Raw genomic sequence first — 57,671 nt, 5'->3', positions numbered from 1 at the left:
TTACGGCTCACCTCGGCCCGGTAACGGCTTAGGGCCTGATCCAGCCCGGCCGGGCTTACCGGCAATCGCCGAAACAAAGCGCCCCGTTTGTGTAGCGCAAGCACCAGCAACCCGGCCGGGGTTGGCGCGTAGCATAGCAACGCTTCGCCTGGTTGCAGCACCGTCTGGTAATCGGTCATCGACAGTTGTGTTACCCTACTCAGTGCCTGCCGGTATTGCGGGTGCGTACGGTCGGTGCGTTGCTGCCATTCAATCAGGCTTTTCTCGGTTTGGTTTAACTCGGCTTCGGTGGCAGGGTTGCCCGTTTCGCGCACGAGCCGGAGCTGACTCAGTCGTTGACTCAGCCGACGCCATTCGGCCTGCATCGGGGCGGGCAAGTACTGCCGCATGAGCCGTTGCTCAAGCTGGGCATCGGCCAGCAGGCTGTTCTGAAATCGGTCGAAAAGGGCGAATGCTTTGCGGGTGTAAACATCGGTTTGGGTAGGCTGCTGCGCCAGTTCGTAGCAGAGCGATAACGCCGGTTCGAACAGCGGAGCGGCTTTGGCGGCCAGAAAAGCCTTTGATTCGGGCAACAAGGCACCCCGCCGGAGCGAGGCTACCAGGTCGATAGCCTGTTCGTAGGTGGTCAGAGCCTCGCGGGCGTTGGCGGCCCGTTCGGTTGGCGAGGGGGCCGGGGTACGGGCCAGGAAATCGGCCCGTGCCGTCAGGGCCGATACCAGGGAGCGTGGCAATACGGCCTGTTCGGGTGAGGTAGCCCGTGGCCCGTAGGCTTCGCGCACTGCGGCATCGAGGGCCTTGCGTACGGCCGCCGGGTTACGCTGTTGCTCGTACAGGCGGCTCATGCTCAGGTACGCATCGACCCGGAAGCCAGAGGGCATTGGAAAGTATTTGGCGCAGAACGTGAGCAGTTCGTTAAAGGCCGCTTCAGCGCGGGGTAGATTGCCCTGAGCCAGATATACCCCCGCCCGGTTTTGCCGAAGCCGACGCTCCACATCGGCATCCGTTTCGCCGGTTTGGCGCTGGTAGCGTTTGTAAGCCTGTTGGGCGCGTTGGAGGGTTTGCGCCCCCGCCGACGCCCGGCCTTGCTGCACCTGGGAGTCGGTAAGGTTGCAAAGAATAATAGCCTCAAACAAAGGTGTGCTGGCGTACAGAGTAGCCGCGCGGCTAAAGGCGGAGTCGGCACGGGCAAACTGCCCCAAGGCTGCATACGACTTGCCGAGTGAGTTGTAATGATTCCCCGACCCGTCGTCGGTTTTGTTTCGGGCTTTGTAGCGTCGGATGGCTTCCTCGTTGAGCGCAATGCTTTCGGTGAAGTTCATGGTTTCCTGCGCCAGATACGACCGCTCCAGGTAGTAGAGGTCGAGGTAGTGGTTAAAGGATTTGAGTGAGTCGTTGTGGGTTTTGATGAGGTAACTACACTGGTTGAAATAGTGCGTTGCCGAATCAAGTTGGGTTAACCCGATATGGACTATGGCAAAGCTATAGTCAATCATGAACCGACGCCGTACTGATTTTTCGCGGAAGGTATGGTAGTACTCATTGGCCCGCCGGAGGTAGGTAAGGGCTTCGGACACCTGCGTTAACTGGCTTTTCAGAATGCCAATATCTACACAGAGCAGAATGGAGTAGGCCGGTAGTTGTGCCTTATGACTAAGGTTGAGGGCCTGTTGGTAGAACCCAATGGCCCGGGTGTTGTCATGGGTACTTTCGGCTTTCTCTCCTTGCGCAATCAGCGCTTTTATCTGGCTGATAACTACCTGACGGGGTTGCGCCCAAACAGCCTGTACGCTTAGTATCAACCAAACAAGAATAGTACGTTTCATGAGTTGCCGGTAGGTAGGGTGGTAAGGAATATTGCCGCCTAAATTCATAAAAAAAAACCACTACCCCGACTGCCGGGATAGTGGTTTTTACTGAAGGGTTACTTAGTAGTCGTACCGGGGCCGGCTAGCCGTACTATCGGGCTTTGCGATTGGCGTTGGCCCGGTGGGGCGCACACGAACCTGATCCTCTGTTTGGGGTTGAGGCTGAGGAGCCACCTCACGGCAGGCACTCATTCCGAATGCCATGACAAACAAGACCTTGCATATGGGTTTCATCCATGCAAAGGTCCCGGTTGACTTCCTTAAATATAAATATTTAAATTATCAGTTACAAATCACTTTATTTTCACGTTTATTCATTGATAATCACTTTATTTTCAGCCAATTTTCAGTCCCACTATATTCTCACCCATATGACAAAAACGTTTACTGATGAAGGTGTTCATCGGGATGAAACGGTTGAAGAGCTTCTTCAACGCTACCTACCCGACGATACGGATTCAGCTTCATTTTTCGACCATCCTAACCGCAGAGAGGTGGTACTCGGTTTGCGGGCTTTTGTACTGGCACTACGGATAAGTCAGAAAACCATTTACTCCGATCTGGCCAGGGAACCCTATAAATCGTTGCTGTATATCAGCCATCAGGAACCTGACACCATCAGTACCACCAATTTGAGTTATCTGCTAAACCCCAACATTGAACAAAGTAGGTTGCGCCCCATTAAGTGGCTCAAGTTTCGGACTATAGCGCTGGTGCATTACCTGATAGCCAAATCGGGCGGGCGGTTATCGGTAAGTGAGCAGAACGGGCAGCTTGTTTTTCTGAATCAGAATCAGCCTATCGATACGCATGCGGGGAGACTTCGGAAAAAAGAAGGGCTGGGCCGCAAGCCCAGGCAGGTAGAAACAGAACCGTCGGGGGGCGGTAGCCCGGCCCCCACGCCGGGGCAACCGTGTTTTCTGGCGTTCTACTGGCGTCCACACCGTAAAAAGACTAAAGAGAAAGTAGGGTATGCTCTGGTACAACCATCGGCCGGGGCTAACTCGCTCGATGATTCGTGGGTGGAAACCGAAATCACGTACTGGTACAGCGACGGGGCGCATAAAACAGTAGTGACCGAAAGCAACCCATCGGACGGGCGTATGTTGTCGTTACGACTGGTAGACGCCCCCGGTCAGAAACGGACCGGTGTCTGGACACAGATTACCCTCGACTGGACGAGCGACAAGGCTCCGATCTATGTGGGCGCTTTTGCCAGTTTGAGTGGTAAGTTTAATCAGGCTCATCCGGCTGCGGGGCTCATGGTATGGTGGCGGCAGGCATCGGTCGAAGCGTGCGAAGACCTTATCCGGCAGTATATTCAGAACCCCGAAAGCATCCCCGACGATGTGTTTCATTTTTTGCTGGGGCAGCGGGTCGATGTGCCCGTTGATGGGGTTGTTGAATCGTTTGATGCATTACCTCGTGCCAAAAACGCCTGGTTACTGGCCGAGGTTGCCGATTCGTATCAAGGCTTTTTTGTGCATCCAATTACGGGGCATGTGACCTTGTTCTCCTGCAAAATCTCGCGGGCGGGCCGGGTCGATTGCCGGTACCCGACTCAGCATAAGCATCCCCGTTTGCAGGGCTTTGCAAGCCCCCTTAACCACGGTATTCGGGTCGATCTGGATTTTGACTACGAAAATGGAGCCTACCGGCTGCACTATTTTCTGGAGGGTGGCCTTACCGATAATCGCTACCTGCTGGGCGTGTACGCTGGTTTTGATCACAGCTTTACGCACCCCACGTCGGGGCGGGTTGTGTTGCAGAAACAAGCCGACCCAATCGTGGCCGACCTCGATCTGTTTACCTTTTGTCAAAGTTCTCAGTATCAGGAGGTAGGGCAGTACCTGAGTGGCCAGCAGGGGTTGGCAGCCGCCACCGACAGTCAGGCGGTGGAAGAACTCAAAAATATCACGCGGGCGCGCCCCCTGGCCCGGCTGGCGGGTACGTATGATTTGTACATGACCGAACGCCGAAACCCCAATGACTACCCGGAGATATTTCGGTATCGGCTGGAAATAAACCGGTCGGGGAAGGCCCTGTTGTCGGGGAATGGTCGCTCCGGAGAGGGGATCGCTGAGGTAAGCCGCGATCATTTGTTACGGATACAATTTGGCTTACCTACCAATCAGCTGCTGCAAGGCTCGTTGCTGGTATCCTTGTGCGATGATAAAGGGCATATCGAGCGTCACGATCAGATTCGGCACCTGTTTGGTATGGCTACACTCGTAGATCAGGACCGAGTTATGGCGATGGTGGCGGTGCTAAAGCCCTCTCCGCCGACAGATGAAGGTCTGGTTCCGATTGACCCCCTCCCGATTCGCTTTCACCGGCAAATGTCGGTAGAGCAGCAAAATCAAACCCGAGTAGGTTTCGATTCGTACGACAGGCAGTTGGCTGGTTTGCTTTCGACACTCGAAGGGGAGGCTTACCGGCTGATTCGGCTACCTAAAACGCCTAACCATCCGTTTCGACCCCGGCGGGTGCAAGATCGCCGGACAGCCTTTTTTGCTGCCTGTCATTTGGCAAAGTACTATGGTCAACAACGATTGGTTTCCGGCCACGAAGACGAAAAGATGGTGGATTTGCGTAACGATATAAAGAGTTACCTTTTCGAATCCTTTCGGCACGGATTCGCTACGCTTCGGTTTGGGGGCGCGTTGGTCAGAGAATTGGGAGCAAAAGGGTCAAGGCCGGAGCGATTAGTGCAGTTTTTAGCACAGCATGGCATTGATGACGTTTATTTGATAAAACTGAAAGGGGACTTCCGCGATCTGATTCGGGATCATGTACTTCTGGTTTCGGCCTACGACGATCCTACCGAGCTGGGCCATGCAGATCTGAACGATCTGGTGGAACGCTTGTGGGGTGATATGGATGAATATCGGGCATTGGTAAGTGCTTAAAACCAACGAGGTCGGAGGCTAATCGACAGGATTTCGATTAGCGCTTCCGACCTCAGGGGCATTTCTAAATGCATGTGGATATAGTCTCGGGCCTGACGTCAGGTACTTGTACTTGTGCCCAAGCATCTGTTAATACTTCCACTTCAGAGAAAAGTAACAGGCATATCAAAAAAAAGTAAGACGCTTTTGGGTGTCTCACTTTTTGGGTAGTATGTTATTATGGCCAGATTTTATCGATCCCCTCAAAGCAATTGCCTCATGGCGATTTTGGTAGCCTCCTGCTGCCGACGTTTCTGGAGCACAATGGGGGCCGACACCCGCTCTTTGCAATCGAAAATGCCACAACGTTCGCAGGCTTCATTGACAATCCGGTGCGAGAGGGCGGGGTCGCTCAGAAACTGCATCTTACTGCGCAGGGCGTCGTTGACCACAAAACACATTGAAACGCTCATGTTTTCCTGCTCGGTGGTTCGGTGGGGGTAGGCCACCGACACAATCAGGTACTGCTGCCGGGAGTCGGCGTAATCCGATCAAGTTGAAAGTGTAAACATTGTATTTCAGTATGTTATCGTAGATATAGTTATGTAACTAACCGGTAAATAAATGCATTTGTGCCTGTCTTGTACATAACTTTATATTTGTGGCGGACTAAACAACCCGCAGGCGGACTAAACAACCCGCAGGCGGACTAAACAACCCGCAGGCGGACTAAACAACCCGCAGGCGGACTAAACAACCACCTGTTATGTTAAATAAAGTTTTTTCTATTTGTGAAGTTAAACTTTTTTTTCAGTTTATTCTTCTGAGCGTAACTCTCATCTCCTGTAAACCTGAGTTAGAAACGGCCGACTTATTAGCTACAACTACTTCCGATGACCGCTATATTTCAATGAAGGAGGTGCATATGCGGGTTCCCGCTGGTGTTCCCACGGAAATATTTGGTCAAACGTTCGACCAATATATGGCTTGGTTTGATCAGAATATGATGGGGCAAAGCAAAGCTACTGCACGTATAGCAGGGCAGGATAGATCAGGTTGGGAGCTGTTGACGCAAGAGGAAATCATGCAGCTTATTATCAATGCATCCAGCAAATACCCTGATCTGAGTCGGCACCCTTTGCGAGCAAATGACTTGGCTCGCATACGCAAAGACTTTCCTGATATAAAGACTGAGCAGGATGTTGACAAAAATGGCCAGTTTATTTTTGACTATTACTCCGACTTAATTAAACTTGATATAGCCCCTGAGTTAGCCAAAAGAATGAAGGCTAAAAAAGGAGGGAAGATGGCCTCTAGTCTAAGCAGTAACCCGCTTGAAAACGCGTTGATTGCTTGGAATCCTACATCTGCACAGGCTGTAGATAATGCACGAACTATGATAGAAAGTATTATAGAATCTCCTTCTTTTTTTGGTGGCTCAGGTAATAACGATAATCATAATGCAAACGCGTTTAAACATGCGGCTTGGAATGCTTTGGGGGTTTGGTGGATTATTGAGTTTAGGGGTAATAAATGGGTAGCGTTAGACAAAATGAAAATGTTTGCTACTGCTCATGAAACGGTTTCTGTATGCGATGGTTGTCCAAGGTATGCTTTAGGTTATTTGTTCGATGATGGCTACACGATTACAGGTACAATTCCAACTAGTGATGATATTGCTGGTGACAGGACTGCTATGGACCTTCACAACAACATGGTAGGTCGTACCTTTATGTATAATGAAGTTCGAACAGGTTGGTTTGGCATTGTGACGTACAGGCCGGGATTCGATCGAATTCTAAATTACCTAAAAGAATACGCTTGTACATCAAATCGGAAGCATTATCGTAATGAAGTTCTCAATTACTATGGGAATGATTATGGCGCTTTGACTGACTGGAATTATTCGGCAGATTATCGCAGTACTTTTCTAGTTTCTCTTCCATTAAATAACAGAGACGGTTCCCGGAATGATAACCGGGTTGATGACGTACCCTGTCAATAATAACCAACATGAAAAACGTTGCGGTTTTCACAATTACGGCCTTGCTTTTGGTCGTGTCGGGTTGCATTTCCTCAATTGATCCGGTAGAAACGGAGGTGTTGATAGCAGACTTTAGCGTACCCATGCGTAAAGAGATCACATCAGCCGACCACCGAAATAATATGATTACGTACTGGTTACAGGGGACTATCAGTGAGCCGGTTACTGTCCGGGTTCGGTATAAAAACCCAACAGCCGGGAATGCGGCTGGTATTTTCACAGAGGAAATTCCCAAAGGAACGTATGCGGGTAATGACCTGCCGAGTAAAAGACAAAGCGACTATTATGGGCGTAATGAAGAGTTGATTATTGAAGTTACAGCCCCAAAGTCAACGGTTGGTCAGCTCCGAATTAGGTTTTCGGTTCAATAGACCCTTTTTCTGCATAAAGATAGAAGCCCGCAAGGGGTCTCATGTAAAAGCCTGTTCAAGCACATGAGGCCCCTTGCGGGCTTCTATCTTTACAGCAACTGGCTCATGGCGGCTTTAGTGGCCTCCTGTTGTCGGCGTTTCTGGAGCACAATGGGGGCCGAGACCCGCTCTTTGCAGTCGAAAATGCCACAACGTTCGCAGGCTTCGTTCACGATTCGGTGCGAGAGGGCGGGGTCGCTCAGAAACTGCATTTTGCTCCGCAGGGCGTCGTTGACCACAAAACACATTGAAACGCTCATGTTTTCCTGCTCGGTGGTTCGGTGGGGGTAGGCAACCGACACAATCAGGTACTGCTGCCGGGAGTCGGCGTAGGTTGAAAGCTGGGCCCGGCACACGGCCCCGCTGAACTGTTTGTGGCGTTGCAGAAACGAAAGCTCCTGCAAAATGGTCAGCGCAATCCAGCGCCGACAGTAGTGCTCATCGACCATGCCGCGCGGGCCCTGCGTGCGTGAGAGGTGCATCTCTTTGGTGAGGTGGAAAATATTCTCCCCCGCCGTGTTGTTGAACCGGTAGAAAAACAATTGGTCGATGCCGAAGTATTTGGGCAGTACGTTGCTGAGCCGGTAAAAAAAACGCTCCGGGGTTGAGCCGCACTCCCCAATCAGGGCCAGGAAATCGTCGTTGCTCCAGGTTGGGCGGGCAAACAGCTCGCTCAGCCGCGCAATGAGCTGCTCGCGCCGAATCAGAATGGCCCCGGCGAAGTATGAAGCCTTATAATTGTTAAGAACCTGCTCAAACGACTCGGCTTCGACAAAAGCATAGGCGTAGGGCCGAACTTTGAGGTTGAGGTACTGAAACCCAACCTCGCGGGCAAGCACGTAGGCCCGCTGACCGGGGGCCATGTGGCGGTTGAGGTGCAGCACCCGACTTTCGGGCCGGTACACCGACCGCAGCGTGGCCAAATCGGGCTGGGTATCGGGGTCGAAGGGCTGAATCGTGACGTTGTACCGCGTTTTGAGCAGGTTAGTCAGCAGGCCTTCGGTTACGGGGGCATTGGCTGGAGCAAACTCGGCCAGAAACCGGTCGGCATCGGCCTCAATGTCCTCAAAATGGTTGTCGTGTAGTTCCTGATACGACCGGAGCATGGTCATGTACAGCCGCTCAACCGACATGTTGTAGCTGAGGGCAATGTCCATAAACGTCCGAATCATAGCACTCACCTTGGCGGGGGCTTCGGCGAGCAACTCCAGCAAATCGGCCGGGTCGATGCCGAACAGTTCGAGCGGGATTTCGGTCAGAAACTTGGAGCGAAGCAGGTCCGAGATGGGTTCGAGCTTTTTGCTCAGTTTCAGCGATACCAGTGTATCGTAATCCACGTTCATGGCCGTGGCCAGGGCCGAAATTTTATCCGCTTTGGGGTATTTGCGGCCTTTTTCGATTTCGGAGATGTACGAAACAGCCATGCCCGAAGCCTGTGCCAGCTCGCTCACCGACAAGCCTCTGTCGATACGAAGCTGACGCAGTTTGAGGCCAAACAAAAGACGGATGTGATCGGAGGGGAGTGACAAGGCTCGTGCGAGTTGATGAACGGGTATACGCTAAACTAAAAATCGAGGTGACAGTTTGTCCAGCCATCGTCGAAGCGGGTGCCAAACTGCTGGTAGAACCCAATGGCGGGTTTGTTCCAGTCAAGTACCTGCCACATCATGCCGGTGCAGTTGGTTTGGCGGGCCGTCACGATGGTCTCGTCGAGGAGGAGTTTGCCGATGCCCATACCCCGGTAATCTTCGGTCACGATGATGTCTTCCAGGTACAGGCGCTTGCCTTTCCAGGTCGAGTAACGGTAGTAGTACAGGGCAATGCCGACTATCTGGTTTTTTTCGTCGTCTTCGGCAACCAGAAAACCAAATGAAGGGTTGGGGCCGAAGCCGTCCTGCAGCATTTGCTCGGGGGTATTGGTTACCTGATCGGCCGCTTTTTCGTAGACGGCCAACTCCATCACTAAATCAAACACCTGCGGAATGTCGGCCGCAACGCCGGGGCGAATCTGAATCATGGTTGGTAGGGGGTAGGGATTAGTAACAAATTAGTAAGTATTTAGGGCGCCAGACTACTCGGTTTCGATTCGTTCGGCAATCAAATAATCTTCGGGCCGATGATGATTTTGGCGGATGAGCAGCTCGCCCACAAACCCCGCCAGAAACAGCTGAACCCCCAGAATAATAGCCACTAAAGCAAAGAAGAACAGAGGGTTGTCGGTAACGTTACGGAACCGGAGCCCCTGCGAAATATTGTACAGTTTGAGCCCGATGAGGTAAAAGGCCAACACCGTACCGATAAAAAACGACAGTGTACCGAAGCCCCCAAAAAAGTGCATGGGCCGCTTGCTGAACCGGTGCATGAACGCAATGACGAGCAAGTCGAGGAAGCCGTTGATAAACCGGTCGAGCCCGAACTTGGTGCTACCGTATTTGCGGGCCTGATGCTGCACCACTTTTTCGCCAATGCGCCCAAACCCGTTCCATTTGGCCACAATGGGTAAGTTACGGTGCATCTCGCCGTAAAGATCAAACGATTTGACCACGGCCTGCCGGTAGGCTTTCAGCCCACAATTGAAGTCGTGTAACTCCACGCCCGATACCCAGCGCGATACGCCGTTGAAAAGCTTGGTGGGCAGGGTTTTGGTGATGGGGTCGTACCGCTTTTTCTTCCAGCCCGATACCAGATCGTACCCATCCTGGGTAATCATGCGGTACAGATCCGGAATTTCGTCGGGGCTGTCTTGCAGGTCGGCATCCATCGTAATCACCACCTTACCCCGGCTGGCCTTGAAGCCCACCTGGAGGGCGGCTGTTTTGCCGTAGTTGCGGCCAAACCGAACCCCGCGTACATGGACGGGGTTGCGCGCGGCCAACTGTTCGATTACCGACCACGACCGGTCGGTGGAACCGTCGTCGATAAACAGGATTTCGTACGTATAGCGATGCTCCGTCACCACCCGAACGATCCAGTCGTGCAGTTCGGGCAGCGACTCATCTTCGTTATAGAGGGGGATCAGAACGGTTAATTGCAAGTCAGACATAGAACACAAAGTTCTTAAAAAATAAGGTAAAACGGGCTTAGAAGTTGGCGGAAGGGGCGGGTGTACGTTTCTCGGCCGGGGTTGGCGGGGTCGGATTCGTACACCGTCAGGGTGTCGGTGTGTAGGGAGGTGGGGTTTCGGCGGTAGCCCGTAATGTGCCGAAACGGGGCCTTGCGGGCGTTATGGCGCAGGCTCAACCGGCTGAATGGCCACAAGTTGGCTTGCTGCGCGAGGGTTTCGAGCTGCCCGGCCTCATAGGGGGGCAACAACACCCACCACTCGCCTTCGGGATGCAACAACCGGTTGGCGGCCGCTACAAGATCGGTAAACGGCAGGGTTTCGGTATGGAGGGCCCGGTTGGTGGCCGCATCGGGCGAGCGGAGATGATTCGTAAAAAACGGGGGGTTGCTCAGAATAAGATCGTACTGGTAGCCGGGCCGAAAGTCCTGAATGGCGGTTTGATGTACCCGGACGCGGTTGGCAAAGGGGCTGGCGGCCACGTTGTCGGTGGCCTGCCCGAAGGCGTCGGGGTCGAGCTCCACAGCGTCGATGCGGTGGGCGGTGGGGTAATTCTGGGCGGCCATCAGAGCCAGTAATCCGGTGCCGGTGCCAATATCGAGCAGGGTGGGGGCCGGTTGTACGTGCGTGGTGCCGGGGTGCGTGTAGGCCCCCAGCACACAGGCGTCGGTACAAACCTTCATGGCGGTCTGGTGCTGCTGAATGGTAAACTGTTTGAATCGAAACAAAACGGATACGAGCGGTGAATGAAGGACGGTTAGGCCTGTTTGTCAGTACTGGACATTAGACGTTGGACCTCCCTCTATAAAGGTAGTAAGTCTAACGTCCGGTGTCTGAAGTCCGAATGGCCAGTACTGAAAGGCCGGTTGTCAGATAAATATAAACCGAATACAAAAATACTACACTAAACCTGATTGTTGGTGTTTGGGTAAGTAATTGATAGTCAGATTTAACTAGTTGATTAGTAGGATATAAAGGGTAGTTTATATATGAAAGAACTTGCTTTGTTAATGTGGATTTAATGTAACTTAGGGCTTATTAATAACCTACTCTTCCTATCAGTCGATGAATAGAACCATTACGTCAGTCATCCGGTGCTGGATTGTATGCGTAAGCTGTCTATTGGCACTTTGCAGTACCGCCCTGGCTGCCGATCCGCCCAAAACGCTATCGGCAGCTATTGAAACAAGCCCTACCTCGCCCACAATCGACGGACCCAGCACTTTGTCGCTCTGTGTGGGTGGCACCGAGCGGGGAATCGAATTCAGTTGCCCGGTCAACACAACGGCATCGTACAGTGGACCGCAGAGCCGCACGGCATCGGGGTCCAACGGATTTCTGGTGATCTACAACGTGAATCCGGGCGTAGAAAGTTACACCTTTACCTGCACCAACGCAGCTCAGGAGAGCAGCTCAACCGAGTTTACGATTTATGGCATCGATGCCCCCAGCGATCCGGTTGTGGTGAGTAATCCGGCCAGCGGAACGGTGGAGGTAAATGCCAGCTTTTCGCTGACGGCCACCTGTCCAACGGGTTCAACGGCGGTTTGGGCGGACGACCCGGATGCGGGCTCCATCCGAACAGTAGTGGCCCCGTCCAGTCCGCAGGATGTGTGGTACTACGTAGCCTGCCAGTCGTCTGGAGGGGGATGCAGGAGTAGTGAGGTTGAAGTGACTATCCAGGTGTTACCGGCCCCTATTCGGCCTACGGTAAGCCCTGCCCCGAACCTGACTGCCTGTTTGGGTACCCCGTTGAGTATAACGGCAAGTTGCCCCACGGCTTTTGTTCCGCAAATAACCCCGGCCGGTGGGTCGGCTCTGCTACAAAGTACCTACGGGGTTGATGGGTCGGTAGCGGGGGTATTCTCCTACACGGTGGATTGTGTGCCGGATGGAACAGCGCGTCTTGCTGGCTTGCTGATCGAATCCGTAGCTGGCACCCTGTTGATCGAAGCGCAGCCCAAAGCCCCCACGGTAACGGGTAATCCGGCCTCGTTTACCACGACCGATGGAACATCAGTAACTCTCACGGCGAGTTGTATTATGGGTACCCCTGAGTGGACCGACGGTACCAAGGGGAGTGTATTGATTAGCCCCTCGGCTTCGGGATTCTACAACTACAGCGCTATTTGCGTGTCGGATGCGGGTTGCCGTAGTACCGAAACCCCTGTTACTGCGACAATCAACCTGCCTGAGAACCCTTTCCCCACGGTCGATTTGGCCTTGCCTAAAGTGGACGTGAGCCGCCGGACGCCCGCGCCCGGTGAGCGGGTGCGCTACGTGACCCACGTGCTGAACGAAGACAGCACCCCGGCTACCAACATCCACATTGCGGTGCAACTGCCCGCTGGGTCGGGCTACACGACCGACAATAGCCCCACTACCGACCCGGCCTCGACCACCTGGACCATGACACCCACTACGCCCGGCACCACCTTTGATGCGGGCACCGGTCGGGTAATGCTACACGTGGATGGGTTGGCTCCGGGCGAGCGTCGGTTGCTGTATTTCTATGCCACGGTTCCGCCTACGCCAACTACCAGCACGGCATCGAACGCCAACAAGTATTATACGTACTGGGAGATTGTGTCAGCCGATAACAACGATCCCGATAGCCCGCACGGAAATGGTTTCTGCAACGGCGAAGACGACACACAGAGCATCGATACCCGTATCAATGTGCCTACCAATGCCGGAGCCGATGTGGAGCTGTTCGGGAATATGAGTGTGAGCAACACAACGCCCGCGCAAAACGAAGTCGTTACCATTCGGGTTGGGATCAAGAATAACCTCGGTCCGCAGGTGGCTACCAACGTAATTGCCCGCGCTACGTTGCCGGTGGGCCTGTCGTACGTGAGCAGCAGCACGCCCGGCGTAAACTACAACACCGAAAGCCGTGAGCTGACGTTTACAGCGGGTAGTATTGCCGCCAACGCTACGGCTCAGTTTGTGTTTACAGCCTCGGTAACGGCTCCCGAAAACACGGCTTTGCGGATGCAGGCCGAAATTAAAAGCGCCGATCAGTTCGACCATGATTCGGTGTTCGACAATGCGATCTGTAACAACTACGACGACGATACCGACGAGATTCGCCTGACGGTACGGGGTGTGTTGGCCCCGCCAACGGAAAACCCGCCGGTCACGCCGGGCAGCCCGCTTACGTTGCTGACTCCGCTGTACGACTGCGCAACCGGTCAGATCACCTTCCGTACGAGTGGGGGCAGCGGTTCGCCTATCACATTCACGGCCATTGGCGTGCAACGGTCGTCGGCTACGAGCCCCACAGGTGTTATCGAAGCCGGTGTTCGGCTCGACCCCAACAGTTCGGGCATTGTTACTATCGGGGCCTCGCAGGATGGCCAGATGGCCCAGCCGCTGTCGTTCAATTTCCGTCAGTTCTGCACGCAAAACCCCGATCCGGTAAGCCCACCGTCGAGCACAACTACAGCACCGCCTTCGGGTACGGGCGTGGCACCCACCAGCCTGACCCTGCTGGCTCCGCTGTATAACTGTGCTACGCGTCAGGTAACGTTCCAGACGGCCGGGGGCTCAGGCTCGCCCTTGTTGTACTCTATTGTGTTCGTAACGGTGCCCTCGGGTAACCCAGTGCAGTTTATTGATGCCGCCATTGTAAACGATCCGAACAACTCGACGGTGATTCTGCGGGTGCAGCAAGACGGCGTTACGCTCAACCGGACGTTCGATTTCCGGGCGTTCTGCTCGGGCACACCACCGGTCAATGGCGCACCTGTGCCGCCAGCCGTGGGCCCGCAGTCGGCTACGGTAGGCGTTCCGTTTACGTTTGTGGTGCCTGCCTTTACTGATCCCAACGCCGATGTACTCACGTACACGGCTACGGGCTTACCGGCCAACGGCCTGTCGTTTAATGCAGGCTCGCGCACTATTTCGGGAACACCGAGCCAAAGCGGAGTTCTTGGCCTGACCGTGTCGGCTACCGATCCGGGCAACCTGTCGTCGTCGGTGAGTTTCGCTATTCTGATTAGCGGCACGGCCACTACGCCTGTTAGCCCCACACAACCGGCACCGCTGGCGCTTGTTGCGCCTACCTACAACTGCTCGACGGGGGCATTTACCTTCAATACCACGGGCGGTACCGGGCAGCCGGTTGAGTTCCGGGCGGTGGGTATCACCGACTGGTCGACGGTGGCTGGGCCTTACACGGTGCGGCCTTTTTCCGATGCACAGCCATTTGCTCTTCAGGCTCGTTACGTGGGGAATCCGGCCAGTGAGGTAAGCTACAGCTGGGATTTCAAAGCGGTGTGCAGCGGTGGAGCACCCGGTCGTCTGGCCAATGCCGAAGCGTCTGCTGCGCTGGACGTGACCGTGATGGGCAACCCGACCTCGGCCGATGTCGTGCAGGTTGTGGTACGCGGGGCCGCTGGCGGTTCGCTGCGGTTGCGCGTGGCCGACGCTACGGGTCAGCTGGTGAGCGATCAACTGGTTGAGCAGGCTGGGGCTACCGAAACCCGCCGGGTGCAGTTGGGCCGTTCGGTCGGGATGTATTTCCTACAGGTGAGTACGCCCAACGGACAGAAAACAGTGAAGGTGGTTCGGCAGTAAAAACCGGGCATCGACTACCTATAAGACGAAGGGCCTCGCCAATGGCGAGGCCCTTCGTCTGTTTAAAAGTTGCCGTAGTCGACCTGAAAGCAGGGGAGACCCAAATCGCGACGCCAGAGGGCTACCACCTGATCGCGGTCGTCGAGGATTACTTCAACGAAATAGCGACCCCGGATGTGGGCGTCGAACAGTTCGCGTTTTACGATGGCGTCTTTGCGCATATCGTTCTGTTTGCGCATAAACAGCTGATAATCGGTGCCTTCGCGCCAGCCCATGTGTCGCCAAAGCCAGTTGATTGTTTCGGGACGGGCGAGGCTGTCGCGGCCCGACATAAAAATGATGGCGTACCCGGCCTCGTGCATGGCCCGCACCACGTTCAGCACGGGCGGGTTGGGCTTGTCGCGGCCCACTTTGAGCCAGTCGAAGGGCGAGCGGTCATGAATTTTGGCGACTGTTCCGTCAATATCAACCAGAATACACTTAGGCAGATTGCTGCTCTGAACGGTGGGTACCGGCACCGGGTTTGCTTTGGGGAAGATGAGCCGTTGCCCCACGTCGAACTGCTTCCGAAACTGTTTCAGGCGCTCAGACTGCTCCCGAATAGCGGTTTCGCCCACGGAGTCGGGTCGGTTGGCATCGCGCCGAATGGCTTCATCGAGCGGTACCTCCAGCAGCCGGAACGTGACTTCAATTTCGCGGCTTTCCACCCGTTTCAGCAACTCATGAATATACCGGGCGCGCAGGTGCGTGTTGTCCATAACCACATTCCAGCCTCCATCGAGCGCCGAGTGGAGGGCGGTTTGTTCGAGGTCCGACACCAGCCGTTCAATGCGATTTTTACGCTTTTCGTCCCACTTCCAGTATTCCCCCAGCGAAACCGGCAGTACGCTTCGGCGCAGCTCGTCGCGGTTCAGGCGCAGGTAGTTGGGTTTATCCTGCACAAACTGCCGGGCAAACGTCGATTTCCCACTGCCGCTGATACCGATCAGAATAAGGAGGTGTTGCATGGAGGTGAAATTTAGGAGTTTTCAGTTTACGGTCTCCAGTTTTCAGTGAGCTGACGCAAGCATAAACCGTAAACTGAAAACAGTAGACTGAAAACTGAAAACTTTACATCCATTAAATGCCAACGTTCGACTGGTTGAGGTAGTCTTCCCACTCGTCGATGTCGGTGAGGGGTTCCAGAAGCGTGTGAGTCAGGCCGTTTTGGGTGATTTCGGCGAGGGTTTGTTCGAGCAATTGGGGCTCGCTCCAGGGTTTGTTCTGGAACAAAAACGGGTGCAACCGATTCATGCCCAACAGGTAATACCCACCATCGGTAGCCGGGCCGATGACTACGTCGGTGGTGTCGAGTGCGCGAAAAGCCTGTTTCAGGTGATCAGGCTGAATAGTGAGGCAATCGCTACCAATAATTACGGCCCGTTTGGCCCCGGCGGCAAACTGTTCGGCGAAGGCATTGTGCATACGCTCGCCCAGATCCTGACCGGTTTGTAGCCGTTTGTGGTACCCCATCCAACCGTCGGCCGAGTTAATAAAGTCGCCGTAGTAAACCAGTCGTTTCCAGGGCAGCATTCGGCTAATCTGTTGGGTATGGGCAAGCAAATGGCGGTACACAGCCGTAGCACGCTCGTTGCCTACGGTACGGGCAATTCGGGTTTTCACGGTTCCCGGAACCGGATTTTTCACGAAGATGATCAGGGAGAAATCCTGCATAAGGTGGTTTACGTCGTAACTTTGCGGGCCAGTCAGGTCAAATACTTACTTGCCGGGCCCGGTTGCGACGACAAAGGTCGGCAACCAACCGCCGATGAAGCAATAAATCTGACGCTAAACTGCCGACTATCGACTATAAGACTATGTCAAAAGAAATTGTTTACACCGATCAGGCCCCGGCCCCGATTGGTCCGTATAGCCAGGCTGTACAGGCAGGTGGCTTTTTGTTTGTATCGGGTCAGATTGCTGCCGATCTGGCTCCGGCGGGCGATATTCAGGCCGAAACGCGCAAGGTAATGGAAAATATCGGCGCGATCCTGAAAACAGCCGGTAAAGACTACAGCCACGTGGTGAAAGCCACCATTTTTGTCAAAGACCTGAACAACTTTGGCCTCATCAACGAGGTGTACGGCTCCTTTTTCACGGGCGAGTACCCCGCCCGCGAAACCGTAGAGGTAGCGCGGCTGCCCAAAGATGTGAATGTCGAAATTTCAGTTATAGCGATTTAACAAATTGAGTGAATGAGTGAATGAGTGATTGAGCGAAAAGGGCTGAGTTAGCCTTCGCTCAATCACTCATTCACTCATTCACTCAATCATTTTCTATGTCCAATCCCGTTCGCGTTCGTTTCGCGCCCAGCCCCACCGGTCCACTACACATTGGCGGGGTGCGCACCGCTTTATACAATTACCTGTTTGCCCGCAAAATGGGCGGCAAAATGCTTCTGCGCATTGAAGACACCGACCAGAATCGGTTTGTGCCGGGCGCCGAAGATTACATTATCGAAGCCCTCAAGTGGGTGGGTATCCAGATCGACGAGGGGCAAAGTGTAGGTGGCCCTGATGCGCCCTACCGGCAGTCGGAGCGGAAAGAAATTTACCAGAAAGAGGCTTTCCGACTTGTCGACGAGGGAAAAGCCTACTACGCTTTTGATACCCCCGAGGAACTTGACGCCATGCGGCAGCGGCTCGAAGAAGCCAACGCCCCCGCGGCTCAGTACAACGCCATCACGCGGTTGCAGATGAAAAACTCGCTCACGCTGCCTGCCGCTGACGTGAAGGCACGTATCGACGCGGGCGACCCCTACGTGATTCGGCTCAAAACGCCCCGCAAAGAAGAAGTCCGGCTCAACGACCTGATTCGGGGCTGGGTCAACGTGCATTCGTCGGCCATTGATGACAAAGTTCTGCTCAAGTCCGACGGTCTGCCGACGTACCACCTCGCCAACGTGGTCGACGATCACCTGATGGGCATCACCCACGTCATTCGGGGCGAAGAGTGGCTGCCCTCGGCTCCGTTGCACGTGCTGCTGTACCGCTACCTCGGTTGGGAAAGCACCATGCCGCAGTTTGCGCACTTGCCTCTTCTGCTCAAGCCTGAAGGCAACGGTAAGCTAAGCAAGCGCGATGCTGATTTGGGTGGTTTTCCGGTGTTCCCACTCGAGTGGACCGACCCCTTCACGGGTACGGTAGCGCGGGGCTTCCGCGAAGATGGCTACTTGCCACAGGCACTGGTCAACTTCCTGGCGTTTCTGGGCTGGAACCCCGGCACTGAGCAGGAACTGTTCACGATGGACGAACTGATCGAAGCGTTTTCGATTGAGAACATCCACAAAGGCGGTGCCCGCTTCGACGTGGAGAAAGCCAAATGGTTCAACCATCAGTACATCCGGCAGCAGACCGACGCCAGTTTGGCTCCGGTGGTGCAGCAAGCGGCCGAAGGGGCTGGTTTCCCGTGTACGCTCGAAAAGGCAACCAAAATCACGGCTCTGCTGAAAGAGCGCGTCAACTTTGCGCACGAGATTTTCCCCGAAGCCCGCACCATTTTCTATTCGCCCGATAGCTACGACGAAGCCGTGCGGGCGGCTAAATGGAATGCCGATGCTCAGGGGGCTGCTACCGCATTTCGGGATGCCCTGAATACCTACGAAGGCGAGTTTATGGCCGACGCCATCAAGCATCTGCTGGCTGAGACACTGCAACAGGCCGGCATCAAGCAGGGGAAAGTGATGCAGGCCATGCGCCTGGCCCTGACGGGTACGGGGGCTGGCCCCGACCTGATGCTGACCATGGAAATCATTGGTCGGGAGGAGACGCTTATCCGGCTGAACCGGGCCCTGGAGCGCCTGAATTAACCATTTACACAACAGAAGTTGTCCGGCGTTTCGAAATCGGGTAGGTTTGAAACGTCGGACATTTTTTTGAACGGGCCACCCGCTTACCCCGGCCCTAAACTTTGAACCGGTCTGGGTGTTAATTCACCAGAAAGACAAACGGTGATCAACATGGCAAAGAAGAAATCAAACCTCGACGAAAACGAAAAACCCCGGGTCCACAAAGACCTCGAAGGATTCGATATTCAGATTAACTCGTTCGGCGAAATCACGACGAGCTACGATATTGACAAGATCAACCAGTTTCTGAACAAGACCGTCGACGACAAGAAGCTCCGGCACCGCGACGACCTGAAGGCGCTGCGGGGTGAAGAGGAGCCCAAAGCAGCCGAAGAGGAAGAAGATGAGGATGACTTTGATGAAGAGGCATTCTTCAAGGAGCAGGACGACGAAAAATGATTTCCGTAGGTCGGCGCAGCAGTCGACTATTGTATCTTAAACACTTAACAGTAAACGTTCAACCATGTACTCACACGAAATCGATTACAAAATCATTGGCGAAGACATTCAGATCGTAGAAATCGAGCTGGACCCAAACGAAACCGTTATTGCCGAAGCAGGCTCTATGCTGTTTATGGAAGACGGCATTCAGTTTGAAACCAAAATGGGCGACGGCTCGCAGCCTACGCAGGGCCTCATGGGCAAGCTGTTGCAGGCAGGCTCGCGGCTCATCACGGGCGAGTCGTTGTTTATGACGCATTTTACCAACCGGGCGGGCATCAAGCGCAAGCTGGCGTTTGCGGCACCGTACCCCGGTACCGTAATGCCCATTAACCTGGCCAATATTTACGGTAATTCACTCATTGTACAAAAAGATGGTTTCCTGTGCGCGGCAATGGGTACGCGCATGAGCATCCATTTCAATCAGCGGCTGGGCTCGGGTTTCTTCGGGGGCGAGGGCTTCATTATGCAAAAGTTGCAGGGCGACGGCATGGCGTTTGTACACGCGGGCGGGGTTGTGATTGAGCGGCAGCTGAACAACGAAACCCTACGCGTTGATACGGGCTGTGTGGTGGCTTTTGAGCCGCAGGTACATTTTGATATTCAGCGGTCGGGTGGTCTGAAAAGCATGATTTTCGGGGGTGAAGGGCTGTTTCTGGCTACGCTGAGTGGCACGGGTCGGGTCTGGATCCAGTCGATGCCGATTTCGAAGCTGGTGCAGCGTCTGGCGCCGTACAGTGGTCAGTCGCATAAAGAAAGTGGCTCCGTACTGGGTAACCTCGGCGGGTTGCTGGATTAGTGCCCGAATCATGATTCGCCGGATTTTTATGACTTCATCAATTTTCGGACGAATGCATTCTGCTAACTTCGTGTTCTACACGAAAATACCGACAACAGACGGGCCTTCCTACAGGCCAGGTGTTTGTAATCAGGAGCATTAAGGTTTAGAGAATGGAAGTCATTTGCATTAACGATAAATTTCCGGCCCCGGTGCTGGCTTTTTATGCGGAGTTTGGTGTTCAAACGCCCAAGCAGGATCAGTTGTACACCATCCGGATGGTGAAGCGCCATACCCACGGCGAAACGGGGGTGCTGCTCAATGAAATTCAGAACCCCGAGGTGCCTGTGAAGCACCCGGTGCTGGGTGAGGTCTGGTTTGAGCCAACGTTTAATATCAACCGGTTTGCTACGCTCATGGGGCAGCCCGTGAAAGAGGAAGCTCTGGAAGAGGTAAATACCTGATGGCTAACCTTCCCGAAACGAAAAACCCGGCACGAAACGGCCGGGTTTTTCGTTCTGTAAAGGTTCATTGTAAATTCCCACTACCGTGTCCAAGCATTTGATTTTAGCGGCCCTTTTGGGGCTGACAGCCTGCGGCTCATCGTCCACTTCGAGCGATGTCGATTACATTCCAAAGCCCAAAGGATACCCCCGCATCGACCTGCCTCCGCACCGGTATGTGACGTTGCCGCCTAACCACCCGTATCAGTTCGAAGTGAATCGTATGGCCCGGGTGCTGCCCGACTCGTTTGCGCGGGCCGAGCCGCACTGGATTTTTATCTACTACCCGGCTTTTCAGGCGAGTGTGCAGCTCACCTACAAACCCGTTTTGAACAGCCCCGAGCGGCTGAAATCCATGTTGCAGGATTCGTATAAACTGGCCGGTAAGCACAAAATCAAAGCAACAGCTATTCGGGAACAAATTCAGAAACTACCCTCGGGGTTGTGGGCCAACGTGATCGAGCTGGAGGGGGAGGTACCTACCCAGGTACAGTTTATCACCACCGATACCACCACGCATTTTTTGCGGGGGGCGCTTTACTTCAATACCGCTACGGCCAACGATTCATTAGCACCTGTGATTCAGTATGTTCGGCAGGATATTCTCCACATGCTCAAAACGCTTAAATGGCGGAAATAAGTCAGTGGTACCGCCAGGCTATAGCCCAGTAACCCCGTGCTTACAGACCTTGTTTTGCCCGGAAATGGGGTTGTTTTTATGGAGTGATTTTGGTAGATTTACTGTTCATTATCAACAGGACAACTATACTAATGAGCCGATTTTTTCGGCCGTTCAAAATGGCTCATGGCACGAACTAAAAACAATCCGAATCAGCTTTCAATTGATTTTCTGGCGTCGTTTCGGCGGATGTTGGTCAGCCTCGGCTCGGCCGACAAACTGATATACAACGAGTCGGTGTTTACGCGCCTGACCGATCAATGGGAAAGCAAGCGGGTGATTCCCGCCGACCTGCTTTTCCAGAAAAGCCCGGTCGAAGCGGTGGTGTACCGGCTTCAGAAGCAGGATAGCCGCTTGCGGTTTCCCGACGAGATGATTGCCGGCGAACTGCGGGGCGTAGAAGGGCTAACTGGCTTTGCGGCTAAGTTCCGGGAGCAGGGTTGGGTAATTCTGCCCGCCGAACTGTCGGGAATGTACAAGAATCTGTTTTTGAATATCCTGACGGCGGCTATCGGCCTCGACCATGCCTATACAAGTAAGCAGGAGCTACTGCCCGAAGCCGAGCGTGTGGCTTTGGCGGCTTTGCTGCCCGAAGAAGAGGTGCGGAAGTTTTTCGGCATTCGGTTGTCGCGCTTCCCCGATAGTTTCCGCAGCGAAGTATCCAATTATTTCAACCTGCCGTTTGAGTCGGTTATGAAACGGGCTTTGCACATTGGGGCCATTACCGAGGAGGTGCTGGAAGAAAACCTGAACAACCGCCAACCAATTCGCTCAACCACGCTCCGTCGGCCCAGCAGTAGTCGGGCCGCGTAGGTCGGGCCGCGTTCGGTTGAACGTAGATAAACGCCTTGAGGGGCTGGGGACAGATGACATCTTTCTGAAACAAGATGTCATCTGCTCCCAGCCCCTCAAGGCGTTTGGATGGTTGTTATTTCAACGTGAATTATGGACAATACGCACGGTAAAGCCCTTGCGTCAGCTATTATGCATAATTCACGTTATTTCAGGACTTGTACCTCAATGGTCGAGTTGCTGTACACCCGGTGGGTTTGTTTCTGGAAGTCTTTCTCATCGGCGAGGAAAATATTCGGGACAAACGTTTGCGGGTTGCGGTCGATAAGCGGGAACCACGTACTCTGCACCTGAATCATGACGCGGTGACCTTTTTTGAAGGTGTGCAGCACATCCTGCAGGCGGAAGTTAACGTCGGTAATTTCGCCCGGTTTAAACGGCTCCGGCTTTTCAAACGAGTTGCGGAACCGCCCGCGCATCACCTCCGAGCGTACCATTTGCTGGTAGCCGCTGAGGATAATGTTTTTGTTAGGCAGGTACGGGTGATTCGGCTCATTGTCGGGGTATACATCAATCAGTTTCACCACCCAGTCGGCGTCGGTGCCAGTGGTGCTCACCTTTAGCTTCGCCATGATTTCACCCCCCAAAGTCAGGTCTTCGGTCAGCACGTCGGTCTGGAACGTGAGTACATCGGGTCGGCGGCTGGCGAAACGCTGATCTTCCGACATGTAGTTGAAGGGCGTAAAGCTCATGGTCGTGGTGTTGTCTTCGGTGTACGGCACCGGCTTGTTGGGGTCCGATACAAACTCCGTGAAGTCGTTACCACTTGGGTTGGTAGAACCCATCACCCGGTTAGTAGCGAGGGCTCCGCCCGGCATTAGACTGTACGAGAGGGTTTGAGCGGCCGGGCTGGGCCATTTGTCAAACGTTTTCCACTCCTTACGGCCCGTATCGAACAGGTAGGCTTCGGGCAAATCGGTTTTGCCGTCGCCCGCTCCTTTGAGAAAATGGTTGAAGAACCGGGCCTCAATGTTGCGCTGGTAGAACGTAGCAATGCTATCGCCAAAGTAGATGTTTGAGTGGAGCGTACGGCCCGTCTCGCGCGACCAGCGGCCGTGCCCAAACGGCCCCATTACGAGCGTGTTGTACGCGCCGGGGCTGTTTTTTTCAATGGTTTTGTACACATTGAGCGGCCCGTAGAGGTCTTCAGCGTCGAACCAGCCGCCTACAGTCATCACGGCCGGCTTGATGCCTTTGAGGTGGGGCAAAATGCTTCGTTTCTGCCAGAATTCGTCGTAGTTGGGGTGCTCAACCGTTTCTTTCCAATAGAAATTGTCGGGGTAATATTTGCTCGTTACGTTTTTGAGTGGCCCAATACCGAGCTGAAACGAGTAGCCATCCCGTCCGCCGGTTTGCATAGCCTTCACAAACTCGAGAATGTACTGCTTGTCGTACCACGACTCTGAGGTGGGAGTGGGGTGCTGTACGCCAAACACCGGATAGGTGAACAGATAGGCCTGAATAAAGGCCCCGTTATGGTGAAAATCGTCAAAGAAAAAGTCGGAAACTGGCGCCTGGGGCGAAGCTGCTTTGAGGGCCGGGTGTGCATCGGGGAGTGAGGCTGCCGTGTAAAAGCCTGGGTACGAGATGCCCCACTGACCCACGCGGCCCGTGTTGTTCGGGATGTTCTTGAGCAGCCACTCGATGGTGTCGTATGTATCCGAGCTTTCGTCGGGTGTGAAAGGGGCAGCGGGCGTTTTGGCCGCTTTCCGGCCTTTGGTTGCTACGGGAGCCGGTGCGTCGGGAACGTTGGGCGTCATGTTGGTCCAGGTGCCTTCCGACATCCAGCGGCCGCGCACGTCCTGATACACAAAAATGTATTTGTCGCGCATCAACGTGCCCGACGGCCCCAGTTGTTGCGGGTACTTGTCAACGCCGTACGGTGCCACGCTGTAGCAAGTACGTTGCATCATAAACGGGTATTTCGGTCCGTCGCTACGGTTGGTAGCCAATGCGTCTTTGGGTACGTAAACCGCGGTATGCAGTTTGGTGCCGTCGCGCATCGGAATTTTGTACTCGTACTTCTGGTAGTTGTCGCGCACGTAGGTGCTGGCGACAGGGGCTGGGTTTTGGGCGAGCGACAGCCCTGACCACAGCAGGCAAAAGAGGTAAAGCAAAGGACGCATTGATGAGTGATTTGTTTTGTGCAATGATACGTAGTTTTTGGTCGCGAAATACGGGAAATCCCCCGTTGTCTGGAAGGGGGCGGCACCGGACATTAGCTGTCGAATCACTCACATACACGTAACCGACTCCATGACACCTAAACCACTTTACCTGTACGCAGCCCTACTGGCTTGCCTAAGCGCCTGTGCTGGCCAAACAAACGACAAAACTACAGACGACACGGCGGCAGACTCCTCGGGGGCCGACTCCACAGGGGGCACTGCCACTCAGGCTTCACCGGATTCGGCCCTGGTCACGGCGGCCTCTTCCGAAACTATATCGTTCGAAATGGCCAGGAGGCTGTATGCCGAGCGTTCGGCTAAAATCAAAGGGGCAGCTACCGGCTGGCCCCGGAACGAGTGCGAAACGGATAGCAAAACCACCGGCAGCGTTCGTCTGGAAACAAAGGGTATTGAAGCGCACACGAATCTGAAAGTTGCCCAACTGCCCGGTTTCGATACGACCCGATATAAAGGCATCCGTATCTACCCGTTTAAGCAGCGCGGTGCCAACGAGTATCTGGTGGTCTATATCGTGTCTTTAACGTTAGATACCGCCCATTTTGCCGACGATAAAGCCACCTTCCGCATTTTCAAAGGATTAAACGTGGTGGCCTGGTGTCCGGATCACACGCATTTGGGTACTAATCACAGTTTAGAAGCGAAGAGTGCCCATTTCCTCTGCCGACCCAACTGTGAGGGAGATGAGCCATCGTTATCTTTTTAATGCCGACCCGACCGGATGTTTTTTTACGTTGTATCCATCATACAGGCACTCAGTTTTCTGATTGGTCTCTTTTTCTTTCAGCGCATCCGAAATCCGTGGGTGCGCTGGCTTATTTTATACATTGGCAACCTCTGTCTGATTGAGCTGGCGCTGGAGTTTATCCCGACACTGGAGACTCAGGCCACCCTGACGCGGGTGTATTATTGCCTGGCGTTTCCGGTGGAGTACGCCCTGTACGTGTGTATGTTTCGGGAAAAACTGGCCGCGTTCGGAGGTAGTCGCTACTGGCTGATGGGAACCGTTGGCGTGCTGGCCACTTTTGGTTTATACAATGCCCTGCTGAACCAGCAAAACAGCTCAGCGGCTACCGATGTGTTCAGTATGGTGGCGGTTATGTCGCTGATTTTGAGTTTACTGTATTTTTGGAGTCTGCTGCAAAGTAAAGAGGTTATCTATCTGCTACAGGAGCCCCTTTTCTGGATTGCTACGGCGCTGCTATTCTTTTACGCCGGATCGATTATCGCCACCGGATTTTATCACGCGTTCTACAAAAAATCAGCCCATTTTGCGGTTAGCCTGTTCAAGGTCAATCTGGTTCTTGGTATCTTTCGGTCAGTTCTGTATTCTGTAGCTTTCCTGGTTGCTGCCCGAAAATTACCGTATGGGTGATAGTGTGTATGTTTTGGCCGTTACGAGCACCGTTGTGTTCCTGCTGCTGGCGGTGTTTATCGTCAGTTTCGCGCTTGTGTTTCAGCGTCGTCAGCTCGAAAACCTCCGCGAACGCTCGGCCCTGAAGGCGGCTTACGAAGAGGAAATCCTCAAAGCACAGATCGAGATGCAGAACCAAACCCTGCAAGCCATTGGGCGCGAACTGCACGACAACATCGGGCAGCTTCTGTCGGTCACGAAATTGTATCTCAATCAGCTCGAAGATGCCGAAGACCTCGCCCAGGTACGACCGCTGACGATAAAAACCAACGGCGTTATCGATCAGACCATCAGCGGGGTGCGGGCACTCAGCAAAAGCCTGGATGGTGATTTTATCCGGGACTTTGGCCTGATCGAAACGCTGGCGTTTGAGGTGGAGCGGCTCAATGGTACAGGGCGGCTCAACGCAAGCCTGCGTGTGCAACCCGACATGCAGCCACTTGGGTTTGAGCGCGAAATTATCCTGTTTCGGATGGTACAGGAGGCTATCAACAATCTCCTTAAACACGCGCAGGCACGGTCGTTGCACGTAAGTCTGCAAACCCGCGATGGGCAATTGCTGCTCCAGCTCGAAGATGACGGTAAGGGCTTCGATTACGAGGGAGTCATGAATCAGTCGATTGTCAATTCGGGCGCGGGCCTGCGAAATATGCAACGCCGGGCCGAGCTAATTGGTGGAAAATGCACGATTGATACGGCACCCGGCCGGGGTACCCGGATCGCGTTTGTCGTTCCGGTTGGCCGAGCGGTTGCGTTAGCGGCCTGAGTACACAAAATACCGCCTATTTCCGGCCAGTTTACATATCCAAGAGGCTAACCAAAACGTTATGCACCTACCGGCACAACCGGTTGTCTGGTATGAAACATAATTTGTACGCCTTTCTGATTGGCATAGTGGGGCTGGTGTGGGCCTGTGGTCGCGACACCATGACGCCCAAAACGGGGGCACTTGCCCTACAGTTTGAGCACGTAGTGAGCGCTGCTCCGCTTACGCTTGGCAATGCCACCTACACCAACGCGGCTGGTGAGTCATTCACTGTTAGCCGACTCGATTATTTTGTGAGCAATATCCGACTGCGCCGGGCCGACGGCTCGGAGTACGTTGTTCCTCAGGATAGTAGCTATTTTCTGGTGCGAGCCTCCGACGAGGCATCGCGGACGCTCCGGCTCAACAACCTCCCCGAAGGCACCTACACCGGGCTGTCGTTTATGGTTGGGGTCGATAGTTTGCGGAGTGTTTCGGGAATTGAGCAGCGCAAAGGCGTTCTGGACCCCGGCCTGGGCCACACGTCGGGTATGTACTGGGACTGGAACACGGGTTATATTTTTCTGAAACTGGAAGGAACATCGCCCGCCGTAGCACCCGATGCCACCGGACAGCGCAACTACCGGTTTCATGTGGGCCTGTTTGGCGGCTACCGAGCCCGTACGCTCAACAACCTACGCACGGTTTCGCTTGATTTTGGCGGACAGGCTGTAACGGCTACTACGGGTCCGGTTTCGGCCGTGCAGATTCGGGCCGATGTGCTGAAGGTTTTCGACGGGCCGAAGCGGCTCAGTCTGGCTCAGAAATCCGACATCATGGTATCGCCGGAGTCGGCCGATGTAGCTAACAACTACGCCCGCATGTTTTCTTTCCGACAAATAACCCCTCTGGAGCGATGACGTACCGGCATCTGATTACGCTGGCGGGTATGGTGGCTCTCTGGTGCGGTATCTGGTCGTGTCAGCCCAACGAAGCGGGCAGTCCTGAGCCCGCTCCCGAACCGACTACGCCGGGTTTCAAACCCACGCCAATGGCCTGGAAAAAACCGGCTAACTTTCCAGAGCCGGTGTACGATCTGGCCAAAAACCCGGTGACGGTACAGGGGTTTGCGCTCGGCCGGGCGTTGTTTTACGATGGGCTGCTCTCGCACGATGGAACCGTTTCGTGCGGGTTTTGTCATCAGCCATCGGCCGCTTTTGCCCATACCGACCATGCCCTGAGCCACGGCATCCGCGACCAGATTGGTACGCGCAATGTACCTGCCATTCAGAATGTGGCCTGGCAGCGGGAGTTTTTCTGGGATGGGGGTGTGCAAGACCTGGATTTACTGCCTATTTCGCCTATTCAAAACCCGGTCGAGATGGGCGATACCCTGGCTAATGTGCTGGCTAAACTCCGCAAAGACCCGCAGTACCCCGGTTTGTTCGAAGCGGCTTTTGGCACCAAAGAGATTAATACCGAGCGAATGATGAAGGCGTTGTCGCAGTTTATGGTGATGCTCGTGTCGGCCAATTCGCGGTACGACAAGGCGGTGCGGGGCGAGGGCCCGGCCCTGACCGATACCGAAACCCGTGGGCTTACCGTATTCAAAGCTAAATGCGCCAGTTGCCACGCCACCGATTTGTTTACCGATGGCTCGTTTCGGAACAACGGCCTGCCCCGGATTCCGACGGCTAAGGTGGATGATATTGGTCGGGGGGCTATTTCGCTTAACCCCGACGACCGCTACAAATTCCGGGTGCCGAGCCTGCGCAACGTGGAGCGTACGCCCCCGTACATGCACGATGGCCGGTTTTGGACGCTGGAGCAGGTGCTGACCCACTACGCGGGCGGCATCACCGACTCGCCCACGCTCGACCCGGCGCTTAAAGCGGGCTTCACACTGAGTCGGCAGGAGCAAACCGACCTGATTGCGTTTCTGCGCACCCTCACCGATACCGAGTTCCTGAGCGACCGTCGGTTTATAGCGAATTGAGGACCACCCCCAACCTTCACACGGGTAAATGCAGAGAGGTAACCAGTCTGGTTACCTCTCTGCATTTACCCGTGTTCACTATTTTACTACGGTTACACTGCCTTTGCCAGCGGCCAAAACGCCCCAGATGATGCAAATAGGCCAGGTAAAAAAGAAGCCAAGGCCGAATGTGATAAGGGCTGCAAGCAAGGAAACAATGAACATGACAATAGCCCCGGTTATGGTGGTGTAGAGCATGCCGAGTGGCCCAAACAGGAAACACAACAGAAAGGCAAGTCCCTTGCTTTTGGGCTGTGTAACAATGATGCTTTGGGGTTGAGCAGGGTTACTGTTGAGATTGGTAGCCTGATTGTCTTCCATGGGAGAAATAGGTAGGGGTTATGTGTTTCAGGTGATTAAAATTTAGGCTTTACTTTCCAGATGTTGTAGTTCTTATCGGCATTGCTGGAGAAGAAGATGGTGCCGTCTGGTCCAAAGCAAGGGTTGGCTTCGTTGGTATCGCCCCGCGAGAGCTGTACCATGTTCGACCCGTCTACATTCATAATATAGAGGTGATGATTTGGCTTTTTGGGGGCATCGCGATTGCTGACAAAAGCAATGTATTTACCATCCTGAGAGAAGGCACCATCGCGGTTGTTGTAATCCCCGGTGGTTAGCTGGCTTCGTTCGCCGGTTTTCAGATTCATGGTGAAAATCTGGATAAACTTGCCACTCATTGCATTGTAAATAATCTGATCAGGGTTTTTGGGATTGAAAGCTATGTGGCTTCCCGTGCCAATAATGGAGAAGTTGCCGCCTTTGATATCCATCGAGCAAATTTTCCGCTCGCCACTGTGGATAGTCGTGAAAATGATCGTTTTACCGTCCTTGGTGATAATAGGTTCGGCATCATCGTCACCGAGGGCTGCTTGTGAGATGTAGTTCAGGCCGACACCGTTGGTATTAGAGCGCACAATGACGGGTTTTTCGGGTGCTACGTATGAATAAATAATACCAGAGCCGTCAGGGAGCCAGGTTGGGTAAGCTGCATGTGTAACCAGGGGATTCGTGGTTGGCACCCCAATCTGTTTCTTTACAATTTGAAGCTTACGATTTGTTTTGACATCCAACTTCCAGGAAGGTTGTAACACTAAATAACTCGTCGTTTCCAACGAATTGTATAGTAGCCATTTACCATCGGGGCTTACTTTGGGGTAATCTTCTTGGCCGGGGTCTGAAGTTTCGCGCGTTAAACCCTCTGCACTGCCTGTTGCTTCGGGTGAAGACGGGAAGCTACTCTTTTGTGCATACGAGATTGTGCTGAAGCTGAGCGTAAGCAAGCAGGTAGCTATGACATAAGCAGACTGAGCAATTGACTTGTAGATCATAGTAATTGAGAAAGAATAATGATAAATACGTGTAGGGATAGTGGCGTCCTCAAGTATGAATTTGAGTAACCACAGATAGACTAATTAGCGAATGAGTTCTTAAGACTAATGAAAATAAGAAATGTAACGATTGTGTAAATATTTTTTATTTAAATAGTTTGTATATAGCTTTTGTATACTGTATATCGGTGTATGATATACTTTTTTTGTCAAGAAAGCCTGTATATTTCCTTTTTGTATGTCAGGGTTGACGTTTTTCCCACCTCCTCCTTAGTTCAAGGAGGGCGGTCCGGGTTGGGGGTGGTCCAGCGGACCGTCGGTCCGGTCGTAGTCTGTTATCCCCCCGCTTCTGAAAGCCGCTTTTTGAGGTCCAGTGTATCGGGGCGGAACATCAGCAGAATCTGTTCGCGCTCAAAAGCGGTTTTGATGGCTTTGATAGCTTCGCTCTGGGCTTCGGGTTGTGAGGTGGCCCGCCCGTCGATCCAAAACCACACATACCCCTGAATGTTATCGAGCGTGAACGACCGAAAATACACCTGAACCGGGTAATTGGCCTCCACAAACGGTAAGGCCCGAATGGCTTCGAGGGCCACCTGTTGCACCCGCTCCAGGTCATCGAGGTACGAAACCCCAAAAGGTATTTCGAGCCGCCGATGCCCCGACCGCGAAAGGTTGGTAATGGGTTTCTGAAACACATCCTTACTCGGAATTTCGATCGTTTGCCCCTGCCCGTTGTCGAGCACAATGGACCGGAGTTTTACCTCTACCACCCGGCCCGTAAACCCGTTTGTTTCGACGGTGTCGCCCGTTTGGAGAGGGCGGGCAATGGCAATCATGGAGCCCGAAATAAAATTGGCGGTCAAATCCTGAAACGCAAAGCCCACAGCCAAGGCAATGACCCCCGCGCCAGCCAGTAGCGAGGTCACGGTTTTGTCGAGGCCCAATATGCCGAGGGCTATAAACAAACCGACGGCCAGAATCAAAATCCTGACCACGGTGCCCAACAGCCCTACGAGCGAGGCATTGTCGCTCACGCGCCCGAGCCCGCTTGCAATAAGCCGACTGACCACGTTGGACAGAAAACGGGCCAGTAAAATAACCAGTAGGGCAATACCAATTTCGGGCAGAAAACGAACCGCACTGTTGAACCACAACGCTACTTTCTGATACAAGAGGTGGGAGATTTCGGGCAAGTTGAGCATAATTCTATCGGCAATAATGGGCAGTTGACTCCCGTGGGTCGGGTGTTCGTCTGATTTTAGGGAATAACGCTGGAAGTGGGCTGTACGTTTGAATCGTCAATCGAACGACACCCCGTTTTCCAAGCCATGAAGCCCATTTACCTTTTCTTTTTCTTCGCCCTGATAGCCGCCGGAGCGTCGGCCCAAACCCTGCTCCGGGGGCGCGTACTCGATGAGCGTGGCCGTGCCCTGCCGGGTGCTAACATCTACCTCAAGGGCACCTACGACGGAGCCAATGCCGACAGTACGGGTAGTTTCCGGTTTACAACCACCCGGCGCGACACCGCTACGCTGCTGGTAACGTTTGTTGGTTTCGAGAATTATGCCCAACCCGTAAACCTTACCGGTACCCCCCTGGAGCTGACCGTCCAAATGACGGAGTCGGCCAATGAGCTGAATACCGTGGTGATTACGGCCGGGGCGTTTGAAGCGTCGGACACGAAACGGATGACGATGCTGAAGGCGCTCGATATCGTGAATATCGCCGGGGCAGCCGGCGATATTACGGGTGCTGTCAATTTTATGCCCGGTGCCCAGCGCGTGGGCGAGCAGGCGGGTTTGTTTGTGCGCGGTGGCTCTAACCTCGAAGCCAAAGTAGTCATTGATGGGTTGATTGTGCAAAATCCGTTTTTCTCATCCCTGCCCGATGTGCAGCAGCGGGGGCGTTTCAACCCGTTTCAGTTCAAAGGTACGTCGTTCAGCACGGGTGGTTATTCGGCACAGTACGGGCAGGCATTGTCGAGCGTGTTGCTGCTCAATACCACCGACAAGGGCTCACAGGATGGGGTCAGCCTCAGCCTGAACCTGGCCAGTGCGGGTGTTACGTACGACAATGCCACCGAAAAATCGTCGGTGTCGGCCTCGGTGTATTATGGCGACTTGCGCCCGTTTTTTGCGCTCGTGCCCCAGAATGTAGAGTGGCTCAAGGCCCCGGTCTATGGCGGTACCTCGCTGACGTACCGGTATCAGCCGACCAAAAATGGCCTGATTAAAGCCTACGGCATGTATTCCGATTCGCGTTTGGGAATGGTGTTCCGCGACCCGGCTCAGGCGCAGGCTGGCAACGAAATGGGCCGTGCTACGCTCAATCAACACAACCGAAACCTGTTTATTAACAGCACCTACACCGACTCGTGGGATGAGGGCAAATGGGCGCTGAACACGGGCGTTTCGATCAGCCACGACACCGACGACATGACGATGGGGGCGTTCGATTTTTCGCGGCAGAACAGCCGGGCGCAGGTGCGGGCCGTGCTGACCCGTGCGCTACCCGGCAACAGTCAGCTCCTTTTTGGGGCCGAATGGCACGCGATCCGGCTCGGGAACACGGTGTTTGGCAACGCCTTCAGCCTGACTGACCAATACGCGGCTACGTTTGCCGAATGGCAGGTGTATGCGGGTCGTAAACTGGCTTTGCAAATAGGCGGTCGGGTCGAATATACCTCGGTAATCGGCCGGATGAATATGGCTCCCCGCCTGTCGATGGCCTACAAAACGGGGACTTACAGTCAGGTGGCACTAGCAGCCGGGCAGTTTTACCAGACACCCGATTACAGCTACCTGTTTCGGAACCGAACCCTTGCTTATGAGCGGGCCGACCACCTGATTCTGAACTATCAGGTAATCAAAAACAAACGGACGTTCCGAGTCGAGACGTTTTACAAAAACTACGCTCAATTAGTACGCGAGCGGGTTGATACCAGCAGCGCGGCTGGCTTCGACTGGCGAGCCGATCTGGGTAATCCGTACCGGTTTCCGTTTGGCCCGACCGATAACACGGGCCGGGGATACGCCGGCGGGTTCGACGTGTTCTGGCGTGACCAGACAAGTGTTAAAGGGCTGGATTACTGGTTGACATACAGCTACGTGGATACGAAGCGGCTGTTTCGGAACTACCTCACGCAGGCTACGCCCACGTTTGTATCGACCCACAACCTGAGCCTGATTACCCGTCGGTACTTCGAAAAAATTCGGACCAATCTGAGTCTGACGTATGCGTACACAAGCGGTCGGCCTTACTACAATCCCAACCGGCCTGAGCGCGAGTTTCTGACCGATCGTACCCCAGCCGTGCACAACGTGAGTTTTTCGGCCAATTACATCACGGCTTTCAAGGGCAATTTTGTGGTGATCTATGCCTCGGTCGATAATTTGCTCAATACCCGTAACGTATTCACGTACCGGTATGCAGCCAACCCCGAGGGGCAACCCGGCCGTACCCGCTACGCTGTTGGCCCCACCACGTACCGAACCTTCTTTGTGGGCGGCATTATCATGCTCGGTAAGCGCGCCAAAGTCGATCTGAACAAGCTCTAACGGCTCAATTCCAAACGTTTACCTTTTAATAATTTTCGTATGAAAACCCTGATTGTATCGCTTGTTGCAGCCCTGATGGGCGTTGTTAGTCCGGTAATGGCTCAGTCGGAACAGTACACACAGGCCATGACCGCAGCCCTGAATACCCTCAAAGGACAGAATATGAAAACGCCCCCGGCCGAGATGCTGGCCGCGGCCAACGGATTTGAGCGCATCGCAAGTGTTGAAACAAAGGAGTGGCTACCCCGCTACTATGCTGGGCTGGAGTACGTGTTTCTGGGCTTTATGGGGAAAGATGCCGCCGAAAAAGATGCCTATCTCGACAAAGCCGATGCCCATCTGAAAGCCGCCGACGCCATCTCGCCCGACAACGACGAACTGGCCGTGTTGCGGGCCTACATTGCGCAGGCCCGGATGGTGGTCGACCCAATGGCGCGCTGGCAGCAGTACGGCCCGCAGTTTCAGGCGGGTATCGAAAAAGCAAAATCGCTCAACCCCGACAATCCCCGCCCGTACGTACTCGAAGGCTCGTCGCTCATGTACACGCCTGAGCAGTTTGGGGGTGGCACGGCCACAGCCTGTCCGGTGCTGAAAAAGGCGGCCGAGAAATTTGCTACCTTTAAACCCAAGAGCGACCTCTCGCCCAACTGGGGGCAGGCCCAGATAGCCCCCATGCTGGAAAAGTGCAAATAAGCCCATGACCCGCGAACAACTCGAACGACAACTGCATCAGTCGGCCAACCGGCCCGTACAGCCCGTGCGGATGCGCGGCTCTGCTTTGGCCCACTTCGACTTTAGCGGGCTCGACCTGACCGATGCTGATTTTAGCTTCTCCGACCTGTCGGGGGCTAATTTCAGCCGGGCTACGCTCCAGAATGCCAACCTGAGTTTTGCGTCGCTAGTGAATGCCTCGTTTGTAGATGCTGACCTGACGGGGGCTAACCTCAATTTCAGCGGGCTGGCCGGTGCCGACCTGACCGGTGCCAACCTGACGGGGGTATCGATGTCGTTTACGGGTCGGGCGCACAACGTGGAGCGGGCCAAGCTCCCGGCCACGCCCATCACACTTACGTATCTGCTCAAAAAACCCGTTTGGGGGGTCTTGATCGGGATGGTGTTGGGGGCCTTGCTCATGTATGGCGTGAGCGGCATTGTGTATTTCACTAACCTGATTGCCACATCCAGCAACAAACTCATTGCCGACCTGAACCGGTTCATTGTCTGGCAGAATCTGACCGAGGGGGTCACGGTGTTTTTGCTGGTCTACTTCATGTCCGATTGGTTAGACCGGGCCGTTCGGCGTATCTGGCTGCGGCATCTGTTGGTTAGCCTCGCCATTATACCCGTTTACGTGACTATGGCCTGGGTCACGTACACATTGTTTGGAAAAGAGGTGTTCAAACAACTCGCCCGGCAGGCCACGCAACAGCCAATGAGCACCCAATCGGCTCCCTGGTACCTCTACGTGTTAGGGGGCTTACTCGTGGGTAATCTGTTTCTGTATGTGCTCCGGCAGGGGCGGCAGTTGTCGCGCAAAATAACCGAGCAGGAGTTTGAACTGCTTAACCTCGAAAAGCTCAAAACGCAGGCCGAACTCGACGCGCTTCAGGCCAAAATAAACCCGCATTTTCTGTACAATGCCCTCAATAGCATTGCCAGTCTGGTGCACGACGACCCCGACAAGGCCGAAGAAATGACCCTGCTGCTGTCGAAGCTGTTTCGGTACTCAACCGGTCGTGATGGCACGCATACGAGTACTCTTGCCGATGAACTCGACATGGTACGCACCTATTTGCAGGTGGAGCACGTGCGTTTCGGCGACCGGCTTCAGTTTGGTGTTTCGCTGGCCGACGAGTCGCTTAATGCGCTGAAAGTACCCCAGTTTTTGTTGCAGCCCATCGTGGAGAATGCGGTGAAGCACGGTATCAGCAAACGGGCCGGGCAGGGGCGAATCGACGTTAAAATTTACCAGCAGGACGACTGGGTATTTCTGAGTGTACACGACAACGGCCCGGCGTTTCCCGAAGAAATGGGCAGCGGCTATGGGCTGCGAAGCATTGGGGAAAAACTTCGGCTCCTCTACGGCGACGATGCCCGCGTCGAACTCCAGAACGAGCCGTACAAACAGGTGCTGCTCGGAATTAAACTCAACAGATTGACAACGAACAGTAAGTAGTATGCAGTGGCAGTAAGCAGTAACAGTGAACAACGAACAGCCCACTGCCACTGTCACTGCCCACTGCCACTATTTACTGCCACTGCTCACTGCCACTGCAATATGACCTTCCCTCTAAAAACGATTCTGATTGACGACGAAGCATTGGCTATTTCGCGCCTGAAACGGCTATTGGGCAAACAACCCGATGTGTTTACCGTGATTGGCGAAGCGGCCAACGGGGCCGAGGGGTTGGCTCTGGTTGAAGCCCAACGGCCTGATGTGATCTTTCTCGATATTGAAATGCCTCTGCTCAACGGGTTCGAAATGCTTGCCCGCCTGACCTATATGCCGCTCGTCATTTTCGCGACGGCTTACGACCAATACGCTATTCGGGCGTTTGAAGAGCACTCCATCGATTACCTGCTCAAGCCCATTGAAGGCGAACGGCTGGAGCGAACGATTCATAAAATCCGGTCGGTGGTGGAGCTGGGGAGCCGGTCAGAAAGTGCCAACCACTTTCCCAATGCCGACAATCTGTTCAAGTTGCTCGAACGGATGCAGCCCAAAAAGGAAATTCACTCGATTTCGGTCAAAACGGGCGACAAAATCAAACTCATTCCGCTGCCCGATATTGCGTTTTTCGAGGCTGAAGACAAGTATGTATTCCTCTCAACTACTGATGGACAGAAGTTTCTGACCTCGTACACCATCACCACCCTGGCCGAGAAACTCCCCAATACGTTTGTCCGAATCAGCCGTTCGGCGCTGGTCAACGTGCACCGTATCAGCGAGGTGGTGAAGCATTTCGACGGTAAGTTTCTGATTGTTCTGAGCGACAAAAAAAGTACCAAACTCACCAGTGGCTCAACCTACGCCGATGCCGTTAAAAGCTTGCTGGAGATTTGATTGTTTTTGAGTAATTGGGCAGAATTAAATGCATAATGAATAACGAAAAATGTATAGTGAAAGGGTTGATTATCAGTAGATAAGTCAGTTGTTCATTGTGTATTCTATATTATCATTTAAAATGAGTGGCTGGCTCTCCGGTTTTAGATTAACGTGAATTATGCATAATGGCTGACGCACGGGCCTTCGACAGGCTCAACCGCACGCGGGCCGGGCTGACCGCAAATTTGTGAGCTGCCCGTCAGCCTGAGCCTGTCGAAGGCCCTTGCGTCAGCAACTACTTGTATAACAGGAATTTTGCAATGTGTCTTATCCATAACTCACATTGGATTAAGCGCAAAGGAGCACTCAGTTTTAACCAAAAACCTTAAACCAGGCCGTTGGCCCAGGCTTTCAGCCGCGAGCCGGCTTCGCGGAGCATGGCGTCGTCTTTGGCAAAGCAAAAGCGCAGCATCCGGTAGTCGCGCCGGTCGTGGTAAAACACCGATAGCGGGATAGAAGCTACCCCAATTTCGTGGGTCAGGCGGATGGCCAGTTCAGTGTCGGGCTCGTCGGTGAGGTGCCCGTACGCGAGTGTCTGGAAAAATGTGCCCTCCGTTGGGATGTACCGAAACGGCGAACCGGCAATGGCGTCGAGGAACGTATTTCGTTTCTGTTCGTAAAAAGCCGAAAGGGTCTGGTAGCGTTCGGGCTCTTGCAGGTACCGGGCAAGCGCATACTGCATGGGCGTCGGAACGCTGAACGTTACAAACTGATGGATTTTCCGGAACGCGGCCGTCAGGACTTTGGGGGCGAGGCAGTACCCAATTTTCCAGCCCGTTACGTGGAATGTTTTCCCGAACGACCCACACACAAACGTCCGCTCGCGCAGGCCGGGGTGGGTCATGAGCGAGTGATGTTGCCGGCCCGCACCGGTGTCCTGATCGAATACGATGTGTTCGTATACCTCATCGCTGATAATGAGTAAATTGTGCGCTTCAGCAATGGCGGCCAGTTGATTTACATCGTCGCGGGTCCAGACGCGCCCCGTCGGATTGTGGGGCGTATTAACCATTATGAGCCGGGTACGCGGGGTGATTTTGGCCCGAACCGCATCCCAGTCAATGGCGTAATGGGGTGGAGCCAGCGACACGTACACCGGTACCCCGCCGTTCAGTTCAATGGCCGGTACGTAGCTATCGTAAGCGGGCTCAAAGACAATTACCTCGTCGGGGCCACCGCCCGTACCCGTGGCCTGTACCACCGTTGAAATAGCCGCGAACAGAGCCTCGGTTGCGCCTGAAGTCACCGTAATTTCGTCGGCCGGGTGGTAATCGACCTCGTAATCGGCCTGTATCTTGCCTGCAATGGCTTCCCGAAGGTCGGGCACGCCCGGCATGGGGGCATACTGATTATGGTGTTGCGCCATAGCCTCGGTCACAAGTGCGAGCAGGGCCGGGTCGGCTGGGAAACTCGGAAATCCTTGTGATAAGTTGAGGGCACCGGTTTGGTTAGCCAGCGCCGACATGACCGTGAAAATGGTGGTGCCTACATGGGGAAGTTTGTCGGGTAGGGTAGGTAGGGGGCCGTTAGCGAGCATGGCGGATCAGAACGACTTTTTTCCCTGTTTCGTAATGCGGTCCTCCTTTCGATACGGCTGGTTTCACGGCCTGGAATCCGGCAACGGCCACTAGGGCCATTACCCACAGAACCACAAACAAACGGGCAAATGGGTTCAGCGGGGCGGTTTGTTTTTCGATCAGTTCCATAAGCTGGCAGTAACGATGGGCGACACGCGTAGGGTCACAGGATGATTGGTATTGTCCCTATTCCAGATAGAGTTTTAGTATTTATACTCTATTGAAGTAGTATTCTATTGCAAAGAAAGGTGTTTTTTGTAATTGTTCATGTCTATAAGATCTTAAAATGTGAGTAAATACTGAGTGACTTGAGTGAGTGGCGTCAAAAAAGAGCTGTCATCTCTCCAAACGAGATGGACAGCTCTTGCAGGCATACCCGCAAACCTTGTAGGTCTTTGAGACCTGTACCTTTTCCCCTCACTGGCACTTGAGCGCGGCAAGGGCGGCTTTGGCGTTGGCAAGGTCGGTGGTGCTGGTGCCGGGGCATTGCTCGCCCGCTTGTATGTAGGCCGTGAGGGCGGCCCGGTAGGCGTCGCAGTTGGTTTTGGTGAACGTAGCCGCGTAACCTTGGGCCGCGCTAGATACCGCCGAGGCCCGGCTGGCAAGCCCATCGCAGCCCACCGGAGCCACTTCATCCTGTTTTTTACAATTCGTCAGCCAAAGCACACTACCGATCAGCGATAGCGACAAAAAACGTTTCATACACCAGAGAGAATTAGGTTTATTCGTGAAAAAGGTGCGGAAAGTTGTCGGGATTGCAACCGATAAACGAAGATCATCCCCGAAGTATTGAGTCTCTTTGACGCGACTGACCGAACGGTGTTACCTTTGTGGACTGACCCACAATTTTATGCACTATCTACTGACGGCACTTCTTCTTTTTCTGTTTACGGGCAGTTTGGCGCAAACGCCCACCCTCACACGAGGGCCCTACCTGCAAGTGGTCACGTCTACGGGCATAACCATCCGCTGGCGCACCAATGTTCCCACCGAAACACGGGTTTGGTACGGAACCACACCCAATAGCCTGACCCAGTCGGTCGAAGATAAAACCCCGGTTACCGAGCACGTTCTGTCGCTCACGGGGCTCAGCCCGGCCACCCGCTACTACTATGCCATTGGGCAGGCCGATACCCGGCTGGCGGGCGATGCGGGCCATACCTTCAAAACAGCCCTGCCCCCGGGCGACACCCGCCCGTTTCGGATCTGGTCGCTGGGCGATTTTGGTGATGGTACCCCCAACCAGATGGCCGTGTACGAGCAGTACCGCAAGGCAACCGCTAACCAACCCGCCGAACTCTGGATCTGGCTCGGCGATAACGCCTACTGCTGCGGTACCGAAGAAGAGTTTCAACGCTATGTGTTCGATGTGTACCCTGAGCACCTCCGAAGCTTGCCTTCGTACGCTACCCCCGGCAATCACGACTACGCCGATCAGAACCAGAAATTCGATAGCCCGTATTTCAATATTTTCAGTTTTCCGCAAACCGGGCAGGCTGGCGGGGTGCCCTCCGGCTCCAAAATGTACTACTCGTTCGATTACGGCAATGTGCATTTTGTATCGCTCGATTCGTTTGGGATGGAGGGTGGCCAGTGGGCCCTCTACGACCCCTCCAGCCCACAGGTGCGCTGGCTCGAACGCGACCTGGCCGCCAATAAACAGCCCTGGACGGTGGTGTTTTTCCACCATCCGCCCTACACCCGCTCGGCCCGCGACTCCGACGTGGAAATTGTGCTGCAACACCTGCGCGAAAACCTGACGCCCATTCTGGAGCGGTACAACGTCGACATCGTCATGAGCGGTCATAGCCATACCTACGAACGCTCGTACCGGATCCGCAATTTTCAGGGTAAAGCCAATACCTTTAACCCGGCCGTTCACCTGGCCGAAACCACCACCGGCCGGTACGATGGGTCGGCCAACTCGTGCCCTATACTCACCAAAGGCCAGGGTACGGTGTACGTGGTCAACGGGTCGGGTGGTGCTTTGGGTGGTCGTTTTGCGGGTAACCCCGATCACCCGGCTATGGCGGCTACGCACCGTAACCCCGGCGGGTCTATGATTCTGGACGTTAACGACAACCGGCTCGACGCGCAGTTTGTAGCGGCCGATGGCGTGGTGCGAGACCGGTTCACGATCATGAAAAACGTAGGCAAAACCGAGTCGTTGCGGCTCAACTACGGCGATACGCTGCAATTGCGGGCGTCTTGGCCGGCCCCCCGGTACAACTGGACCGAAGCCGGCCAAACCGAGCGCACGGCCCGGTATGTGGCCCGGCAGGCGGGCACCTTCACCGTGGCCGTGACCGACGAGCAGAGATGTCTCCGCGACGAGTTCAACCTGACAGTACAGGCTCCTACCGCCACCGAAACCTTTGCCGAGGGGCAGTTGCGGGTATTTCCGAACCCTACTACGGAGTCGGTACAGCTCGAACTAAGCCTGAACAAACCGCAGGAAAGCACCATCGACGTGGTAGATGCCGCAGGGCGGTCGGTGCAGCATATCGTGCTCCGGTCGGCCCTCACGCATCAGCGCCGGATTACGCTGCCCCAGCCGGGCGTGTACACTATTCGGGTGCAGGTAGGCGGCACGGTGCTCAATCGGCGGGTGGTGCGTCAGTAAAAACTTCGGTTTCCGCTCCGTACTTTTGTCGTTTACTTTATTTAGTTTTTAGTTCTTAGCTTTTAGTTTCTGGCGGTTGGCGTTCCGGTTTTGGTGGTCTTTGGTCCGCCTTAACGATTCACACAAGGTTCCGTTCGTGAATCCGTTGCCTTGTAAGTAGTGGATCAGAATCAGTTTAGATTTTGCTTTGTCATTCCGACGCAGGAGGGATCTTACAGTCAGTCAATTAGAAAGATCCCTCCTGCGTCGGGATGACAAAAACGTCTATTTTAAGTACTTCAGTTTAATTCTGCTTGATTACTTAAGTGAATGAACAATGTAAAATGGATAATGAATAATTGGTTTCTCTGCTGATAATCGGCTCCATCATTATACATTTTGCCCTATACATTTACTCAAAACTATAAACCCTACTAATTACCCCACTCTGTATGCTTCGTTGTGTTTTGGCCCTTTGGCTGTTTGTGTCTGTATCGGGGGGAGTGTTTGCCCAGACCGAAAATACATATAACCTGATTCCGTTTCCGGCGCAATTTGCGGGGCAGGATGGGCAGTTTACCCTGACGGCCTTCACCCGGATTCTGGCCGCGCCCAAAGACGCCAAACAACAGGCCGCTGCCCAACTGCTGTCGACGCAGCTTCGCACGGCTACGGGCTTGCCCGTAACAGTAATGGCGCCAACGCCCGCCTTTGCTAAGGGTAAGCACATTGTTTTTCAGGCGCATACGGGTGGCCGTTGCGGGTCCGAGGGCTACCTGCTCCGCGTAACGCCCGACCGTGTCACGGTTGAGGCCGAAACGCCCAAAGGGTATTTCTACGCCGTGCAAACGCTGTTGCAACTGCTGCCTACCGAAGCCTTCAGCCCCAAAACGGTGTCGGGCGTGACGTGGGCCATGCCAGCCTGCCAGATTCTCGACCGGCCCCGCTACGCCTACCGGGGGCTGATGCTCGATGTAAGCCGCCATTTCATGCCCGTGGCGTTTGTGAAGAAGTATATCGACCTACTGGCCCGGCACAAAATGAATACGTTTCACTGGCACCTGACCGACGATCAGGGCTGGCGCATCGAAATCAAAAAGTACCCCAAACTAACGCAGGTGGGTAGCACCCGTACCGAAACGTTGGCCGGGCATTACGGCGAAAATTATCCCTTCCGGTACGACGGGCAGCCCCATGGCGGCTTTTACACCCAGGAGCAGATCAAAGACGTGGTTCGGTACGCGGCCGCCCGGCACGTGACCATTATCCCCGAAATTGAACTGCCGGGTCACGCGTTGGCGGCTATCTCGGCTTACCCCGAACTGTCGTGCGAGCCCACCAAACGGTACGAAGTAGGCAAAATCTGGGGTGTGTACGAGGATGTGTACTGCCCCACCGAAAAAACCTTTACGTTTTTGCAGGACGTACTGACGGAGGTGATGGCCCTCTTTCCGGGTAAATACATCCATATCGGGGGCGATGAGTGCCCCAAGGAAGCCTGGAAAAAGAGCGCCTTTTGCCAGAACCTGATGAAGCAGCAGAAACTCAAAACCGAGGAGGAGCTGCAAAGCTATTTCATCCGCCGGATCGATAAGTTTGTGACCGCCAAAGGCCGCGCTATTATCGGCTGGGACGAAATTCTGGAGGGCGGCCTGGCCCCCAACGCGACCGTGATGAGCTGGCGCGGTACCGAGGGCGGTATCGAAGCGGCCAAACAAAAGCATACGGTTGTGATGACGCCGGGTGCGTTTTGCTACCTCGACAAGTATCAGGGCGAACCCACGCAGGAGCCGCTGGCAATTGGGGGCCTGCTGACCGTTGAGAAAATATATGGGTACGAACCTACCCCCGCCGAGCTGACGCCGGAGCAGAAAAAATACATTCTGGGCGTACAGGGCAACGTCTGGACGGAGTACATGAAAACCCCCGAACAGGTGGAGTACATGAGCTACCCACGGGCTATTGCCCTGGCCGAAATTGGCTGGATGCCCGAGGGCCCGCGCAATTTCGAGGACTTTGCCGTGCGGCTCAAAAACCACCTCCGACGACTCGATTATCTGGGCGTCAACTACAGCAAGCGCCTGTTCGATGTGCGGGCCACTACGCAGTTTGGCAATGAGGGCCAATTGCAGGTGCGTCTCGAAAAATCGGATTCCGACAGCAAGATTTATTATACCACCAACGGTCGGCAGCCTAACACGAGCTCAACCGAGTATATTGGGCCCATTACGCTGAACAAAACCACTACGCTCCGGGCCGTGACCACAACAGGGGCCACTCTTAACGAGACGTTTGTGATTCACCGCGCCAAGGGGAAATCGTACACGAGCAATCTGGTAAAACAGGTAGACCCTGACGGCCGCAAACTGACCGATGGTGAAGTGGCTCAGGGGCCGCAAAGTCAAACCGAGTGGGTCGACTCGTGGGGGAATGACCTGGAGGTCACAATTGACCTCGGCGAGGTTCGTTCAGTAACAAAGGTATCGGCGAATTTCCTCAAACGGATTCCGTATCGGATATTCCCACCGACATCGGTCGAGATTGCCCTCAGCCGCGATGGTAGCGATTTCAAGGAGGCTATTGCCCAGCCGGTCAATGTACCCCTCGAAGGAACCTGGGCGGTGGTGCCGGTTGTGGCCGATTTCAAAACGGCCAAGGCGCGCTATGTGCGGCTCAAGGCCAAAAACGCGGGTAAAGCCCCGGTGGGTCATCCCGAAGCCGGTAAGTCGACCTCGATTGAAATGGACGAAGTTATTGTTGATTAAGTGGGCAAAGCCCCAGGGCTGCCTACCCGCTTCTTTTTTCCACTTGACACCATGCCTCATACCTCATTCGCCACCTTTACCGAATCGCTTCGGCGCCGATTGCAGCAACCTTTACCCGGCGAGGCTGCACACCGGCGCATGATGTCGGGGTCGCGGCAGCGGATGAGTGTGCGCCCTAACGAGAAAGCCCGGCGGAGTGCGGTCCTGATTTTGTTTTACCCGTACCGGGGCGAAATCTACCTGCCGCTTATTCTGCGGCCCATTTACGACGGTGTACACGCGGGGCAGATGGCGTTTCCGGGAGGGCGTATGGAGCGTACCGACGAAAATCTGATCCGAACGGCGCTGCGCGAGGCTCAGGAGGAAATTGGTATCCGGGTGACAGATGTGCAGGTACTGGGTCAACTGACGGAGCTGTATATTCCGCCGAGCAACTTTTTTGTGCAGCCCGTGGTGGGGATTATGCCACACCGCCCCGATTTTTACCCCGACCCGCGCGAGGTGGAGGAGGTGGTAGAAGTGCCTTTGGCTACGTTTCTGGACGAAACTATTGTGGGTGATACCCAGATTGAGGTACGGGGGGTACTGATTGATGCCCCCTTTTTTCAGATTCAAAATCACAAAGTATGGGGGGCTACGGCCATGATGATCAGCGAATTGCTGGCGGTAATTGCCTCGGCCGAAATACCCCAGCAAGGAACCTAACACCCGAATGTCTTTTCTGAATCAAACTGCTATTGTAACCGGTGCCGGCCAGGGTATCGGGTTTGCCATTGCCGAGGGCCTTTGCCAGCAGGGGGCCAGCGTGCTGCTCAATGACTTAGACGAAACGCTCTGTTTTGAAGCGGCCGAGCGTATCCGTCAGGCAGGGGGGCGTTGCGAAGCGTTACCCGGCGATGCCGCCCAGGTGCCCTTTATTCAGCAGTTGGTCGATACGGCCGTTGACCGGTTTGGTGGAGTCGATTTGGTGGTTGCCAACGCAGGCCTGACCCTGTTCGGTGATTTTTTCTCGTACGACCCGGCCCATTTCGAGCGGGTGCTCAACCTGAATTTGCGGGGTAGTTTCTTTCTGACGCAGGCCGCAGCCCGGCAAATGCGTGAACAGGGGCGGGGCGGTAGCGTGTTGCTGATGTCGTCGGTCGTGGGGCATCAGGCGCACCCCGGTTTGGCGGCCTACGCCATGACCAAAGCGGCTTTGGAAATGCTGGCTAAAAACCTCGTGCTCGACCTGTCGCCCCAGGGTATCACCATCAACGCATTGGCACCCGGTGCTACCCAAACCGAGCGCACCCTTGACGACCCGGCCTACGTACCCATCTGGTCGCGGATTACGCCCATGGGCCGCCCGGCAACTGTGGCCGACATGACCCATGCTGCCCTGTTTTTGCTTCACCCGGCCTCGCGGCACATCACCGGCCAAAGCCTCGTTGTCGACGGTGGCTGGACGAGCGTTAGCCCCCCGCCAACCCCGTAGAGCCGCAATATCTTGCGGCTCACTCGCGCCAGCCCAAAGTTGGATTGGAATCTGGCATCCTATTTACGGGATTTTACAAGACCCCTATTGCGGCTCACTCGCGCCAGCAATGATCCAGAGTTTACGTTTAACGCGAACTGTGAGTTTTATTGAGAAATGCTCTTGATTAACAGCGAGTTGTATAAAAATGCTGGCGCGTAGCCCTTCGACAGGCTCAGGGTGACGGTCAAATAGAACCAAATTAGTCAATTAGATTCAAGTTCTGGGTCTCTCTGAGCCTGTTGAAGGTGTCGAAGGGCTATGCCGCACCGGCGTACCGGTCAGCTTCTTACAACCTAAAAAATCGAATAGTTCGCGTTACGTTTACTTCCGTCCCAGCGTGATGAGTACCACGCCCGCTACCACGATGCCCGCCCCAATGAGCGATTGGCTGGTGAGAATTTCGCCGGCAAACAAGGTGCCGAGCAACATCGCCACCACAGGGTTAACGTAGGCGTAGGTCGACAGGAGGGTAGGGGGCGCGTTGCGGGCTAGCCACGCATACGACGAAAACCCGATGATAGACCCAAAAATGACCAGATACCACAACGAGCCAATGGCTTTGGTAGGGGCATCGACAATACTAAACAGCGTAACCGGCTCGGTCAGGAGGCTGACCGTGAGCAGGGCTGCCGCACCGGCCAGCATCTGAATACCGCTCGACATAAACGGTGAGGGTAAATTGAGTCGGGGCGACATGAGGGTGCCCATAGCCCAGGCCAGGTTTCCGATCATGATAAGTCCGGCCCCAATGAGGTTATGGTCGGCCGAACCGCCCTGCAATTTATCGGGCTTGATCAGAAAATAGACGCCTACAAAGCCGAGTAAAAGGCCCGCTAATGCCAGATTCGAGGGGCGGGTTTTGCCAAACGACACCCAGTTGAGCGACAGCAAAAACACCGGCAGAGTGCCCGCAATGAGCGCGGCCATACCCGTTGGGATGTGCTGAATGGCAATGGTCAAACATCCGTTGGCAATGCCCAGCAGCAGAATACCAACAGCCCCTGCTGAGCGAATCTGGTTCAACGTAGGCCGGGGCGTGCCCGTTACGCGGGCGTAGGTGTACAGGAGCGTACCCGCCACCAAAAACCGCATCGACGCCATGTAGAGCGGAGGCATCTGTTCGGTCATAAAATGGATAAACAGATACGTTGACCCCCACAGAATATAAACCGAAGCGAGGGCCAGCCACAGCGTCAACCGACGGGGCTGTGCGGCAATTGGAGAAGCAACAGACTGCATACCTAAAATTGTACTTTCCTAAGCAACACACAGGCTGGGGGCTTTGGGTTCCATGATGATCTATATTTTTTGAAGTATGAGTAAATGGCAAACCGCGCCGGGTTTGTCGGGCGAGGGTCGCGGGCAGTCCGCCCTTTTTTTCGTATCTTTGTCCTTTATTTCTGAGGAAAATACGCGATGAGTATACAGCAGGAGATTGCCCGTCGGCGGACGTTTGCCATTATCAGCCACCCCGACGCCGGTAAAACCACCCTCACCGAAAAGTTGCTGCTTTTCGGGGGAGCCATTCAGGTGGCCGGGGCCGTAAAATCGAACAAAATCAAGAAAACGGCCACCTCCGACTTCATGGAAATCGAGAAGCAACGGGGTATTTCGGTGGCTACGTCGGTAATGACGTTCGAGTATAACGATCTGAAAATTAATATTCTCGATACGCCGGGCCACAAAGATTTTGCCGAAGATACGTACCGCACCCTTACGGCTGTGGATAGCGTTATTCTGGTTATCGACTGCGTGAAAGGGGTGGAGGAACAAACCGAGCGACTCATGGAGGTATGCCGGATGCGCGATACCCCCGTGATGATCTTTGTGAACAAGATGGACCGGGAAGGCAAAAACCCGTTCGACCTGCTCGATGAACTCGAAGAAAAACTGAACATCCGGGTGCGCCCATTGGCATGGCCCGTCAACATGGGGCAGAACTTCAAAGGGGTGTACAGCCTGATTGATCAGAAACTGAACTTCTTTAAGGTAAATAAAACCCGGCTGGAAGACGATGTACTCGAAATCGACATCAACACGCCCGTACTCGATGAGAAAGTAGGCCAACGCGATGCCGATCAGCTCCGCGAAGATGTTGAACTGATTGAGGGTGTGTACGACGCTTTCGACCGGGAAGCTTATCTGAACGGCAAACTGGCGCCGGTATTTTTTGGGTCAGCGGTAAACAACTTCGGGGTGAAAGAGCTGCTCGATGCGTTCTGCTCGCTCTCGCCTGAGCCCGTAGGTCGGCCTACCGACAAGCGCCCCGTAACGCCCGACGAGAAGCGGTTTACCGGGTTTGTGTTTAAAATCCACGCCAACCTCGACCCCCGCCACCGCGACCGGATCGCTTTTCTGCGTATCTGTTCGGGTAAGTTTGAGCGTGGTAAGTTTTACCACCATACCCGGCTCGACAAAGACGTGCGGTTTAGCAGCCCGTTCAGCTTCATGGCCGATGCCAAAGCCGTGATGGACGAGGGTTTCCCCGGCGATGTGGTGGGCCTGTACGATACTGGTAACTTCAAAATTGGCGATACGCTCACCGAGGGCGAAGACCTGCAATTTCAGGGCATTCCGAGCTTTTCGCCCGAAATTTTCAAGGAGCTTATCAACCTCGACCCCATGAAGTCGAAGCAATTAGACAAAGGGATTGAGCAACTGACCGATGAGGGCGTAGCACAGCTGTTTACGCTGCAACCCGGCAACCGCAAGATTGTGGGTACCGTGGGCGAACTTCAGTTTGAGGTAATTCAGTACCGGCTCGAAAACGAGTACGGGGCCAAATGCCGCTGGGTGCCGATGAATTACACCAAAGCCACCTGGATTACGGCCGAAAACCCGGTAAAGCTAACCGAGTTTATCCGGCTTAAAGGCAATCAGATTGGTTACGATAAAGACAAAAATCCTGTTTTTCTGGCTGAGTCAGACTGGATTCTGCGCATGAACAGTCAGAATAACCCCGATATTCAGTTCCATCAAACCTCGGAGTTTAAAACGAGTGAGGTGTATTAGAGGGGAAAAAGAAGGAAGGGAGAAAAGGAGAAGGGTCGGCTGAGGCTGACCCTTCTTTGTTACAAACCTGTAAACCATCCGACCAGATGGTTTACAGGTTGGGTCATTGGAAAACCCCTATTGGGGTAAAACGGGTCTGGCACATGACCTGAGCTATTGACAGGCAGCCCCGACGGGGCAAAAGACGTTGGTGCGTTGGTAAGCGAATCAATTCCTGACAAGGCAATATCTGTATGAACAAATAACCGGACCAACAGCCCCTCCAATCACTGCAACTTTTCGCCCAAACTGGCAGTTAGCCAACTAAACGTTGCCCCTTTTCTGTGAAGACATTTGCCCATTTAGCTCACCTCAACAAGTACCTCGCCAAATACAAGTGGTACCTGATTTGGGGAACGGTTTTTACGTTTGTCTCTAACCTGTTTGGTATCTTCCCGGCCCAACTGGTTCGCTACGCGCTCGATCTGGTGAGCGAAACCCTCGATATTTATTATCTCTACGCTGGCTCAGGGCTACAGTCGGCTTTGTACGACATTTTTGCCTTTAGTATTCTGCTTTACGGATTCCTGATTCTGGGGCTGGCCCTGCTCAAAGGCTTCTTTTTGTTTCTGGTGCGGCAAACGCTCATCGTGATGTCGCGCCATATTGAGTACGACCTCAAAAACGAGATCTACGATCATTACCAGACCCTGCCCCTGAGCTTTTACCGGCAGCACAATACCGGCGATTTGATGGCCCGTATTTCGGAAGACGTAAGCAAGGTGCGGATGTACGTAGGCCCCAGCATTATGTATGGGGTGAACCTGCTGGTTTTGTTTGTGCTTGTAATTGGCTACATGGTCAGCATCAACGCCCGCCTGACGGCCTATGTCCTGTTGCCGTTGCCTATTCTCTCAATTGGTATTTACCTGGTTGAGAACATCGTTATTTCGCGTTCTGAAGAGATTCAGCGGTCACTCTCGCGCATGAGTACGTCGGTACAGGAGGCTTTTTCGGGGATTCGGGTGCTTAAGTCGTTTGTGCAGGAAGATGTGTCGGCGGCTAATTTTGAGCGCGAAAGCAACGAATACCGTCAGAAATCGCTCCGGCTCACGATGGTCGATGCCCTTTGGCAGCCTATGACCGTAATGCTCATTGGCCTCAGCAACGTGCTGGTGGTGTATGTGGGCGGGCAGGAGATTCTGGCCGGGCGGCTCACACCGGGCAACATCACGGAGTTTCTAATCTACGTGAATATGCTTACCTGGCCCGTAATGGCTTTGGGCTGGACTACAAGTCAAACCCAGCGGGCCGCGGCTTCGCAGCAACGGATCAACGAGTTTCTGAACGAGAAAACGAACATTGTTTCGCAGAAAAATCTGATACGCGAAATCGAGGGTGAAATTGAGCTGCGTAATGTCCGGTTTGTGTACCCCGATTCGGGCATTGTGGCCCTGAAAAACTTCTCGCTCCACGCACGTTCGGGGGAGAGTGTGGCTATTCTGGGTACTACGGGTTCGGGCAAAAGCACGTTGGCTAATCTTATCACCCGCATGTACGACGTATCGGCCGGGGAGGTGCTCATCGACGGGCGGCCTATCAGCGATTACAACCTGACCTCGTTACGCGAGCAGATGGGCTACGTGCCGCAGGATGTGTTTCTATTTTCTGATTCCATCAGCAACAACGTGCGTTTTGGCAAGCCCGACATGCCGCAGGAGCGCGTAGAAGAGGCCGTGCGCGATGCCGACCTCTACGGCAACATTGTGGGCTTCCCCGAAGGATTTGAAACCCGGATTGGCGAGCGGGGTATTACGCTATCGGGCGGGCAGAAACAGCGTCTTAGCATTGCCCGTGCTATTGCCCGCGACCCTAAAATTCTGATTCTCGACGATTGCCTTTCGGCGGTCGATACCAATACCGAAAACATCATTCTGAACAACCTTAAGCGGATCATGGCCGACCGGACGTCGGTAATTATTTCGCACCGGGTGTCGTCGGCCAAACTTGCCGACCGGATTATTGTGCTCGACGACGGTAACGTGGTGGAGCAGGGTACGCACCATGAACTGATGGCGCTCAACGGCACCTACCGCGAGCTGTACGACAAGCAGTTGCAGGGCGAAGAAGTTTGATTTTTTTAGCGCGTGTGTAGGCTGCCTGCATTAGGGTGCATTATGGCTACTTCCTATTGTTCTACCCCCCCCCCGCAAACAATCTGCCAAACGGGCATGAAGGAGCCGGTTTTGTTCCTGTAAATGCTCAATTTGTTTTTGTTGCAACCCAATTAGTTCGTCTTTGTGTCGGAGTTCGGTATGTAATAATTCGTTTTCAGTAGAAGTGACCGGCAAATGGTAGTTTTTCAATTCATCAGGCCTGGTAGCGAGGGCTTTGGCAATTTGCAGGAGTAAGCTGTCGGGGATCGGTTTTTGTAGTGTGCGCGACCAATTAGACTGCGACATGTGGAGGTGCTCGGCAAGGCATTCCTGCGTATAGCCTTTATCTTTACAGTAATGGCGGATATTGTCGTTCAATTGCATGGTGGTATAATCAGTTAGTTAAAAATACTTATTAAAACTACGCTTTGTAACTGTATTATAAAAATATTTTATATTTTGCTTTATGCATTTTATGAGCGCATTAATTCTCTCATAGTTAATTGTTTACCTGTATTTGATGGATGTAAATGTTTAATGGTGAGTGAGTTGGTGCATAAATATGATATATTATTTCATAGTATTTGCATAACAGTTTAAAAGGTAAGTAACTAGGTTTGTTGTGTCTAAATCAATTAACTGAATATTTTTTAACTTAAACAAATTCTGAAACAATGAATAGTCTATTACTCAGAAAGTGCGGAACGCTGCTGATTGTTTGTTCAACAATGCTCATTTCTCCATCTTGCCGGAACGAGTCAGATTTGGCACCTGTACAAAGTATAACCGAGGAGCAAATGGTGTTGCTTGTAGAAAAGGTCGCCACAAGTTCAGCTTATAAAGCCCTTTTCTCTGAAATGGCGAACATGAGCGAATTAGTGAAACAAAAGCAGCTTGTTGTTAACCAAGTTAATGTCGTAGACTTTGAGAATAGATTGGCTTCTAGTCGTACTGTAAGAGAACTTGAAGCCAATCTGGGAGAAAAGTTCAGCAAGCCGAGCTTAGTAATAGGAGCAACTGAAAAACTCAATGTACTTCTTAAACGCTTAGATGCCGAAACTCGCTTTTCCACTCTTTCTACAGAAAAACGTAAAGAGTTAATGAAAAGAGTATCTGAACACTCTGCATCAAAAGTGGCATTTACTCAGGCTTTCAAAGCAAATGCAGCTCAAGCACGCGTGCATGATTGTGGTGGTGATTGTAATACGGTCTATTACCATACATTAGAGTATGCTGGATATGCTGCTATTGCAGGTACTATTGTATCCTATGGTGCTGGACTTCTCGGTGGGCCTGCCGGCATGGCCGCTGGGGCTTTAGGAATAGCTGGTGTTGCTGCTGCATATCTTATAGCTGAAGACGCTGCACTAACTACATTAGGAGATTGCTTTAGTGCTTGCCCAGATTAATTTTGAGATCGGAGATTTAATGATATTTTTGTTTGAGAAACAGATCACTATGAAAAGCTCAAAAGTTCAAATGTTGTCAAGGTTCCTGATGGTAACAGGCTTATCGTTATCATTTTCTTGTATGCTTTATATCCTAATCAGCTCACTTTACAGACTTCGGTTTTCAGACTCTGTTTTTTGGTTCTTAGGTGGAGCTATTTTGATGTTCATATTTATGGCATTGATTTTACGCTTCTTTATACTCAAAGATGAGTTTAATAATACCAACCAGCCTCCAGTGAAAAGAATATTGGTGTTAACTTACACTGCCATAGCTTTATTGGGTATTAGCTTTATTTACGGTAGGTGGCGATTGCACAGTATTCCTGAGGGAGAACGGGCTTATAAAGAATTTCAAGCAAGTCAGTCTAAAGCTTTAAAACCTTAGATTTGACACTAACTCTGAAAAATTAGTATTGTAAAAAAGCAGGGGGCTGGTTTTCACACCAGCCCCCTGCTTTTTGCGGTTTGTTTTACGATAAACCACAAACCAAAAACAACAAACCTAAAAACAATAAACCTATTCCCGATCATGGCCGCCGGGGCCGCGCATGATGCCGCGCTCCGACGTACGAATGAAGTTCAAGACCTCGTCGCGGGCGTCGGAAGCGGGTAGTTCCAGCTCAATGCGGGTGAGCGCTTCGGCATTGTTAAGGCCGCGCAGGTACAGGTATCGGTAAATTTCCTGAATGTCGTTGATCTGCTCGTTGGTAAAGCCCCGCCGACGCAAACCGATGGAGTTGATGCCCGTGTACGACAGCGGTTCGCGGGCTGCCTTGGTAAACGGCGGCACATCTTTCCGCACCAGCGACCCGCCCGAAATCATGGCGTGTGCGCCGATGCGCGTAAACTGCAATACCGAGCTCGACCCGCCAATAATGGCCCAGTCGCCCATGTATACGTGACCGGCCATCTGCACATTGTTCGTCATAATGCAGTTGTTGCCAATACGGCAGTCGTGTGCCACGTGGGCATAGGCCATAATCAGGCAGTTGCTGCCAATTTCGGTCTTGTAGTGTTCTTCGGTACCGCGGCTGATGGTGGCATACTCCCGGATGGTGGTATTATCGCCGATGTACGTGAGGGTATATTCGCCCTTAAACTTCAGATCCTGTGGGATAGAGGAGATAACCGCACCGGGGTAGATACGGCAGTTTTTACCAATACGGGAACCTTCGTTGATGACGGCGTGCGACCCAATCCAGGTGCCCTCGCCGATTTCTACGTCCTTGTGAATGATGGCGAACGGTTCAATTACCACATTTTGGGCAATCTTCGCTTCGGGGTGGACGTAGGCTAATGGTTGAATCATGATAAACAGTTTACTGTTTTCAGAGTACTGTTTCCAGTTTTCAGTAGTGCGTGTAAGGTCGGTACCCGAGATTAAACCAACTGTAAACTGTAAACTATAAACTGTAAACTCATTTCTTTTTGACTAAGCTTGCAATCATATCGGCTTCGCAAACCAGTTGCCCAGCCACATAGCCGCGTCCCTGCATTTTCACAATGCCGCGTTTCATGGGCGACGTAAACTCGCACCGCAAAATGAGCGTATCGCCGGGTACTACGTTGCGCCGGAACCGGCAGTTCTCAATGCCGATCAGGTACGGCCAGTAGTTTTCGGGGTCCGACACGGTGCTCAACACCAAAATTCCGCCGGTTTGGGCCATCGCTTCGAGCTGCATCACGCCGGGCATCACCGGATTGCCGGGGAAGTGACCGGGGAAGAACGGCTCGTTCATCGTCACGTTTTTAATGCCAACCACGCTGTTTTCGTCCAGCGCAATGATTCGGTCGATCAGCTGGAACGGGTACCGGTGGGGGAGCAGCTGCGAGATCCGATTCATATCCATCACGGCCGGCTGCGTGGGGTCGAACTGCGGTACCTGATTCTGGGCGTTTTTGAGCATTAATTTCTTTATCTTCTTGGCAAAGGCCACGTTAGCGGCATGACCCGGACGGGCCGCCAGAATCTGCGCCTTGATCGGACGACCCACCAGGGCCAGATCGCCGATCATGTCAAGCAGCTTGTGCCGGGCCATTTCATTGGGGTAGTGCAGATCCAGATTGTTCAGAATACCGACTTCTCTGTTAACACTCACTTTGGGTTTGTTGAGCAACTGCGCCAGGTGGTCGAGCTCGCCTTCTTCTACCTTACGATCAACAATCACGATAGCGTTGCTGAGGTCACCGCCTTTGATCAGATTTTGTTTGTAAAGGGCCTCCAGCTCGTGCAGAAACACAAACGTACGGCACATGGCAATCTCTTCCGGAAACAGCGTCAGGTCGTTGAGGTAGGCGTGTTGGCTGCTCAAAAACCGTGAGTTGTAATCTACCATCACCGTCAGGCGGTAGTCGTTGAGCGGCAGGGCGGCAATCTCAATGTCTTTATCGTCGTTGCGGTAGTGTACGTACTCGTTGACCTCGAAATAATTACGCGCTGCGTTTTGTTCTTCGATACCGGCGTCGCGCAGGGCCTCTACAAACTTAATCGAGCTGCCATCCATAATCGGTGGCTCGGGGCCATCGAGCTGAATCAGCACGTTGTCGATCTGCAAGCCTACCAAAGCGGCCAACGTGTGCTCAACGGTGTGGATACGGGCTCCACTCTGCTCGATGGTTGTACCCCGCGAGAGGTCTACCACGTTGTCTACGTCGGCATCCACAATAGGTTGGCCGGGTAGGTCGACACGTTGGAACTTGTAGCCGTGATTCGACGGGGCGGGCAAAAAGGTCATAGTTGCCTGTACACCCGTATGCAGGCCCACGCCTGATACCGAAACGGCCTTCTGGATAGTCTGCTGCTTGATATTCATAGAGTAATCGTTCGTGGTTGGTGGTGAGTTTGTCTGTTCTGCCCGGTGAGGCCGTGTCAGATTGCCCAGAGGCAGTTATTGGTCACCAATCCCCTTTTTTTCTAAAGCCGAAATGCGTTTTTCCAGTTGCGGGAGCTGCCGAATGAGCACCTGCGACTTTAAACTTTCTTTGAGATCCTGCGAGGGCGTACCATTGATGGCCTGCCCCGGCTCCTTAATGCTTTTGCCCACCCCCGACTGTGCGCCGATGCGCGTATGGTCGGCAATGCTAATGTGTCCGCCAATGCCTGCCTGCCCGCCAATGGTGCAGTTAGCCCCAATTTTGGTGGAGCCCGAAATGCCGGTTTGGGCCGCAATGACGGTGTTGGCCCCAATTTCTACATTGTGGCCGATCTGAATTAGGTTGTCAAGCTTAGCTCCGCGCCGGATAATTGTTGAGCCCATCGTGGCGCAGTCGATCGTGGTGTTGGCTCCTACGCTTACGTGGTCTTCCAGAATCACGTTGCCCAGTTGCGGAATCGTTTTGTACGTACCGTCGGGCTGTGGGGCAAACCCGAACCCGTCGCTACCGATTACGGCATTGGGGTGCAGGGTGCAATGGCTACCTACCACGCAATTTTCGAGTACCCGTACACCGGGGTGCAGAATGGTGTTATCGCCAATCTGCACGTTGTCGCCGATAAATACGTGCGGGTAAATTTTTACATTGTTGCCAATGCGGCAGTTGCGGCCAATGTACGAAAAGGCCCCCCGGTACACCTGCTCGCCAACGGTGCTGTTGTCGGCCAGATAACTGGGTTGCTCAACGCCCACACGGGCAAACGACATCTGTCGGTGGTACTCTTCGAGCAATCGGGTAAAGGCCGAATAGGAGTTTTCTACAAAAATGAGCGTAGCCGCTACCGGTTTCTTAGGCTCAAACGACCCATCGACAATCACGGCCGAAGCCTGTGTCGTGTACAAGAAGGGCTCGTACTTCAGGTTCGATAAAAAAGAAATGCTACCTGGTTGGCCTTCTTCTATTTTGGCTAACTGGTTGATTGGCAGGGCATCGTTGCCCTGTACTTTGCCATTGATCAGGGCCGCAATTTGCCTGACAGTAAACTCCATACAAGATTGGTAGCGCTAAATAGAGACCCGCGAACGGGCGATTTTTCGGGCGCTAAGGTAGCCAACAAATAGGACTATTCGGTTATTTGTCCGATTATTTCAATAAATTACCCGGAACGCCATAGTCCAGCCCCAAAGGGGTGTCATTTTACAGGGCAACTTCGGCAACGGGCAGGCTTATATTTCGGGCCCAGCAGATATAATGCCGCCGAACAATGTGCGTTAACGCCTTGATATTTGGTAGGTCCGACGCGTCGGCAATATCAATTACCTGACCTGACTTCAGCTTGATGTTTATTTTGTCGCCCGAGGGCAAATAAGCCGCATTAGTTGCTTGTCCCTCTACCAGAAAATAGGACATTTCGTCGTCGGTAATACCGCGCTGCCGCAGTTGCGTTTCTATTTCGCCCACCAAAGCGGCATCAAATGGTTCGGTGGCGTGAATAATCTTGTACAAATGCCGGTTGAGAAGCATCTGACAAATGCTCGACAGTACCCGGTCTGGGTGTTTACTCCAGAGCTTGATGCAGGCCCACACGTCGAAATCGTCCAGCTCGGTAAAGGCTTTCAGGTACCGGGGTTCCGTTCTGAACTCCACAATACTGATGTCGTTTTCCAGAAAAAGCCGAAACGCCGGCGACGCAAATAGGGTATCGGCCCCGTACTGATGTACGAGAAACCGCGCCCGGCGCAACACCTGAACCAGCATCGACTCCACGCAGATCGACGTTTTGTGCAGGTACACCTGCCAGTACATAATCCGGCGGGAGTTCAGGAAGTTTTCGATGCTCAGAATGCCCTTGGCTTCTACCGCCAGCTGATCGTCGACTAAGTCGAGCATTTTGATGATCCGGTCGGCCCCGATAGTTCCCTCGGCGACACCCGTATAAAAACTGTCGCGGTTGAGGTAATCCATCCGGTCCATGTCGAGCTGACTCGAAACCAGCTGGTGAAAAAACGGCCGTTCGTAGGTGCCCTCAAACATCCGAATGGCAGTTGACAGCCGCCCGCCGAACTGCCGGTTGAGGTCGTGCATGAGCAGGAGCGAAACCTCTTCGTGGGGTACATCCTGCAAAAAACAGGACTCCAGCACGTGCGAAAAAGGCCCGTGTCCCACGTCGTGCAGCAGAATGGCAATTTGGGCGGCCTCACATTCCTCGTCGCTGATGGCGTGTCCCTTGCCCCGCAGCGTCTGAATCGCCTGTCCCATCAGGTGCATTGCCCCGAGAGCGTGATGGAACCGCGTGTGCAGGGCACCGGGGTACACATACTCCGACATGCCGAGCTGCTTAATGCGTCGAAGCCGTTGGAAATACGGATGTTCGACCAGGTCGTAAAGCAGTTCGGAGGGGATGGTAATGAACCCGTAAACGGGGTCGTTCAGGATTTTCTTTTTGTTGATGGAGGACAAGGCGAGCAGCGACTGGTTTGTATCAAAGATAACAGAATCCGGGCAGAATGTTTTGGGGCTCGTTCGCTCGAACGGGGGCTGTACCTCTTGCAAACCGGTCTTTATCGTTGTATATTTGCCATACAGAAAGGCTACGCTTTCTCTGTATGGGCTTGTAACTCAGTCGGTTAGAGTGCCTGACTCATAATCAGTAAGTCCCAGGTTCGAGTCCTGGCTGGCCCACAACCTTACTTATTCGCCCTAATTGACCTAAACAAAAAAACATTGTTTATCAGTCAGTTAGGGCGATTTTCGTATCTAAACGTATCGAAATAAGTATGAAGTAATACAGGAAAACCGTCCGCAAACCCGTCCGTAAATCTTGCTCGTTCGTGTTTGAACTATTTTATTTGCTCTTGCTCAAACCAACCAAGTGCCGGAATTATGACGACGACCTCAAACCAAGTCAAATTTGTACTTGACCGTCCGCAGTCGGACGCGCCCACGTTTATCATTCTCCTTTACCGTTTCAACAATACCCGGCTCAAGCACTCAACGGGTAAGAAGGTACACCCCGACCAATGGGATATAACCCGGCAACGGGCCAAAACAAACCAGCCAACTAAGAAGGAGCGTCAGCCCTTCGTTGACCTAAACACCATTCTGGATAACTACGGGGTGGAAGTGGTCAAACTGGCTAACTCGTTCGCGCTATCAAAAACCCCGCTGACACCGGAGAACTTTAAAACACACCTCAACGAACGGCTGAAACCCAAACAGGTAAAGGCAGTAAAACCCAAACTGACGTTTGTAGAATTTGTAGAGGAGTTCGCCAATGGTTGCGAATCTGGCAAGAACCTGACAGCCCAAAACCGACGCTACAGCAACTACACAATCAAAGACTATCGGAAAACGGGTAAGGTCATTGAGCGATACCAAAA

At 53.6% G+C, this 57,671-nt stretch carries 50 protein-coding genes and 1 tRNA gene (2 of these 51 running past the window's edge); 30 read left to right on the top strand and 21 right to left on the bottom strand.

What is annotated here, in order from left to right; translation table 11 throughout:
• Positions 1-1,823: the 5' portion of a CHAT domain-containing protein gene (locus F5984_RS11870; RefSeq protein ID WP_185155487.1), read on the bottom strand. The gene continues 982 nt to the left of window position 1, outside the view; only the first 1,823 of its 2,805 coding nucleotides appear in the window; the start codon lies at positions 1,821-1,823; its stop codon lies off the left edge, out of view.
• A 413-nt stretch (positions 1,824-2,236) separates the two neighbouring features.
• Here F5984_RS11870 and F5984_RS11865 point away from each other — a divergent pair, with 413 nt between their 5' ends.
• Positions 2,237-4,774, top strand: coding sequence for a hypothetical protein (locus tag F5984_RS11865; protein ID WP_152124446.1), 2,538 nt, complete (start codon positions 2,237-2,239; stop codon positions 4,772-4,774).
• A gap of 242 nt (positions 4,775-5,016) precedes the next feature.
• Here the strand turns inward: F5984_RS11865 and F5984_RS11860 are convergent, their stop codons facing one another.
• Positions 5,017-5,226, bottom strand: a complete 210-nt coding sequence (locus tag F5984_RS11860; protein ID WP_185155486.1) for a hypothetical protein — start codon at positions 5,224-5,226, stop codon at positions 5,017-5,019.
• 293 nt (positions 5,227-5,519) lie between these two features.
• On the opposite strand from F5984_RS11860, the gene F5984_RS11855 reads away from it, so the two are divergent.
• Entirely contained in the window at positions 5,520-6,758 is a 1,239-nt protein-coding gene (locus tag F5984_RS11855) for a DUF6973 domain-containing protein (protein WP_152124445.1), read from the top strand.
• An 8-nt stretch (positions 6,759-6,766) separates the two neighbouring features.
• Complete coding sequence (locus tag F5984_RS11850) at positions 6,767-7,168, top strand: hypothetical protein (RefSeq protein WP_152124444.1); 402 nt, start codon at positions 6,767-6,769, stop codon at positions 7,166-7,168.
• An 89-nt stretch (positions 7,169-7,257) separates the two neighbouring features.
• Here the strand turns inward: F5984_RS11850 and F5984_RS11845 are convergent, their stop codons facing one another.
• From F5984_RS11845 to F5984_RS11830, 4 genes are read right to left on the bottom strand one after another with little or no spacing between them, the layout of a single operon-like run.
• On the bottom strand, positions 7,258-8,736 hold the full coding sequence (locus tag F5984_RS11845) for a helix-turn-helix domain-containing protein (protein ID WP_152124443.1): 1,479 nt from the start codon (positions 8,734-8,736) through the stop codon (positions 7,258-7,260).
• A 35-nt stretch (positions 8,737-8,771) separates the two neighbouring features.
• On the bottom strand, positions 8,772-9,224 hold the full coding sequence (locus F5984_RS11840) for a GNAT family N-acetyltransferase (RefSeq protein ID WP_152124442.1): 453 nt from the start codon (positions 9,222-9,224) through the stop codon (positions 8,772-8,774).
• 54 nt (positions 9,225-9,278) lie between these two features.
• On the bottom strand, positions 9,279-10,250 hold the full coding sequence (locus F5984_RS11835; protein WP_152124441.1) for a glycosyltransferase family 2 protein: 972 nt from the start codon (positions 10,248-10,250) through the stop codon (positions 9,279-9,281).
• Positions 10,251-10,264: 14 nt separating this feature from the next.
• The gene (locus tag F5984_RS11830; protein ID WP_152124440.1) at positions 10,265-10,996 is read right to left on the bottom strand and encodes a tRNA1(Val) (adenine(37)-N6)-methyltransferase; all 732 of its coding nucleotides are present in this window, start codon (positions 10,994-10,996) and stop codon (positions 10,265-10,267) included.
• A gap of 337 nt (positions 10,997-11,333) precedes the next feature.
• On the opposite strand from F5984_RS11830, the gene F5984_RS11825 reads away from it, so the two are divergent.
• Positions 11,334-14,849, top strand: a complete 3,516-nt coding sequence (locus tag F5984_RS11825; RefSeq protein ID WP_152124439.1) for a putative Ig domain-containing protein — start codon at positions 11,334-11,336, stop codon at positions 14,847-14,849.
• Between the two features lie 62 nt (positions 14,850-14,911).
• Here the strand turns inward: F5984_RS11825 and F5984_RS11820 are convergent, their stop codons facing one another.
• Both F5984_RS11820 and F5984_RS11815 read right to left on the bottom strand, forming a co-directional pair.
• Positions 14,912-15,856, bottom strand: coding sequence for a phosphatase domain-containing protein (locus tag F5984_RS11820; protein WP_152124438.1), 945 nt, complete (start codon positions 15,854-15,856; stop codon positions 14,912-14,914).
• A 112-nt stretch (positions 15,857-15,968) separates the two neighbouring features.
• Entirely contained in the window at positions 15,969-16,562 is a 594-nt protein-coding gene (locus F5984_RS11815; RefSeq protein ID WP_152124437.1) for a TIGR04282 family arsenosugar biosynthesis glycosyltransferase, read from the bottom strand.
• 143 nt (positions 16,563-16,705) lie between these two features.
• On the opposite strand from F5984_RS11815, the gene F5984_RS11810 reads away from it, so the two are divergent.
• The 7 genes from F5984_RS11810 (at position 16,706) to F5984_RS11780 (ending at position 21,949) form a co-directional block, all read left to right on the top strand.
• Positions 16,706-17,071 (top strand): Rid family detoxifying hydrolase, encoded by a 366-nt coding sequence (locus F5984_RS11810; RefSeq protein ID WP_152124436.1) that lies wholly within the window; start codon positions 16,706-16,708, stop codon positions 17,069-17,071.
• A 95-nt stretch (positions 17,072-17,166) separates the two neighbouring features.
• The gene (gene gltX / locus F5984_RS11805; RefSeq protein WP_152124435.1) at positions 17,167-18,696 is read left to right on the top strand and encodes a glutamate--tRNA ligase; all 1,530 of its coding nucleotides are present in this window, start codon (positions 17,167-17,169) and stop codon (positions 18,694-18,696) included.
• 150 nt (positions 18,697-18,846) lie between these two features.
• A complete protein-coding gene (locus F5984_RS11800; protein WP_152124434.1) occupies positions 18,847-19,134 on the top strand; it encodes a hypothetical protein in 288 nt (95 codons plus the stop codon).
• A 64-nt stretch (positions 19,135-19,198) separates the two neighbouring features.
• A complete protein-coding gene (locus tag F5984_RS11795) occupies positions 19,199-19,975 on the top strand; it encodes a TIGR00266 family protein (protein WP_152124433.1) in 777 nt (258 codons plus the stop codon).
• Positions 19,976-20,127: 152 nt separating this feature from the next.
• The gene (locus F5984_RS11790; RefSeq protein ID WP_019990088.1) at positions 20,128-20,418 is read left to right on the top strand and encodes a hypothetical protein; all 291 of its coding nucleotides are present in this window, start codon (positions 20,128-20,130) and stop codon (positions 20,416-20,418) included.
• Between the two features lie 85 nt (positions 20,419-20,503).
• Positions 20,504-21,097, top strand: a complete 594-nt coding sequence (gene gldD, locus F5984_RS11785) for a gliding motility lipoprotein GldD (protein ID WP_152124432.1) — start codon at positions 20,504-20,506, stop codon at positions 21,095-21,097.
• Positions 21,098-21,262: 165 nt separating this feature from the next.
• Entirely contained in the window at positions 21,263-21,949 is a 687-nt protein-coding gene (locus tag F5984_RS11780) for a hypothetical protein (RefSeq protein ID WP_152124431.1), read from the top strand.
• A gap of 185 nt (positions 21,950-22,134) precedes the next feature.
• Here F5984_RS11780 and F5984_RS11775 read toward each other — a convergent pair whose 3' ends face one another.
• Positions 22,135-24,114: a CocE/NonD family hydrolase gene (locus F5984_RS11775; protein WP_152124430.1), complete on the bottom strand. Its 1,980-nt coding sequence runs from the start codon at positions 24,112-24,114 to the stop codon at positions 22,135-22,137.
• A 130-nt stretch (positions 24,115-24,244) separates the two neighbouring features.
• Here F5984_RS11775 and F5984_RS11770 point away from each other — a divergent pair, with 130 nt between their 5' ends.
• The 5 genes from F5984_RS11770 (at position 24,245) to F5984_RS11750 (ending at position 28,329) form a co-directional block, all read left to right on the top strand.
• Positions 24,245-24,880 (top strand): hypothetical protein, encoded by a 636-nt coding sequence (locus F5984_RS11770; RefSeq protein ID WP_152124429.1) that lies wholly within the window; start codon positions 24,245-24,247, stop codon positions 24,878-24,880.
• Between the two features lie 15 nt (positions 24,881-24,895).
• Complete coding sequence (locus F5984_RS11765) at positions 24,896-25,549, top strand: hypothetical protein (protein ID WP_152124428.1); 654 nt, start codon at positions 24,896-24,898, stop codon at positions 25,547-25,549.
• Positions 25,521-26,354 (top strand): sensor histidine kinase, encoded by an 834-nt coding sequence (locus tag F5984_RS11760; protein WP_246168930.1) that lies wholly within the window; start codon positions 25,521-25,523, stop codon positions 26,352-26,354. Before F5984_RS11765 ends, F5984_RS11760 begins: the two co-directional genes overlap by 29 nt.
• Positions 26,355-26,446: 92 nt before the next feature.
• Entirely contained in the window at positions 26,447-27,253 is an 807-nt protein-coding gene (locus F5984_RS11755) for an MbnP family protein (protein WP_152124426.1), read from the top strand.
• A complete protein-coding gene (locus F5984_RS11750) occupies positions 27,250-28,329 on the top strand; it encodes a cytochrome-c peroxidase (RefSeq protein ID WP_152124425.1) in 1,080 nt (359 codons plus the stop codon). Before F5984_RS11755 ends, F5984_RS11750 begins: the two co-directional genes overlap by 4 nt.
• A 78-nt stretch (positions 28,330-28,407) precedes the next feature.
• Here F5984_RS11750 and F5984_RS11745 read toward each other — a convergent pair whose 3' ends face one another.
• The 3 genes from F5984_RS11745 to F5984_RS11735 all read right to left on the bottom strand — a co-directional run bounded on the left by F5984_RS11745 (position 28,408) and on the right by F5984_RS11735 (position 30,898).
• A complete protein-coding gene (locus tag F5984_RS11745) occupies positions 28,408-28,689 on the bottom strand; it encodes a hypothetical protein (RefSeq protein WP_152124424.1) in 282 nt (93 codons plus the stop codon).
• 35 nt (positions 28,690-28,724) lie between these two features.
• The gene (locus tag F5984_RS11740; protein WP_152124423.1) at positions 28,725-29,696 is read right to left on the bottom strand and encodes a TolB family protein; all 972 of its coding nucleotides are present in this window, start codon (positions 29,694-29,696) and stop codon (positions 28,725-28,727) included.
• A 335-nt stretch (positions 29,697-30,031) separates the two neighbouring features.
• A complete protein-coding gene (locus F5984_RS11735; protein WP_152124422.1) occupies positions 30,032-30,898 on the bottom strand; it encodes a mechanosensitive ion channel family protein in 867 nt (288 codons plus the stop codon).
• Positions 30,899-31,024: 126 nt separating this feature from the next.
• On the opposite strand from F5984_RS11735, the gene F5984_RS11730 reads away from it, so the two are divergent.
• From F5984_RS11730 to F5984_RS11715, 4 genes are all read left to right on the top strand, one after another.
• A complete protein-coding gene (locus F5984_RS11730) occupies positions 31,025-33,253 on the top strand; it encodes a TonB-dependent receptor (protein ID WP_152124421.1) in 2,229 nt (742 codons plus the stop codon).
• A 39-nt stretch (positions 33,254-33,292) separates the two neighbouring features.
• Entirely contained in the window at positions 33,293-33,946 is a 654-nt protein-coding gene (locus tag F5984_RS11725) for a hypothetical protein (protein WP_152124420.1), read from the top strand.
• 4 nt (positions 33,947-33,950) lie between these two features.
• Positions 33,951-35,429, top strand: coding sequence for a histidine kinase (locus F5984_RS11720; protein ID WP_152124419.1), 1,479 nt, complete (start codon positions 33,951-33,953; stop codon positions 35,427-35,429).
• Between the two features lie 102 nt (positions 35,430-35,531).
• A complete protein-coding gene (locus F5984_RS11715) occupies positions 35,532-36,317 on the top strand; it encodes a LytR/AlgR family response regulator transcription factor (RefSeq protein ID WP_152124418.1) in 786 nt (261 codons plus the stop codon).
• A gap of 367 nt (positions 36,318-36,684) precedes the next feature.
• Here the strand turns inward: F5984_RS11715 and F5984_RS11710 are convergent, their stop codons facing one another.
• The 3 genes from F5984_RS11710 to F5984_RS11700 all read right to left on the bottom strand — a co-directional run bounded on the left by F5984_RS11710 (position 36,685) and on the right by F5984_RS11700 (position 38,638).
• Complete coding sequence (locus F5984_RS11710; RefSeq protein ID WP_152124417.1) at positions 36,685-37,896, bottom strand: methionine aminotransferase; 1,212 nt, start codon at positions 37,894-37,896, stop codon at positions 36,685-36,687.
• Positions 37,886-38,065 carry a hypothetical protein gene (locus F5984_RS11705; RefSeq protein WP_152124416.1) on the bottom strand — a complete coding sequence of 60 codons (180 nt, stop codon included), beginning with the start codon at positions 38,063-38,065 and terminating at the stop codon, positions 37,886-37,888. Before F5984_RS11705 ends, F5984_RS11710 begins: the two co-directional genes overlap by 11 nt.
• 288 nt (positions 38,066-38,353) lie before the next feature.
• Positions 38,354-38,638 (bottom strand): hypothetical protein, encoded by a 285-nt coding sequence (locus F5984_RS11700; RefSeq protein ID WP_152124415.1) that lies wholly within the window; start codon positions 38,636-38,638, stop codon positions 38,354-38,356.
• Between the two features lie 148 nt (positions 38,639-38,786).
• Here F5984_RS11700 and F5984_RS11695 point away from each other — a divergent pair, with 148 nt between their 5' ends.
• The 4 genes from F5984_RS11695 (at position 38,787) to F5984_RS11680 (ending at position 44,777) form a co-directional block, all read left to right on the top strand.
• On the top strand, positions 38,787-40,559 hold the full coding sequence (locus tag F5984_RS11695) for a metallophosphoesterase (protein ID WP_152124414.1): 1,773 nt from the start codon (positions 38,787-38,789) through the stop codon (positions 40,557-40,559).
• Positions 40,560-40,990: 431 nt separating this feature from the next.
• Positions 40,991-43,303, top strand: coding sequence for a glycoside hydrolase family 20 protein (locus F5984_RS11690; protein WP_152124413.1), 2,313 nt, complete (start codon positions 40,991-40,993; stop codon positions 43,301-43,303).
• A gap of 51 nt (positions 43,304-43,354) precedes the next feature.
• Positions 43,355-44,008: an NUDIX hydrolase gene (locus tag F5984_RS11685; RefSeq protein WP_152124412.1), complete on the top strand. Its 654-nt coding sequence runs from the start codon at positions 43,355-43,357 to the stop codon at positions 44,006-44,008.
• Positions 44,009-44,015: 7 nt separating this feature from the next.
• Positions 44,016-44,777: an SDR family NAD(P)-dependent oxidoreductase gene (locus tag F5984_RS11680; protein WP_152124411.1), complete on the top strand. Its 762-nt coding sequence runs from the start codon at positions 44,016-44,018 to the stop codon at positions 44,775-44,777.
• A gap of 363 nt (positions 44,778-45,140) precedes the next feature.
• Here the strand turns inward: F5984_RS11680 and F5984_RS11675 are convergent, their stop codons facing one another.
• Complete coding sequence (locus tag F5984_RS11675; protein ID WP_152124410.1) at positions 45,141-46,058, bottom strand: EamA family transporter; 918 nt, start codon at positions 46,056-46,058, stop codon at positions 45,141-45,143.
• Positions 46,059-46,235: 177 nt separating this feature from the next.
• Between F5984_RS11675 and F5984_RS11670 the strand changes: the two genes are divergently transcribed.
• Positions 46,236-47,831 carry a peptide chain release factor 3 gene (locus F5984_RS11670; protein WP_152124409.1) on the top strand — a complete coding sequence of 532 codons (1,596 nt, stop codon included), beginning with the start codon at positions 46,236-46,238 and terminating at the stop codon, positions 47,829-47,831.
• Between the two features lie 323 nt (positions 47,832-48,154).
• Positions 48,155-49,945 (top strand): ABC transporter ATP-binding protein, encoded by a 1,791-nt coding sequence (locus tag F5984_RS11665; protein ID WP_152124408.1) that lies wholly within the window; start codon positions 48,155-48,157, stop codon positions 49,943-49,945.
• Positions 49,946-49,975: 30 nt separating this feature from the next.
• On the opposite strand, the gene F5984_RS11660 is transcribed toward F5984_RS11665, so the two are convergent.
• The gene (locus F5984_RS11660; RefSeq protein ID WP_152124407.1) at positions 49,976-50,350 is read right to left on the bottom strand and encodes a helix-turn-helix domain-containing protein; all 375 of its coding nucleotides are present in this window, start codon (positions 50,348-50,350) and stop codon (positions 49,976-49,978) included.
• A 290-nt stretch (positions 50,351-50,640) separates the two neighbouring features.
• On the opposite strand from F5984_RS11660, the gene F5984_RS11655 reads away from it, so the two are divergent.
• On the top strand, positions 50,641-51,375 hold the full coding sequence (locus F5984_RS11655; protein WP_152124406.1) for a hypothetical protein: 735 nt from the start codon (positions 50,641-50,643) through the stop codon (positions 51,373-51,375).
• A gap of 121 nt (positions 51,376-51,496) precedes the next feature.
• Positions 51,497-51,802, top strand: a complete 306-nt coding sequence (locus F5984_RS11650) for a hypothetical protein (RefSeq protein ID WP_152124405.1) — start codon at positions 51,497-51,499, stop codon at positions 51,800-51,802.
• A gap of 132 nt (positions 51,803-51,934) precedes the next feature.
• Here the strand turns inward: F5984_RS11650 and lpxA are convergent, their stop codons facing one another.
• The 4 genes from lpxA to F5984_RS11630 all read right to left on the bottom strand — a co-directional run bounded on the left by lpxA (position 51,935) and on the right by F5984_RS11630 (position 56,751).
• Complete coding sequence (lpxA, locus tag F5984_RS11645; protein WP_152124404.1) at positions 51,935-52,726, bottom strand: acyl-ACP--UDP-N-acetylglucosamine O-acyltransferase; 792 nt, start codon at positions 52,724-52,726, stop codon at positions 51,935-51,937.
• A gap of 109 nt (positions 52,727-52,835) precedes the next feature.
• Entirely contained in the window at positions 52,836-54,230 is a 1,395-nt protein-coding gene (locus tag F5984_RS11640; RefSeq protein ID WP_152124403.1) for a bifunctional UDP-3-O-[3-hydroxymyristoyl] N-acetylglucosamine deacetylase/3-hydroxyacyl-ACP dehydratase, read from the bottom strand.
• Positions 54,231-54,305: 75 nt separating this feature from the next.
• The gene (lpxD, locus tag F5984_RS11635; RefSeq protein ID WP_152124402.1) at positions 54,306-55,340 is read right to left on the bottom strand and encodes a UDP-3-O-(3-hydroxymyristoyl)glucosamine N-acyltransferase; all 1,035 of its coding nucleotides are present in this window, start codon (positions 55,338-55,340) and stop codon (positions 54,306-54,308) included.
• Positions 55,341-55,488: 148 nt separating this feature from the next.
• Entirely contained in the window at positions 55,489-56,751 is a 1,263-nt protein-coding gene (locus F5984_RS11630; protein ID WP_152124401.1) for an HD domain-containing protein, read from the bottom strand.
• Between the two features lie 148 nt (positions 56,752-56,899).
• On the opposite strand from F5984_RS11630, the gene F5984_RS11625 reads away from it, so the two are divergent.
• A tRNA-Ile gene (locus F5984_RS11625) sits at positions 56,900-56,973 on the top strand.
• Positions 56,974-57,174: 201 nt separating this feature from the next.
• Positions 57,175-57,671: the start of a site-specific integrase gene (locus F5984_RS11620; RefSeq protein ID WP_246168928.1), read on the top strand. 814 nt of this gene lie beyond the right edge of the window; only the first 497 of its 1,311 coding nucleotides appear in the window; its start codon is at positions 57,175-57,177; its stop codon lies off the right edge, out of view.

Origin of the sequence: Rudanella paleaurantiibacter (genome assembly GCF_009184635.1) — a bacterium.
GTDB lineage: Bacteria > Bacteroidota > Bacteroidia > Cytophagales > Spirosomataceae > Rudanella > Rudanella paleaurantiibacter.
The sequence above is the reverse complement of the archived record's forward strand: the minus strand, read 5'-3'. Positions and strand labels throughout refer to the sequence as shown.

Excerpts from the sequence above, each read along its gene's own strand:
- F5984_RS11750 (WP_152124425.1), top strand. The coding sequence starts at position 27,250 with ATGACGTACCGGCATCTGATTACGCTGGCGGGTATGGTGGCTCTCTGG.
- F5984_RS11855 (WP_152124445.1), top strand. The coding sequence starts at position 5,520 with ATGTTAAATAAAGTTTTTTCTATTTGTGAAGTTAAACTTTTTTTTCAG.
- F5984_RS11660 (WP_152124407.1), bottom strand. The coding sequence starts at position 50,350 with ATGCAATTGAACGACAATATCCGCCATTACTGTAAAGATAAAGGCTAT.
- F5984_RS11710 (WP_152124417.1), bottom strand. The coding sequence starts at position 37,896 with ATGCTCGCTAACGGCCCCCTACCTACCCTACCCGACAAACTTCCCCAT.
- F5984_RS11820 (WP_152124438.1), bottom strand. The coding sequence starts at position 15,856 with ATGCAACACCTCCTTATTCTGATCGGTATCAGCGGCAGTGGGAAATCG.
- F5984_RS11815 (WP_152124437.1), bottom strand. The coding sequence starts at position 16,562 with ATGCAGGATTTCTCCCTGATCATCTTCGTGAAAAATCCGGTTCCGGGA.
- F5984_RS11825 (WP_152124439.1), top strand. The coding sequence starts at position 11,334 with ATGAATAGAACCATTACGTCAGTCATCCGGTGCTGGATTGTATGCGTA.
- F5984_RS11860 (WP_185155486.1), bottom strand. The coding sequence starts at position 5,226 with ATGAGCGTTTCAATGTGTTTTGTGGTCAACGACGCCCTGCGCAGTAAG.
- F5984_RS11700 (WP_152124415.1), bottom strand. The coding sequence starts at position 38,638 with ATGAAACGTTTTTTGTCGCTATCGCTGATCGGTAGTGTGCTTTGGCTG.
- F5984_RS11775 (WP_152124430.1), bottom strand. The coding sequence starts at position 24,114 with ATGCGTCCTTTGCTTTACCTCTTTTGCCTGCTGTGGTCAGGGCTGTCG.
- F5984_RS11770 (WP_152124429.1), top strand. The coding sequence starts at position 24,245 with ATGACACCTAAACCACTTTACCTGTACGCAGCCCTACTGGCTTGCCTA.
- F5984_RS11780 (WP_152124431.1), top strand. The coding sequence starts at position 21,263 with ATGGCACGAACTAAAAACAATCCGAATCAGCTTTCAATTGATTTTCTG.
- F5984_RS11865 (WP_152124446.1), top strand. The coding sequence starts at position 2,237 with ATGACAAAAACGTTTACTGATGAAGGTGTTCATCGGGATGAAACGGTT.
- F5984_RS11670 (WP_152124409.1), top strand. The coding sequence starts at position 46,236 with ATGAGTATACAGCAGGAGATTGCCCGTCGGCGGACGTTTGCCATTATC.
- F5984_RS11765 (WP_152124428.1), top strand. The coding sequence starts at position 24,896 with ATGTTTTTTTACGTTGTATCCATCATACAGGCACTCAGTTTTCTGATT.
- F5984_RS11730 (WP_152124421.1), top strand. The coding sequence starts at position 31,025 with ATGAAGCCCATTTACCTTTTCTTTTTCTTCGCCCTGATAGCCGCCGGA.
- F5984_RS11740 (WP_152124423.1), bottom strand. The coding sequence starts at position 29,696 with ATGATCTACAAGTCAATTGCTCAGTCTGCTTATGTCATAGCTACCTGC.
- F5984_RS11685 (WP_152124412.1), top strand. The coding sequence starts at position 43,355 with ATGCCTCATACCTCATTCGCCACCTTTACCGAATCGCTTCGGCGCCGA.
- F5984_RS11735 (WP_152124422.1), bottom strand. The coding sequence starts at position 30,898 with ATGCTCAACTTGCCCGAAATCTCCCACCTCTTGTATCAGAAAGTAGCG.
- F5984_RS11755 (WP_152124426.1), top strand. The coding sequence starts at position 26,447 with ATGAAACATAATTTGTACGCCTTTCTGATTGGCATAGTGGGGCTGGTG.
- F5984_RS11720 (WP_152124419.1), top strand. The coding sequence starts at position 33,951 with ATGACCCGCGAACAACTCGAACGACAACTGCATCAGTCGGCCAACCGG.
- lpxA (WP_152124404.1), bottom strand. The coding sequence starts at position 52,726 with ATGATTCAACCATTAGCCTACGTCCACCCCGAAGCGAAGATTGCCCAA.
- F5984_RS11725 (WP_152124420.1), top strand. The coding sequence starts at position 33,293 with ATGAAAACCCTGATTGTATCGCTTGTTGCAGCCCTGATGGGCGTTGTT.
- F5984_RS11690 (WP_152124413.1), top strand. The coding sequence starts at position 40,991 with ATGCTTCGTTGTGTTTTGGCCCTTTGGCTGTTTGTGTCTGTATCGGGG.
- F5984_RS11695 (WP_152124414.1), top strand. The coding sequence starts at position 38,787 with ATGCACTATCTACTGACGGCACTTCTTCTTTTTCTGTTTACGGGCAGT.
- F5984_RS11640 (WP_152124403.1), bottom strand. The coding sequence starts at position 54,230 with ATGAATATCAAGCAGCAGACTATCCAGAAGGCCGTTTCGGTATCAGGC.
- F5984_RS11655 (WP_152124406.1), top strand. The coding sequence starts at position 50,641 with ATGAATAGTCTATTACTCAGAAAGTGCGGAACGCTGCTGATTGTTTGT.
- F5984_RS11800 (WP_152124434.1), top strand. The coding sequence starts at position 18,847 with ATGGCAAAGAAGAAATCAAACCTCGACGAAAACGAAAAACCCCGGGTC.
- gltX (WP_152124435.1), top strand. The coding sequence starts at position 17,167 with ATGTCCAATCCCGTTCGCGTTCGTTTCGCGCCCAGCCCCACCGGTCCA.
- F5984_RS11680 (WP_152124411.1), top strand. The coding sequence starts at position 44,016 with ATGTCTTTTCTGAATCAAACTGCTATTGTAACCGGTGCCGGCCAGGGT.
- F5984_RS11705 (WP_152124416.1), bottom strand. The coding sequence starts at position 38,065 with ATGGAACTGATCGAAAAACAAACCGCCCCGCTGAACCCATTTGCCCGT.
- F5984_RS11675 (WP_152124410.1), bottom strand. The coding sequence starts at position 46,058 with ATGCAGTCTGTTGCTTCTCCAATTGCCGCACAGCCCCGTCGGTTGACG.
- lpxD (WP_152124402.1), bottom strand. The coding sequence starts at position 55,340 with ATGGAGTTTACTGTCAGGCAAATTGCGGCCCTGATCAATGGCAAAGTA.
- F5984_RS11715 (WP_152124418.1), top strand. The coding sequence starts at position 35,532 with ATGACCTTCCCTCTAAAAACGATTCTGATTGACGACGAAGCATTGGCT.
- F5984_RS11790 (WP_019990088.1), top strand. The coding sequence starts at position 20,128 with ATGGAAGTCATTTGCATTAACGATAAATTTCCGGCCCCGGTGCTGGCT.
- F5984_RS11810 (WP_152124436.1), top strand. The coding sequence starts at position 16,706 with ATGTCAAAAGAAATTGTTTACACCGATCAGGCCCCGGCCCCGATTGGT.
- F5984_RS11840 (WP_152124442.1), bottom strand. The coding sequence starts at position 9,224 with ATGATTCAGATTCGCCCCGGCGTTGCGGCCGACATTCCGCAGGTGTTT.
- F5984_RS11745 (WP_152124424.1), bottom strand. The coding sequence starts at position 28,689 with ATGGAAGACAATCAGGCTACCAATCTCAACAGTAACCCTGCTCAACCC.
- F5984_RS11835 (WP_152124441.1), bottom strand. The coding sequence starts at position 10,250 with ATGTCTGACTTGCAATTAACCGTTCTGATCCCCCTCTATAACGAAGAT.
- F5984_RS11650 (WP_152124405.1), top strand. The coding sequence starts at position 51,497 with ATGCTTTATATCCTAATCAGCTCACTTTACAGACTTCGGTTTTCAGAC.
- F5984_RS11850 (WP_152124444.1), top strand. The coding sequence starts at position 6,767 with ATGAAAAACGTTGCGGTTTTCACAATTACGGCCTTGCTTTTGGTCGTG.
- F5984_RS11795 (WP_152124433.1), top strand. The coding sequence starts at position 19,199 with ATGTACTCACACGAAATCGATTACAAAATCATTGGCGAAGACATTCAG.